The organism is Methanoculleus nereidis (assembly GCF_032944295.1).
GTDB lineage: Archaea > Halobacteriota > Methanomicrobia > Methanomicrobiales > Methanoculleaceae > Methanoculleus > Methanoculleus nereidis.
Genome location: NZ_JABFFQ010000011.1, coordinates 1 through 56396 on the forward strand (window position 1 = coordinate 1; position 56396 = coordinate 56396).

Here is a 56396-nt window from a genome sequence, read left to right on the forward strand (position 1 = left end):
GGGGATCTCGGGCGGCACCCGGTCGTAGATCGGACGATGGCGGATGCCGAGCTTGTTGCCCGCCTGACCGGTGCGGAGCACACCGAGATCCTGATCGAGGAGGCAGCGAGACGGTATGGGATGGTCGATGTCGGGTGCCAAAATTAGCGAAGTACTGGGGACGCAACCAAAGTCCTACCCGTAAGTCTGATGACATCAACACCGCCGCTGCACCGGCACACCAAAATAGCACCACCGCATCAGGGCTAAAAAACCGGGAGCCCCCTAGCAGATCCGCTCGATAAAATTCTCAAGAATCTTCAGCCCCACCGCACCGCTCTTTTCCGGGTGGAACTGGACCCCGTAGGTGAACCCATTGTTGACCGCCGAGGCGAAGGAGCGGATGTAGGTGGTGCTCGCGATGGTATGGTCCGGTGCGGCCGCCGCGTAGTAGGAGTGGACGAAGTAGACGTACTCCTCCTCGTTAAGCCCGTCAAAGAGCGGGGTCTTGGGATCGATATTGATGGTGTTCCAGCCCATGTGGGGAACCTTCTCCCCGCCGGCCGGGACGAACCGCTTCACGTCGCCCGGCACGAGGCCGAGGCCCCGGTGGATCCCGTGCTCTTCGCTCGAGTCCATGAGCATCTGCATCCCGAGGCAGATCCCGAGGAGCGGCGTCTCGTTCGCGGCGGCGAGAACGGTACCCGCAAGATCGCCGAGCATCTCCATCCCGTCCCGGAACGCCCCCACACCGGGGAGGACGATGCCATCGGCCGCCGTGATCGCCTCCGGGTCCGCCGTGATCGTCGCTGCTGCTCCCGCCCGCTCGAGGCCCCGCAGCACGCTCCGCAGGTTGCCGAGACCGTAATCAATTATAACTATCTTCCTCTTCATCCGCATCTCCCCGTTTCCGCCACAGCCCGCGTTCAATCCAGTCGCGAGAGAGGCCCTGCTTCTCCTGCCACCGGGCGAGGTTCTCGTTCCACATCCCCAGGAGTTCGGGGTGGGACTCCCCGATGCTCGCAAACGTCGCAAGGTCGCTCGAGGGGCACATGAAACACCCGATACGGTCGAGCCCCCGCTCGTAGAGGGGGTTGTAGGGCGCCTTCTCACGGAAGATGTAGAGCCAGACGTGCATCGCCGTCCACTGCTGGATGGGGGCCGCCGAGAGTTGCTGCGGGACACGGGGGTTCTTCCAGACCCGCCTGCTCTGCATCCGCCGCACCGACTCGTACTTCCGCTGCCCGATGAATGAGAGGCATTCTCCCCAGTGCTCGTCGATCAGGCGGCCGACGGGGTCGAGTTTGCAGACCCGGCAGCACCAGCGGTTGTCGACGGCCGGCGGTCCGTTCTCCTCGAACGTCTTCCAGAAGGTCTCCTCATCGCAGATACTGAAGACTTCGAGCCCGTAACGCTCTGCCACCGCGTCCACGTTCTCGCGGGTCTCGGGGAACTCAAGCCCCGTGTCCGCAAAGAGGAGCGGCACCGGGCCGAGCGCTTTTTGGACGACGAGCAGGGTCGCGAGGCTGTCCTTGCCGCCGGAGTAGGAGACCGTGGGCTGTCTGGGGTTCTGCTCCGCGACCTCGCGGACGAACCGGATGCTTGCGGCTTCGTACTCCGCGAGAACCGGTTCGTTTGCCCTGACGGCATCGTCCCATGTCGCCGTGCCGGGAACACAGACCGACTGGACGTTCTTTCTCGTCCTGACGACGACCCCCCGTTCCATCGTCGCGGCGGTGGCGGCATCGACCTTCGCCCTCCCGACACCGATGCACTCGCCTGCCCTCGTCAGGATGAAGACCTCGTCGCCTTCGGCGACGGCGGGGTCGATCGAGACGAGACCGGGTGCGAGGACGCTTGCCCCCCCATCACGGATGGACGGGATTGCGCCGTCGTCGATGACGACGTAGCGCTTCGTTGGCTTCAGGTACGCCGCGGCGGCCGGGCGCGGGAGGGGCTCCCAGCGGTGCTCGTCCGGGAAGTAGCGGACCGCACCCACGACCGCCCCGCCGAGGACGATCTCGTCCATGCGGTCTTCGGCGGGAACCTTGTTCAAGAGCGCGATATGGCCCTGTGGTATCAGCGGGGCTCCGAAATGCTCGCTGAATATGCGGTTTATCCGCTCGACGTCGTCGGGGAACGCGGGCCGGGCGTCTCCCGGCGGCGTGACGGCTACCGGACGGGTGGGGGCGCCGCAGGCACAGGCTCTGGAGAGCACGGGAGCGTGACATGAGTCGCACCAGCGAAGCAGGATCTTGCCGAGGTAGATGCGGGGCATTCTTATATTCGTTGGGGAGAAATGGATAAAAATCTTAGTGTATTCTTAATCTTTTTCGCAATTTTCTGCCCGAAACAGGAGTTTTTCCTGGCGAGGGGGCGATTTTTGCCTGTGGCGGACGTTCCCGGGATGTGGGGGACGATACCCGCGACGCATATCCCGCTCCCCTGAGGCGTGGTTTTCCGGGTGCAGCAGGGCGAGGGATGCGTAGTATTAAATATATCCTCTGCCTCATAGTATTGTCATGTTCAATCATGTAGAATTGTACCCGCTGCCGGAGCGATGGCATGCCGGCAATTCTACGGCGGTGGAAGGAGAACTACCACATGTACCGAGTGATTCCATGATCTCCCGTCCCCTGGCCGCAAAGACCGCAGGTGCAGCATCAGGCTTACCTGTAATCGCTATCGGCCGTGGGATCCTGCCTGAAACCGTGACCACCAGCCGCCCTCCGCAGCGTGGGTTTACGGTACGTCCTCCCGGGACGGTCGCTTCCGGCAAGCACCAGGCGGTCGGCCGTCCTCTCCGGACGAGGTGCATGGGGTGAGAGATATGCATGAGAGCAGGAGTGTAAAAATGGCGCCATTGCGCGTTGCGGGAAGATCGCTGCAAAAGACCGAGATCCTGGGGCTGATCATCTTCACCTTCATGGCGGTCGTCATGCTTGCGGTCGGCGCAGCGCTCTTCTGCGACTGGCTCGCCGAACCGGGGTCAGCGCCTGTGGGAACACCGGCCGAACACGGACTGATAACAGAAGGCCTGAGGATTGCCGGCGCGATCCCGGCCGTGGCTCTCGTGATAGGCGTCGAGGTGATCGGGGGGCTCTCGCTGATCATGCTCTATACACTCTCCGGCTTCAGGCGCGGCGTGTAGGGGCCCGCCGGTGCGCCACCGGACACCTCCATGGGCGGCGAGCGGTAAAACCACATATTTTTGCTTCGATTATCGAAAAAAAGACTGAATGTCCATAAAATTTATATCCTGACCGGATAACATCAGATATATCCCTCCTCGGGAAGGAGGTGTGTCAATCATGGCAAAGGACAAGAAGTCTCAGGATAAGAAGGCGGAGAAGGTTCAGGACAAGGCCAGGAAGAACTGAGCCTCCAATTCATCACTCCCTCTTTTTCCTGCTCCATACACCGGTCTCTCTTCAGTTGAGCGGCCTCGCGAAAGACCCGGTCGCAGACCCCGGCGCTCTTCTCCCATGTAAAGCGTTCACGTACCCTCTCCGGTCCTTTCTGGGCCATCCGCCGGTAACGACCCCGGTCACCCCGTTGGCATGGGGTGTTTCGCCGTCGCGACGAAGGCGAGTGTCCCGATCTCGGTGAGCAGCAGCGCCGCCACCGCTCCCGCCGGGCCGAAACCCGCGAGGATGAAGACCACTCCCGGGTATGGATACCCGGTGGCTATCAGACCATTTCGCCTGATTTTCTTTGCAACGTTGCCGCGTGACCGCTCTCACAGCCTCCGTGCCGCCCCGGCCACCAGGGCGATGACGGGCACGATCTCCAGCCTTCCCACCCACATGACGATGATGAAGAGCCATTTCGCTGCAGGACTCATGCCGGGGTTCACGAACCCGGTGCTGATCCCGACGTTGGCCGCGGCGGAGACGACCTCGAAGATGACGTCTGCGGAGTCGAACCCCCCCGGCGGCGCGAGATGGAGCAGGAGAAGGGTGCCGATCGCCACCAGCAGGACGAAGAGCATGGCGACGAGCATGCTCTTTGAGACCTCGTACTCCGGGAGGTGCTCGAGGATCGGCCGCCCGTCGTGCCGGAGCGGGGTGATCGCCCGCCAGCCGGTATGCAGCCTCTTAAACCACCACCTGAGCATCTCGAGGCCGAGGATGATCCGGCCGAGTTTGATACCGCCGGCGGTGCTCCCCGCCGATCCGCCGACGAGCATCAGCGCAGCAAGGACCATCACCGTCGAGCCGTACCAGGTTTTAGGGTCGGCGTTCTGGAACCCGGTGCAGGTGATCCCGCTCACGGTCATGAAGATGCCCTCCCGGAGCGCTTCGGCGGGGGGCAGGAATGAGATGGAGATGAGGTCGAGGGTGACGGCGGCGCACCCGGCAAGGATGAGGGTGAAGAGAAGGATTGCCTGCCGGTCCCGCAGGAGCTCGAACTTCCTTTTGTAATAGAGGAGGAAGTAGATCTTGAACGGCAGGGCCCCGGCGATCATGACCGGGACGGTGAGCATCTCGAGCAGCGGGTTCTCGTAGTAGAGGATGCCGGCCGAATGCACAGCAAACCCGCCGGTCGATATCGCGGTCATGACGATGTTTACGGCGTCCCAGAGGGGTATCCCCGAGAGGAGGACGAGCCCGATCCCGAGGGCCGTGAGCACCAGGTAGATCCGCCACATCTCTATGGCCGTGGCCACGACGCTCGGCATGAACGTCTCTGAACGGCCTTCCGAACGGTAGAGCCGAAACCGGGTCAGGCCGGTTCTCCCCGCGAGAGCGACGGTGAACGCGACGATCCCGAGTCCCCCCATCCACTGGGTCAGCGACCGCCAGAAGAGGATCATCCTCGGCGTGGTATCGACCGACGGGAGAAGGGAGAACCCCGTGCCCGTCCAGCCCGACATCGCTTCAAACACGCTGTCGGTGTAGGAGAGGTTGAGGCCGAACGTGTATGGCAGCGCGCCTATCAGGGCGGCGGCGAGCCAGATCAGGGCGACCGCTGAGAGCGCGGCGGAGAGGCGGGCCTCTCCCTCAACCTTCGGGATGCCGGCAAGCCAGATCCCGATGATGCCGAACCCCGCCGGCGCCGAGGCCATGGGGAGAAGGAGGCCGGCCTCGCCATACCAGAGGCCGACCAGGAACGGGGTGCATGACACCAGTGCGATAAAGAGGAATATGAGCCCCAGTTCCGGAGCGATGATCGCAAACTGGCTGTTTGCCGCCGGCAGCAACTTTTTGCCGGGAAGTGCCGGGAAGAAGGTTTTTCGGTGGTGCATTCTTGCGCCAGGTGCGGGCCATACGCCGCATCGCGGACATGCTGCTTATCCTGTATATATGTTGTGATGCCACTCTGGTCGTGACGGGCGCCGGGCCGGCCGGTATGCTGGAGTGCCAAATCCGGGGCCAACCTGTTTTATCCTATCACATGTATATCTCTACCTGAATACCACCCCGGGACGAATGCTGTCTCGAGGCCGTGTGCCTCCATTCCCGCTGAGGCGGCGGGGAGGTGTTGTTTGTCCGGCGATCGGGATGCCGATGTGCGCCTCCTGGACGGCCGCCTCTGCGGGATGCAGACCCGTTGCCTCGGAAGGCTCCCCTTGCAGGATACAGAGGAGAGAATGAAATGTTGCATGAACTGGAATGATAATGAAGAGCCTGTCTGATGTGTCCCCGGCAGTTCTGTTGCGGGTGCTGCAGGATACCGACCCTGCTCTTGCCTCTCAGGTAAGGGCCTGCATCGAAACGCTGATTGCCAGGAATCGGGATCTCGATGCACGGAACGCCCGGATAGAGCTGGAGCGCGATGCGCTCTTCGCTGCTATCGGCAGGCAGGGGATAGTCTACGACGCCGACGGCAGGGTGGTCGTGGCGGGTCCCACTGGCGAGAACCGGATAGCCCGGTCACTCTCGGGGACGCGGGATGCGCCGCTCCACCATCCCGACGGCAGACCTGTCCAGCCCGAAGACCTCCCCGGGCACCGGGCGCTCCGGGGAGAGGAGCTTGAGTCCTGCCGGTTCGTCATCCCCGATCGTGGAGAGGAGGAGATCTACATAACCGTATCCGCCTCGCCCATCATAACCGGGAAGACGATCTCCGGCGCCGTCGTCACCTGGCAGGACGTCACCGGGGAAGAGAAGGCCCGGCGTCACCTGGAGGAGGCAAACACCCTGCTCGAGGGGCTGTTTGAGAACCTCGGCGACATCGTCGGCGTCCAGCTTCCGGACAGGACGATCCTGCGCTACAACCGTGCCGGCTACGAGATGCTCGGGATGACGCCGGAGGAGGTGAAGGGACGGAGGTGCTACGCCCTCCTCGGGAGGACAGCGCCCTGCACGGTATGCGCGACGGGGTCTGCGGTCGCGAGCAAGAAGCGGGAGGTCGTGGAGAAGTTCGTGCCCGAACTCGGGCGGTACCTGGAGTGCCGCTCAAGCCCGATCCTCGACGAGAAGGGTGAGGTGGCCTTCATCGTCGAGCAGCTCTACGACATCACCGACCGGAAGCGCACCGAGTATGAACTCCGGGAGAGTGAGGCGACGGCCCGCGCCCTCCTCGACGCGCCTGAGGAGATGATCGTTCTCCTGGATGTGGAAGGCCGGGTTATCGACGTCAACGAGATGGCGGCCCGGCTGTTCGGGCGGAGCCGGGAGGACCTCATCGGCGCGAGTATGCCGGGGTTCTTCCCGCCGGATGTGGAGGAGGTCTACGCGGCCCGCTTCCATGAGGTTGCCGAGACGGGTAGGCCTGTACGGTTCCAGGACTGCCGGGAAGGACAGTTTTATGATGTCGTCTTCTACCCAGTCAGGGATGCGTACGGCGCCGTCACCCGGATCGCGGTGACCGCGAGGGATGTCACCGAGATGCAGCGGGCGGAGGACGCCCTGCGGAAGCGGACGCATGAACTGAACGAACGGGTGAAAGAACTCTCGACCCTTTACGCGGTATCCCGCATCGTTGAACAGCCGGGGATCTCGCTTGAAGGGATCTTCCGTGGCGTCGCCCGGGTCCTTCCTTCCGGCTGGGAGTACCCGGAGGATACTGTTGCCAGGATCACGGTATACGGGTGCGAGTACGGGACAGAGGGGTTCAGGGAGACGCCCTGGTGGCAGGCGTCGCCGATCGTCGTCCACGCCGAGACGGTCGGGATGGTGGAGGTCTGCTACCTCCGTGAGAGGCCGGAAGAGGCCGAAGGGCCGTTCCTCGCTGATGAGCAGGCACTTATCGACAGGGTCGCCGGACGTCTCGGGCGGACGATCGAGCTCTTTCAGGCGCGGGAAAACCTCGAAAAGAGCGAATCGCAGTTCCGGGAGATTACGCAGCGGAGTTTCGATATGATCTACACCTGCTATCACGAGGGCGGGATCGCCTACATCTCCCCTGCGGTGATGAGGATCCTCGGCTATGTCCCGGATGAACTTATCGGCAGCAAGTGTCAGGACCTCGTCGTTCCTTCGTCGCTCCCCGCCTGGGAGGAGGGGCGGACGAAGATTGCCCGGGGCGAGCCGGTCGAGGGGCTCGAGATTGAGTTTTACCGCAAAGACGGGTCTACGGCATACCTTGAGTTGAACGAGTCGCCGATCGTCCGTGAGCATTCAGTGATCGGGGTGCACGTGGTCGGCAGGGACATCACCGAGCGCAAGCAGAACGAGCAGCTTCGCCGGCAACTCTTCGAGCAGATTGAGCGGAACATCGAGCAGTTCGCGATCCTCGGGGACCACATCCGCCAGCCGCTCCAGGTTATCCTCGGCATGACCGAACTGCTTGAGGAAGGGACGGCAACGGAGAGGATCCAGGAGCAGGTCGAGCGGATCAACGGCTACATCCGGGAACTTGACCGGGGCTGGATCGAGTCGAGGCAGATCCGGGAGTTTCTGCGGCGGCATGAGCTGGCGTGAGGGAGAGGCGGGACGGCACCGGCGAGGAGCAGCTGCGGGCCGAAGCGGGGATTGAGGAGGAGGGGACTCTTCCCGATCTCCCAAGCCCCCGGCCGCTGCGATATGTTTCAGCCGGACGACGCCCTGCACCCTCCCATCGACGACCCGCACGGGCAGGAAGAGCGGAACCGGGCGGGCCGTGATGCCTTTTCTCTCCAGGCGGCCGGCGAGCCGCGAGGATGGGGGAAGAGGCCAACCACCCCCTCTCCCCGGGGAGCCGCTTCGTCCCTCAAAAGACTGATACGGGGTGAGCGTCATACTAACCAGCATAGATACGGCCGGGCGCAACGGCAGGACGCACATTAACCAGGACGGCACGCGAGACTGTCGTCACAATACTCACGAGAAACGATGCCGAGTGGATCGCGATCTTCGGCCCCTATGCGCGGGGATCCGCCAACCCGGTGAGCGATATCGATATCCTGGTCCGGTTCGCCCGCAAAAAAAGCCTCTTTTCGCTTGTCCGGATCGAGGACGAACTCACCAGGGCTCTTGGTATGAAGGTGGATCTTGTCACCGAGAACGCCGTGAGCCCGTACCTTGCCGACGCAATCTACCGTGATGCCGTGGTGATCTATGACGCCTCGCGTGTCTCCACCACATCCTTGATGCCATCTTCGATGATGAGGACCGGTATGCCAGGGAGGACGCAGTGAAGAGGATCCGGGAACTGGACAGGAGAGATTGATCACTACTGCCGTGACGGCCCCTTGCATCGCCACAGTCACGTTGCCTGAAGCACTTCAACAGAGCCGGCAATAGCTGCATCCACTACGCCACCATAGGATGGAGCGTATACGGCAGGAATCGATGGGAGAAGAGGTGTAATCAAAAGAGGTTAACACGGGATGTCTTCGATTGCCATTTATGAAGGGCTTCTGTATGCTATAGTGAACAATATGATACCAAAAGCAGGATACCGGCAGGAGAGGGCGCCCTTCACCTGCCTCATGGCGGCACTCGTTCTCCTCTCCGGTGCAACCGGGATTGTGACGGCGGAGAGCACCGCCGACAGCACGGCAGCGTCATGGACGCTTACCCTCAACGGTGTCGGGGAAGAGACGGTCTCCGCGGATGCGTTCCGGAAGATCAAGGCCGGAGACGGCATTACCTATACCGCGTCCGATGGCAGTAGCTATACCGGCGTCCCCCTCAAACTGCTCATCGGCATGGTGGACGACGCGGACCCTGCGACCTTCAATGCCACTCGCGCCGCTGAAGGCTACAGTATCATCATCCGGGCGACCGACTGGCACGACCGCATATTTTCCCCGTCGGACCTGACCGACACCGGGTTCTGTGTCGCCGACTCGGTGAACGGCGGGCTCCTGCCGAAACAGGACGGGGATATCAAGATCGCACCCCTCATCCTTGTCGGTGAGGACGTACCCCCCGGCATGGGTATCGGGAACATCATGGACATCACCCTCACCGGTGCTGCGATTACGGGAGAGACGGAAGATGCGGTGAGTCTCGTGGTCATCCGGTACGATGAAGAGGGCGGGAACGTGCTGAACGCCACTACCATTGACTGCAGATGGATGAGAGACCACCTGCCCGTCCAGGGCGACGGCGCGACCACCTACTCGTTCCAGGGCCCGACCTTCGACACCGCCGACCTCTGGAACCCCACAGAAGACAAGAACCTCGAAAAGGTCCGGGAAGTTCCCAGGGGCACCGCCATATCCGATCTCTGTGACCTCGTGGGCGGTATGCAGGAAGGAGACGAACTGCGGATGACCTCGACAGATGGGTATGTCGTCGAACTTATGTACGAAAACATCTACACACCAAGAGAGAACCAGGGTACGGCAATTCTCGCATGGGAGACCAGAAAAGAGGGGTTTGTCCCTGAATACACCGGCGGCCCCGCGCTCTTTTTCCTTTCCCCGGACCAGGTCTTCGGCAACCAGGACATGAAGGAATGCACCGACCCGGGGTACTGGCGGTACTACTGGTGTGCAGGGACCTCATATCCGTCCGCAGCAGGACTCGCCGTCCGGAACGTTGAGAAACTGGAGATCTACCCCCGTAAACAGGCGGACTGGGCGCTGAACCTCTCCGGATACCTCACCGCGTCGATCTCAAAAAAGGAGTTTGAACAGGGCCTTGCCTGCGGCGAACGGGCACACGGCCATGCGATGACCTATACAGGCGACGACGGGCATGTCTGGAAAGGGATGCCCCTCTATATGCTGGTGGGCTGGGTGGACGACGCATGCCAGCATGACGAAAACCTCGTCGACAACAAGGCATACAATGTGACCCTTGCGAAGAATGACGCCTACACGGTCATTCTGGAGAATACAGACGGCGATACGGTATCCTTCACTTCCAGCGAGATCATGAGAAGCAGAGACCATCTCGTGGTAAACCAGGCGGACAACCACACCTTCGGCATCGACAGTGACATCTGGCCCCTCGCCCTGCGCGGAGAGGCAGTCCCCGCAGAGAAGGCGATCGATGGTATCACGACGCTGACCCTTGTCTATGACGCTGCCCCCTCCGGCAGGGCGAAGCCTGATGCCATGGCTGCCCCGTTCCCATGGGCAGCAGCGCTTGCCGGAATAGCGCTCGCAGGGTATGTCCTGCGCAGACGCTCGTAACCGCCCTTTTTTGGGGAGCGCATCCCGGAGATATCCGGCGATCGAAGATCCGCGTGATTCTGAGCGCTCTTACGCACTTTTCTTCAGGGAGTTGAGCAGCATATAACGCGGTTGCCCACAGGGTATCGCCTCGCGGGGAACGATGTCCCTGTGGAATGCGATGGTTCGTGAGTGCGACGGATCGAAGGTCCAGAGCTTGAGCACCGATAGGTGCAGAGTGCGAATGCCGTCCCGGCAGGAGTTTGAGCACCAAAGAACGACGCTCTGCAGGATGCAACGGTTTGTTAGAACCGGAGCTGGAGAAACCCGGAAGGGTTTCGAGAACGGAGTTTGAGCACCGGAGGTGCGAAGGTGCGAGAACCAGAGCAAGAGCACCGCAAGGTGCGAATAGAGTTTGAGAAGAACGAAGGTCTTCGAGGGTCCGGGGAGGTGCGACCGAAGGAAGTTTGAGCACCGTCAGGTGCGAAGGGGTGTCGCCCTCCCGGCTGAGAGGTTGTGGGATGACCTCACAGACTACGAGGATATCGATGTCAATTACCCCGGCTGTTAAACGGCTAATCGGTAATCGAGTCAAGGTGGTCCCTTCCACCAACCCTTCAGAGCCGGGATCCCCCACCCGGCACGGCATGTCCCACCTCCCGCGCGGGATGGTCACTCCACCCAAACCCTTCAGAACAGCATGCCCCACCATCGTCCTGTCAGGGGCCCACTTCATCCACCGTGCTCATACCCCGGGGTGGCAGATGTCATATTTTTTCAAATAACCCTTGATAAGTATGCGGGGGAAGGGATTCGAACCCTTGAACTTCTTCAAGACTGGACCCTAAATCCAGCGCCTTTGACCTGGCTCGGCAACCCCCGCGTGCATATACATCGGCGCCCGGAGCATTATACTTGTTCCCCGGCGCCACAGGGGGCGTCTTCCGCCGGGGACCTGTCCCCCGGGTGCCTGCCCGCCGGACGGCGTGCGCGGTACCGGCCGCGCACGAACCCCGAGCCGAACAACCCTCCCCGGGCCCGGTTTTCGGAAGTTCCGGCGCAAAGAATCCCCGAAAAAGGGCGTGGAAAAATATATTGTATATAAAACCTATTACATACCATACAAAATCAACCAGAGGCTATCATGCCGGACAGGCGCCGGAGGCGTAATTCGGCCAAATCGGGCCTGAAATGTTAACAACAAAACCTTTATTGAATCGCTTGACCGTATTTTCCTTTAGTTGAAATAAAATGCTGGGCGAACTCTTCCACATCCTGGCGGCAGCGATCATCTCCTGGATACTCTTCGTAACCGTCGATATCTTCTTCCGGTTGCCAGAGGCGGGGGGTGTCAGTGGAGCATCGGCCATCGCGCGGGATATCGAGGCCGGCGGCGGGGCTCTTAGTGGCGGCACCATGATGGGGAACATCGTCTGCTCCCCCGACGCCTCGGCCGGAACGCTCCTTGCCGCCTGCGGCGTCTACGTCGCCGGCATCCCCGGCGGGCTCGTCGCGGCCGCGCTCGTCTTCATCGGCAACCGCATCTGCCACGACCCCGGCTACGCCGGGACCACCGGCGCGGTCCTCGCCACGTTCGTCGTCTACGGCTTCACCCAGGTCGGATTCGCCGCAACGGACTTCATCGCGGGCATGGTCATCGCCATCCTCACCATCCAGGGGCTCTCCCACGCCCACGCGAGCCGGCTTCTTGCGCGGCTCTGGAGGGTTAGAGAGTGATCGCGATCTACCTCGTAGCCGCTCTGGCGGTCTTTGCCGCGATCAGGGCCACCGTCGAGAAGAACACGGGGAGAAAACTCCCCTACGTCAACGTCATGAACTTCGCTATCGCCGGGACGATCGTCCTGCTGCTCAACCACCCGCTCGCCCTCGTCGCGGCTGCGGCCTACTTCGTCGGCTCGACGCTCGAGGCGAACGCCATAGCGAGCACCTACGCGGGGGGTGAGCAGCGTGGATGACCTTCTCGTCCTCCTCTTCGCGGCCGTGGCGCTCATCGGGGCGGTGAGCGCCCACCTCCAGCGGGACCGCTTCGGCAAGCTGATCGCCGTCGGGATCGTCTTCGGCGGCATCGCGCCGTTCATCGCCGCCCGCGGCTACCTGGACGTCCTCATCGCCGTTAGCCTGATCGTCCCCGTCACCACGATCATCATACTGCTGATCTGCAGGAGGGATGCCCATGACGCCTGAGTTCATCCTCGGCTGCATCATCCTCATCATCGGGGTGATCGCCGCCGGGTTCCCGCGCCCGATGACCTATCTCGGGAGGCTGATCAGCCTCGAGATCCCCGGGTTCGGGCTCCTCCTGATCATGCTTGCCTACGACGAGATGCTCGCCCTGCTGACGTTCATCGGGGTTACGGCGATCTCGACCTTTGTCCTCGTCCGGGCCATCGAACGCAAGGAGGCAGCAGAATGACGCCAAACCGGTCGATCATCACCCGGATATCGGTGATAATCTCACGGGTCGAGAACCTCACCGCGCTCTACGCGCTCCTCGCGATCGTCGTCGTCGTGCTCGGCCTCGTCAGCCTGCCGTTCATCGCCTACCAGAACGACCAGCTCTACGAAAAGACCCTCGACCCCGAGAGCACCCTCGACCCCTACGACCGGGGCGGCGTGCCCTTCGGGACGACTCCCGTGAAGGCCCAGTACCCGGAGAACTCGCCCTACGCCGGTTACGTGACCGCTTACCTGACACCGTTCAGCCAGTGGCTCGCCGACACCACCCACCATATGGGAACGACGATCGTCGCTCACCCCGGAGGCATCATCGACGAGATCCTCTACAACACCCGGGGGCTGGATACCGTCGTCGAGACGAGCATCCTCTTCGTGGCGTTCGGGATCGCGAGTTACCTCTTCAGGAGGGATAGTTGATGGACGTCGCCTACCCGGTCGGCCTCGTCGTCGTCGCGGCCGCGATCATCATCGGGTTTACCGCCCTCGTCCGGGAGAAGGACGACCTGCACCGGATCCTCCTCACCGACCTCGCGGAGATCCTCGCCCTCGTCCTGATCGCGCTCGTCGCCACCGACCTTGCCGAGGCGCTCATCCTCCCGGGTCTGGTCGTCGGGATATCCGAACTGATGGCCGTCTCGGAGGTCTACATCGCGAAGGAAGGGCTCCGGGCGCCGACGGGACCGCCGTTCCGGATCGAGGTGATGAACAGCGCTCCGGGCATCCTCGCGCTGATCCTGGTCGCTTACGGCATCGTCCTCTCGGGATTCACCGGCGGCGTGATCGCCGCGGTCGGTGCGGTCTTCTACTTCATGTGCCGGGGGCACACCGAGCAGTTCGAGTTGATCGAGACCGTGAGCGGCTACGCGTGGGCGTTCTGGATAGGAGCGTTCTTCATCTTCATGTTCCTCCCCGGATACTGGTTCTTCGGGGTGATGATCGCCGGAGGGGCGATCTTACTGAAGGTGATGGCAAAGATGTCCCTCGTCGGGACGATGCGCGGAGGCGGTCCGGATGTTTAACCTCCCCACGACGAACATCGGCGGGCCGGAACTCTTCGTGCTGGAGTTCGGCGACATCGTCACCTACTTCAGCCCCTACACCGCGGCGCTCTTCGTCTTCGCGCTCATCTTCACGGTTCTCGCCATCGTGAGCCGCCCGGAGCGTCAGGTGGACTTCGCGTTCGGCGGCGACGCCTACTACACGAAGGTGGTCGACCCGGACCTCCTGCGGTTCCAGCGGTTCATGGCGATCGCCTGCGGGCTCGCCACGCTCGGGGCGGTGACGACCGGGGACGTCTTCAACTTCACCCTCTTCGCCTCGATGGTGGGGATCACGAATATCGGCATCGTCGCGGCCTACCGGAACCGGCATGTCTTAAACGCCGCGTTCCAGTACGGCATCGTCGCGATGCTCGCCTCCATCCCGCTCTTTGGAGGAGCGGCGATCGTCCTCGCCAGCACCGGCACGCTGAGCATGTGGGAACTCTTCGGCGGCGCGATGGCGGTTCCCCTCATCGCGAAGGCGTTCCTGGTACTCGGCGTCATGGGAGAGGGGATGGCGCCGTTCTACATTGCAAAAGCGGAGATAACGAGGGCGCAGGGAGCGCCGTTCATCCTGATGGTGCACGTCAGTTCGCTCCTCCTCTTCCTGCGCGTAACGGAGATCGTCATATCGATGTGATTGGCCATGAAGAAACAGACATCACTGGTCATTGGACTTGCGGCGGGCATTATCGCGGTAGCAGCCGGGCTCCTTGCCGCTCTCGGATACCTCCCGGTATGGGCTGCCGAACTCGTCGCGGTCGTCATGTTCCCTGCCTTCGTCATCTTCATCGCACTGTGGTGGAACGCAAAACCCGGAGAAGAAGATATCCCGTTCATAGGATACTGACATGATCGAATACCTGCTCTTTGCCACCTTCATCGGCCTGCTCTTCCACGGCATCCACCGGAAAGTCATCGCGAGAGTCCAGGGACGCCCCGGACCGCCGATCTGGCAGGAGATCCTGCACACCCTGAAGTTCTCCTTCAAGGAGACCTGGATACCAAAGACGGCCAGCCAGACACTCTTTGTGGGGATTGTCTTCGTCGCCATCGCCATCTGGAGCGGAGCCCTCTTCATCCTCCTCTCGGGAGGGAGCATCCTCCTCCTCTTTGCGGTCTACCTTCTCCATAAGATCGTGGAGCACGGGATGGGGCTCTCGACGGGCTCGCCATACACGAAGTTCGGGGCTATCCGGTCGGTCATATCGGCGGCATCGGAGCTGCCACTCCTCGTCACCGTCGTCGCCATCTACTTCTTCACCCACTCGCTCTCGATCGCGGATATCGCGGCCTACCAGGAGGTTCACGGCCCGCTCCTCATCCTCGCGTTCCCGGCGGCCGTGGCGATGTACCTCGTGATCCTCTCCAAGATGCACTACGGCCCCTTCTCGATCATCGAAGCGAAGGAGATCGTGAGCGGCAACATGACCGAACACTTCGGGGTCTGGCGCGCCGCGCTCGAGGTGGCGTACGGCCTCAAGACCTACGTGCTCCTCTACGCGTTCGTCCTCATCTTCATCGGCTCGCTGCCGCTTGCCCTGACGCTGCTCGTGATGCTCCTCGTCCTGGTATCGCTCTCGTTCGTCTGCGCCGTCACGCCCATGCTCTCGCCCTACGACACCGTGACGATACAGACCCTGGTGACGGGAGCGCTCGTCATCTACATCGTCATTCTCGGGGTGGTCATGGGATGAACGCGCTACGGCTTCTGATCACGGCGGGGGCGGCCTTCTACGTCGTGGTATTCCTCGTCCAGGTCGCCCGGAACGCGAGCGTGGCCGGCCAGGCGCTGGCGGGGGTCGTCCTGCTCGCCGTCGTTGCGGGCCTCACCTGGATGCACGACGAACTCGCCCTGAAACGCTACGAGGTAGCTCTGCTCTGGGTGATGGTGCTCGGGTTCCTCGCCTACGCGGCGGCACACGCACTGGGGGTGCTCGCGTGAAGTACCTCTACGAAAAAGACCTTCGCCAGATGAAGTACAACATCCTGACGAGCACGAGACACGACGAGGCCGTCCGGGCGATCGCAGAGCGCCTCGGGATGAGCGATGCGAAACTCCGGATGGTGCTGATCCGGCGGTTCGACATGTCCCTGCTCGAGAACCTCGAATCCCGGTGGCAGATGGGGCAGCGGCACGCGGCCGACGGCGATCCGGTCGCGGAAGAACTCGGCTACGAACTCTTCACCCGGTTCATCCCCCTCATGGATACAGAGACAATGCAGACGATCTACAGCGACACGACAACAATGACCAGAGAGATGCCCTTTGAAGAGGCGATAGCAAGAGGAAAAGAACGGCTCAGGGAGGCGATCCGCTCATGAGCATCCTTCAGAAGATCAAGAACACCGTCCGTTCGAGGTCGATCCACGTCGCTTACGTCGACGTCGGGTCGTGCAACGGCTGCGACATCGAGGTGCTCGCCTGCCTCGCCCCGCGCTACGACATCGAGCAGTACGGGATCTACGTCCACAACAACCCGCGGGAGGCCGACGTCCTCCTGGTGATCGGCTCCGTCACCCCCCAGTGGGTCGACAAACTCCGCGACATCTGGGATAAGATCCCGGAGCCGAAAGTTGCCGTCGCCATCGGCAACTGCCCCATATCGGGATGTGTCTATGCCCGGAGGGGTACCTTGACGAGCCCGCCCGTCGAGAAGTACATACCGATAGCCGCCCAGGTGCCGGGCTGCCCGCCCCGCCCTACGGAGATCTTGAACGCCATACTCTCGGTCGCACCGCTGATATTCAAGGATTACGAGGAGAAACAGCCATGAAGAAGACTGTCGACGTCTCCATCCCGCTCGGCCCGATGCACCCCTGCTGGAAGGAGCCCGTCCGCCTCAAGTGCGAGACGGCGGGCGAGCGGGTGCTCAAGACCGAGGTCGAACTCGGCTACATGAAGAAGGGGATCGAGCGGATCATGCAGGGCCGCCCCTGGCAGGAGGTGATGTTCCTCGCCGAACGGGTCTGCGGCATCTGCTCGGTCATCCACAACATGGTCTTCATCGAGACGATGGAGGAGATCAGCGATATCGCTGTTCCGCCGCGGGCGGCCTATCTCCGGGTCATCGTGAACGAGCTCGACCGGATGGCAAGCCACATCCTGGCGAACTTCTCCTACTGCTACACGATCGAGCACGAGACGCTCGCGATGTACCTCCTGAATACCCGGGAGACGGTGCTCGACAACCTGGAGCGGATCACGGGTTCGAGGATCAACACCGCCTACATGATCCCGGGCGGCGTCCGGTTCGATCTCCTCCCCGAGGACGCCGCGGCGCTGCTCGCCGACCTCGCGAAGGTGGAGGAGGAGATGAGGCGGCACGTCCGGATCTTCGAGACCGGCCCGCTGATTGCGCTCAGGAGCAAGGGGGTCGGGTATATGAGCCGGGAAGACGCGATCCGCGCCTATACCGTCGGCCCCACCGCCCGGGCGAGCGGTGTCGAGGACTCCGACCTCCGCCTCCGCCACCCGACCTACCGAGAACTCGGGTTTACCCAGATAACCCGGACGGAGGGCGACAACTTCGCCCGGATCATGGTCCGGTTCCAGGAGGTCTTCCAGAGCATCGATCTGATCCGGAAGTGTGTGGAGACCCTCCCCGAAGGCCCCATCCGGGGCGGCGGCCTCTGCAAGGCGGGCGAGGCCTCGTATGCCGGCGAGGCCCCGCGGGGTGAACTCACCTACACCATCAAGACCGACGAATACGGCCGGGTGGTCGATATCGCCATCCGGACGCCGTCGATCATGAACATCGAGGCCTGTGCCCACTTCATGATCGTGGATGCCGCGTCGATCGCCGACGTGACGTCGACGTTCATCAGCAGCGACCCCTGCATCGCGTGCAACGAGAGGTGAAGAGATGCGATCGTTCATCTACTACCTGCGGGAGTTCCTCAGGCCGGAATGGATCCGGAAGTTCTTCTCGGTAAAGACCGCGCCGCTCACAACCCCCTCATACTTCAAGGACTACCCGACCCGGACGGAGAAGGAGTGCACGGGGTGCTTCACCTGCATGATGATCTGCCCCGCACCCGGAGCGATCGCGGTTCTCCGCAAGAAGGACGAATGGGAGCCGGAGGTCTACCCCGGCCACTGCATCCGGTGCGGCCTCTGCGTTGAGGCATGCCCGGAAGGGGTTCTCTCGAGCGGCCGGATCCTCGACGTCACCGAACGCGACAGGACGGCGTTCGCCTCGTGGTACCACCTGGAGGTCGACGACAACCTCTGCATGCGGTGCGGGAACTGCTGCGTCTCCTGCCCGGTCAACCGGCAGATCGATCCCCAGCTCGCGGGAACCGGGACGTCCGCGAGCGACGAGGTGATCATGCGGATTGAGGGCGGCCGGGTGCGAATCCTCCACGAGGAGAAATGCACCGGGTGCACGACCTGCGAGACCAACTGTCCGAACCGCGCGATCCGGGTCGCCCGGATGGTGGAAGGGATCCAGGGCGAGGAGGCAGAGGCATGACGTTTCTCATGATCACCGGGCGGACGGTGACACAGGGCGTGACCGTCGAGAACAAGACCTCCGCCGAGTACGCGGCCGAGACCTCGACCTGCTTCATGCACGAGTTCGACATGCTGGAACTCGGGCTTGATGACAGGGATACCGTCAGGGTGACCGGGCCGTGCGGAGAGGTCGTCATGCGGGCGTGCGCATCGCCGGAAGTGGAGATGGGCACCGTCTTCGTCCCCTATGGGCCCTACGCAAACCACATCGTCGCTGCCGGCACCCGCTCCACCGGGATGCCGGATTTCAAGTCGCATGAGGTGGAGATCGAACCAACGGATGAAGAACCAAAGACCGTTCACGAACTGATGGTAGACCTGGGAGGCCTTGCTTATGATCGTTAAGGACGCGGTCTGCCCCTTCTGCGGATGCCTCTGCGACGACATCGAGGTGGAGGTTGAGGAGAACAGGGTAGTCGCCGTCACCAACGCCTGCGAACTCGGCACGACGAAGTTCATGGGCGAGAAGAGGATGAAGAACCCGATCCTGCGCGACGGGGACCGGTGGAAGGATATCACCTACGACGAGGCGATCCGGTACGCCGCCGATATGCTTCTCGAGGCCGAGCGGCCGCTCCTGTATGGGTGGAGCGGCACCCACGGGGAGGCGCAGTGCGTGGGGGTGCACATGGCCGAACTCGTGCGGGGCGTCATCGACAACACCTCTTCGGTCTGCCACGGGCCGTCCATCCTCGCCATCCAGGAGGTCGGGCACCCGGGATGCACGCTCGGGGTGGTGAAGAACCGGGCGGACCTCGTGATCTACTGGGGATCGAACCCGATCGACGCCCATCCTCGCCACCTCTCGCGATACACGCGGTATGCGGAAGGGTTCTTCCTTGAGAACGCCTTCCGTGACCGGAAGGTGATCGTCGTCGATATCCGCAAAACCGAGACCGCGAACATCGCCGACGAGTTCGTCCAGATCAAGCCCGGCGGGGACTACGCGGTCCTCTCGGCGCTCCGGGCGATTGTCCAGGGGAAGACGGATACGATCCCGCGGACGGTCGCGGGCGTCACCCGCGAGCAGCTCGTCCGGGTGGCAACCCTCTGCAAAGCCGCGAAGTTCGGGGCGGTCTACTTCGGGCTCGGGCTCACGATGACGCAGGGAAAGTACAAGAACATCCGGAACGCCATCGAACTCGTCTCGGAGCTGAGCCGGCACACGAAGTTCACGATCTCGGCGATGCGGGGCCACTACAACGTCTACGGCTCGAACGAAGTGAACACCTGGATGACCGGCTACCCCTTCGGGATCGACTACTCCCGGGGGATCGCCTTCTACAACCCCGGGGAGACGACGGCGGTGGATATCCTGGCCCGGAAAGAGTGCGACGCGGCGCTGATCGTCGGGAGCGACCCGGCGGCCCACTTCCCGAGGAAGTGCCTCGAACACCTCGCAGATATACCGGTGGTCCAGCTGGACCCCTACCCGAACGCCACCACCGCGTTCTGCAACGTCCAGATCCCGGTCGCGGTGACCGGGATCGATGCGGAGGGGACGGCCTATCGGATGGACGGGGTGCCCATCCGGACGAGGAAGGTCCTCTCCACCGATTACCCGTCCGACAGAGAGGTCCTCTCGCGGATGTACATCCTGATGCAGGAGGCGCTGGAGCGATGACCGAACTCCTGGTGAAGAACGCCTGCGTGATCGACCCTCTCCGGGGGATCAACGCCGAGACGATGGATATCGCCATCCTTGACGGGAAGATCGTCGAGGAGGTGAGCGATGCGGCGGAAGTGATCGACGCCCATGGCATGCTCACCCTGCCGGGCGGGGTCGATTCGCACACCCATATCTGCGGGACGAAGGTGAACTTCGGGCGCTACATGAGCCCCGAGGATATGCGGGCGGGGAGAACGCCCCGCCGCGGGCCGCTGCACGCCACGTCCGGCTACAGCGTCCCGACCACCTACGGCAACAGTTACCGCTACAGCGTGATGGGCTACACCACCCTGCTCGAGGGCGCGATGGCGCCGCTCGAGGCCCGCCACACCCACGAGGAGTTCATCTACACCCCCCTCCAGGACACGATGGCGAACACCCTCTTCGACGGGAACTGGGGGATCATGGAGGCGATCCGCGACGGCGACACGAAACGAGTCGCGGCCATCATCGCCTGGACGCTCAAGGCGGTGAAGGGGTTCGCCATCAAGCTCACGAACCCCGGCGGCACTGAGGCCTGGCAGTGGGGCAAGAACGTCTCCTGCATCAGGGACCCGGTGCCCTACTTCGAGGTGACGCCCGCGGAGATCATCCGGTCGATCGTCGAGGCGAACGAGCTCCTCGGCCTCCCGCACTCCGTCCACCTCCACTGCAACAACCTCGGAACGCCGGGGAACTACACCTGCACGCTCGGGTCGCTCGGCCTCATCCCCGACCTGAACGAAAAGCGGCAGACACTGTATGCCACCCACGTCCAGTTTCACGCCTACGGCGGGTCGGGGTGGAAGGATTTCTGCTCGAAGAGCGAGCCGATTGCGCGGTTCGTCGACATGCGCCCGCAGATCGTCATGGACATGGGGCAGGTGATGTTCGGCCGGACGACGACGATGACCGCCGACGGGCCGATGGAGTTCAACCTCTACCGCCTTCACCACGAGAAGTGGAGCAACCACGACGTGGAGCTCGAGACCGGTTCGGGTATCATCCCGGTCATCTACCGGCGCAAGAACCTGGTCAACTCGATCATGTGGGCGATCGGGCTTGAACTCGCGCTCCTCACGAAGAGCCCCTGGCAGTGCCTGCTGACGACGGATAACCCGAACGGTGCGCCGTTCGTCAAATACCCGGAGATCATCGGCCTGTTGATGAGCAAGAAGTACCGCGACGCCGAGTTCGCCACGATCCATCCCGATACCGAATCACGGGTGCCCCTCCCGGCGATCGAGCGGGAGATGGACTGGTACGAGATCGCGGTGATGACCCGGGCCGGCCAGGCAAAGGCGCTCGGGATCCAGGACCTCGGGAAAGGCCATCTCGGGCCGGGCGCCGATGCGGACGTCGCCATCTATCCCCTCAAGATCGACGAGGTCGATCCGTCGGTTGACTACCAGAAGGTCATCGATGCGTTCAGCCGGACCGAGTACACGATCAAGCGGGGCAGGGTCGTCGCCCGGCGGGGCGAGTGCCTGGTCGACGGGAGCAACGCCACGTTCTGGGTCCGGCCGAAGGTCTCCGAGAACTACGATATGGGGAAAGACCCGGACTTCATCGAGAAGTTCGACCGCTACTACACCGTCCGGATGAGGAACTACCCGGTGCAGGAGGAGTACCTGAACCGGAACCGGTGCATCGAGACGGAGGCGAGGATATGAAGGTCACCCTCGCCATGAAACCCGGCGCGAGATCGTTCATTCCCATCGAGGCGGAGTCGATCGTCCCGAAGAACTTCCTCGGCGGCACCGATCTTCCGGTCTGGCGGGGGAACCGCGAGCTCCGGCTCGACGAGGTCTTCTCGGTCTCGGTGGAGGGCGACGCCGATCGGACGGAGGACGTCGAGGTCGTCCTCTCGGGGGAGACGTTCCGGTTGAAGAGGGTCGGTGAGTACATGGACGGCGGCAGGATTACTATCCTTGGTGGTATCGGGATGCACTGCGGCAACTTCATGAGCGGCGGGACCATCGAGGTCCACGGCAACGCCGACGGCTGGCTCGGGCGAGAGATGGCGGGAGGGACCATCATCTGCCGGGGCGACGCCGCCGACTACTGTGCGGCGGGGTACCGTGGCGGCCGGGAGGGCATGAAGGGGGGCACCGTGGAGGTCTTCGGCCGTGTCGGGGATTTCCTCGCAGAGAACATCGCCGGCGGCACTGTGACTGTGCACGGCGATGCCGGAGATATGCCCGGGGCGGAGATGCGCGGGGGCACGCTCGTCATCCACGGGGACTGCCGCCGTCCGGCTGCGAACATGAAAGGGGGCTCCTGCTCCGTCTACGGTACTGCGCAGGCGATGCTCCCCACCTTCAGGAAGATCGGGACGGTTCAGCACGAGGGGCGTACGCTTATCCGGTTTGCCGGGGATATCGCGAACCGCGGGAAAGGAAATCTTTTTGTGAAGGGCTACGAATATCTGGACTGATGGTCAGGCACGAGTGTGGGTTCGAGGCCCCGATTTATTGTAAGCGGTGCGGGAGGCCGCTGGAGAACAACGAGCGCACGGGTCTTTACTGCCCGCACTGCGGAAGAAGAGTGAGCATGCTCTGCCCGGGCTGCGGGCGTCTCTGGTGATCAGACCCGGTTTTTCACCCAACTTGCGTACTGGGCCCTTAGCTGCTGGATATCCTGTTCCGTGAGGTCTTTTTTACCGGTCTGGTGCAGGTAGGATTCGAGCTGCTCCACCACCCGTTCTGCGTCCAGGAAGTCGTCGACGTCCAGGTAGACCGGCGCACGTCCGACGTTTATCACCTCCCCGCACATGGGACAGAGCCTCCAGCGCTGGTAACGGTCCACGTAGTTGAAGGTCTTGCAGCCCGGACAGCGGATGACGAGGTACATGGTTAATGGGAGTGTGCGGGCGGGCGGATATATAATTATCCATCTGGTCCTCTTTTTGCGGGATCTTCCTGAGGGAAAGATGCTTCTCAGACGGCAGGCAATACAACTGAAATGAGGAAAAATCCCGGTGCAGTGGACCGTGGTGGCTATCGCCACGCACTGCCCCCGTCCCAGTGGGCGGGGGAGGAGGCCGGAGGCCGGGTGGGGTGGGGTTATAGATGTCCCAATGTACGGTGGAGACAGGGGAGGGGGGAGTATCCCCCCTCCCCGTCAGCCCCTCCCCCAGACGCGATATCCCCTCGAAATCCGCGTTAGTGGTGCTGCAACCGAGTGGAGTTTGAGCACCTGGCGTACGAATGCCGACCGACCCCGAGACAGAAACTCACCCCCCTCGCTGCTTGAGATCCTTCACCGCCGGCCCGTGGATCACCTTCCCGTCGGCATCGTAGCGCGAGCCGTGGCAGGGGCAGTCCCAGGTCTCTTCGGCGCTGTTCCACGCGGCGACGCACCCGAGATGGGTGCAGGTGGGGTTGACCGCGTGGACCTTTCCTTCCCGGTCGCGGAAGACGCCGGCCTTCTTGCCCTCGAGCATCAGGATCCTTCCCTCCCCGGGTGCGACGTCCGCGAGGTCCCCGGCAGGGCGCGATATCGCTCCGCCGATGTACTTCTCGGCCACGTCGATGTTGTGCACGAGGAACCGCCGGGCCGCCGCCGCCGGCTTGAACCGGTCGGGGGCGTAGACCTCCGCCCAGGGGTTCGCGCGGCCCTGGATCATGTCGGTGATGATCGTCGCGGCCGCGGTGCCGTTGGTCATCCCCCATTTCCGGAAACCCGTCGCGATGTAGACGTTCTCGTGGCCGGCGGCGAGCGGGCCGATGTAGGGGACGCCGTCGATGGTGAGGTAGTCCTGCGCCGACCAGCGGTAATCGATGGACCGGAGCGGGTAGACCGACCGGGCGTAGGCCTCGAGGCTCCTGTAGTGCTCCCGCGTGTCCACGTCCTCGCCGGTCCGGTGCTCCATGCCGCCGACGATGACGAGTTCGCCGCCGTCGACGGCGGGCTGCGACCGCCAGGAGTGGGCGGGGCCATCGGCGTTGATGTACATCCCGGCCGGGAACGGTTCGTCAAGCCGGACGCCGAGCGCATAGGACCGCGATGGCTCCATCCTTGCGAAGTAGAACCCGGGCGCATCATAGAAGGGGTAGTGGGTCGCGAGGACCACGGCACGGGACGTGACGGTCCCCAGCGCCGTCCGGACGGTGCAGCGCCCTCCGTTGTCCTGCACCTCGAGCGCCCGGGTCTTTTCGTAGATCCGGCTCCCGTCGCCGGGAACCAGCGACGCCAGGTGCAGGAGGTACTTCAGCGGGTGGAACTGCGCCTGGTCGGCAAACCGCACCGCGCCGTAGGTCCGGGCCGGCAACGGGACGTCCTCAACGAACGCAGCCGGAAGCCCGAGGCTCCGTGCCGCGTCCGCCTCGGCCGCGACAAGGTCGCGAGACTCCTCCGACTCCGCGTAGGTGTAGGCGGGTTTGGGCTCGAAACTGCAGGGGATATCGTACTCCCGGACAAGAGACGCGATCGTCTCGATCGCCGCCTGGTTTGCTTCGGCGTACTGGTGCGCCTGCCTGCTCCCGAACCGGTCGATGAGTTCCGCGTAGATCAGCCGGTGGAGCGATGTAATCTTCGCGGTCGTATGACCGGTCACCCCGTGGCAGATCCTGCCCGCCTCGATCACGGCGACCGCGTAACCGGCCCGTTTGAGGAGGGCGGCGGTGGTGATCCCGGTAATCCCGCCGCCCACGACCGTCACGTCGGTCTCCAGGTTCCCCGGCAGGGGGGGATACGACGTCTCGGGGGTTGTCTCAATCCAGAACGACTCGTGCCTTCCCGGCAGGCTATCTGCGCCCGGCCCATGCTCCATGTCAAACCTCCTTCTGCCCGTCCGGCCCGCAGTTCGGGCAGCGGCGGGCGGTCAGCATTATGCCGGGAGCATATATAGGTATGGAACGCGCCTCCCCTCCGCGTCCGTCCGGCAGTTCTGCAGGGTACGGTGCCGGAGCGGCGGGGCCTCCCTGCCGTTACGCATAAGAACGATCGCGAGAATGAGAGGAGGGATCAGGATGAGCGCAATCCACACAATCGGGGACTATGAGCGGTATATCGGAAAAGAGGCCGTTCACCGCATCAAAGCGAAGGCACGGCCGCTCCGTGACCTGCATGTCATGCACATGAACTCAACCTACTACGGCGGCGGGGTCTCCCAGATCCTGTCGTCCCTGACGCTCCTGATGAACAGCCTCGGCATACAGACGGGATGGCGTGTCGTCCACGGCCCGCCGGACTTCTTCAGTGTGACAAAGAAGTTCCATAACGCCCTCCAGGGGGCGCGGATCAACCTGACCGGCCGCAAAAAGGAGGTCTATGAGAGCGTCATTCAGGAGAACGCCGTACGGAACCACCTCGACCATGACGTGGTCTTCGTTCACGACCCGCAGCCGCTCCCGCTGATCACCCATTACCGGAAGAAGAGCCCCTGGGTATGGCGCTGCCACCTCGACCTCACCGCGCCGAACCCCAAGGTCTGGAACTACCTCGTCCCGTTCATCGAGAAGTACGATGCCGTCGTCCTCTCCTGCGGGGAGTACCGGCGGGACCTCAGAAAACCGCAGGTCTTCTTCACGCCCGGGATCGACCCCTTCTCAATCGTGAACAAAGAACTCTCCGAGAGCGCCATCGACGAGCGCCTGCAGCACTACGATATTCCGACCGACCTCCCTCTGGTGGTGCAGATCTCCCGGTTCGACCACTGGAAAGACCCGGAAGGCGTCATCCGGGCGTTCGAGAAGGCGCGGAAGGAGGAGGAGTGCACCCTGGTCCTTGTCGGGAACGTCGCAACCGACGACCCTGAGGGTGCCGAGGTCTACCGGTCGATCCTCGCCCATAAAAACGAGCGGGTTATCGTGCTCAGCGTCCAGGACGGTGCGCTCGTGAACGCGCTCCAGCGGCGGGCCGCGGTCGTCCTGCAGAAGTCCATCCGGGAGGGATTCGGGCTGACGGTATCCGAGGCGATGTGGAAGGGCGCAGCGGTGATCGGCGGGAACGTCGGCGGCATCCGCTACCAGATCCAGGACGGGGAGACCGGGTTCCTGGTATCCTCCGTCGACGAGGCGGCGGAGAGGATCGTCCGGCTGCTCCGCGACCCGGACCTCGCAGAGCGGCTCGGGCGCGCGGCACGCGAAAGGGTGCGGGAGAATTTCCTCTTCACCCGCACCGTCGAGCAGTACCTCGATATGATCGGCTCGTTCGAGCCGGAGTTCCGGCTGAGGGAGGATGTGGGGTTGCCCTGCAGGTGAGCGAGGGGTGCGGTGGGGGAGTGGATTGTCGGCGATCCCGGGTGCGGGTTCCCCAGCCTCGCGCCTAACGGTGCTCAAGTTCCGTTCCTCGCACCTGACGGTGCTTACGTTCGCTATCGCTCACGCCTCGAAACCCCCAGTCGTTCTCCGGAACGTCGCACCTTCGGCCAACCGTGCTCTGCGCCGTCACCACTCGCACCAGCGGCGTTCATACGTGGCATTTGGATTGCTTCCCTGGCACGGATTCCGTGGGGACAGGGGAGGGGGGAATACTCCCCCCTTCCCACCTGACGGTGGTCGAGCTCCGGGCGTTCCGCCCATCGCACTCCCCGTCAGCCCCTCCCCCAGTGGCGATAGCCACCACGGTCCACCGCATGGGGAGATCCCGGGAAGAAGCGTGCACGGTTTCCCACCGGCTATCGCCACGCACTGCCCCCGCCCCAAGGGGCGGGGGAGGAGGCCGAAGGCCGGGTGGGGTGGGGTTTACAGATATTCCCTATGAGGTAGAGACAGGGGCGGGGGCACGCCCCCCTCGCACCTATCGGTGCTCAAGCTCGCTACGCTCGCACTCCCCGTCAGCCCCTCCCCCAATGGCGATATCCCCACGGTCCACTGTACCGGGCTTTTTCCTCGCTTCGGCTGTTTAGTCTGTCGCACAGCGAAGACCTCCGGTCTTCTCATGCTCCGGTTTTTCGCACCTTCGGTGCTCATGCTCCGGTCCTTACGAACCATCCCGCTCCGAACCGTCGCACAGCGAAGGCCCTCGGCCTTCTCGAACCCCTGCCATCCCATCCTTCACAACCCACACCTGCCGGCGCTCATCCTCCGGCCTCTCCGCCCGCCGCGCCCGGCAGGAACCAGGAATAATCCCCACAATCCAGCGGAGCCTCTGGCGAAAGAAACCCGAGCATTTTTCTGGAAGCGGAGACGACCACTGATCCGTGAGTTTCATGGATATCCAGGTAATCGGTGTTCGAGGCCTCCCCCTGATCCAGCGGGGAGACGACCTGCCCGCCCTGATCTGCGACCGCATCGCGTTCGAGGACGGGGACATCCTTGCCGTCGCTTCGTCGGTCTACTCAAAGGCAAAGGGCTTCACCCGCGACCTTGCCGCCATCACCCCCGGCGCTGAAGCCGTCCGGATCGCGGCGAAGACGAAGGAAGACCCCCGTTTCGTGCAGGCCGTGCTGGACTCGTCCACCGATGTCCTGCTCGAGCACCCGTTCATCCTCTCGGAACTGCCGTCCGGTCACATCGGCGTGCGGGCAGGCGTCGACCACAGCAACGTCGAAGACGGCCGGCTGATCATCCTTCCCCCCGACCCCATGGAGGCCGCCGCCGATCTTCGGGATGCAATCCGCCGCATCACCGGAAAAGACGTCCGGGTGATCGTCACCGACACCTGCGGGCGGGCGTTCCGGCGCGGCCAGACCGGCATCGCCATCGGCTGGGCGGGGATGACGGCGATCGACGATTACCGGGGCGACACCGACCTCTTCGGCCACGTCCTCGAGATCACCGAAGAAGCGGTCGTCGACGAGATCGCGGCCTTCGCGAACTTCGTCATGGGCGAGAGCCACCAGGGCGTCCCCGCGGTGGTGTTCCGGAACTGCCGGACGTGGAACGGGCACGATTCCGTCTACTTCACGCCCAAAGAAGACATCATCAGGGCATCGCTGAAGAAGAACAAAAAGGATTAGAAGAGAGCATTGAGAACAAAGACTGCCACTCCGGTCGCGATGGTCACGACGATAACGGCTATCGGGCTGATATGGATGGCCCGGCGATCGTCGCTGTCGTAATAATTGACCAGGCCGGCAGAGGATACCAGTCTTCCGCCAGATTTCTTCGCCATACTGAAATATTCTCCCTTGCAATATATAAAACAGAGGTCTGAAGATGCAGACAGCCGCACACTACGTCGTCACCGGCCGGGCGCTCCTCGGTGAAGACCTCAGGGAAGAAGACGTCACCATCACCGTCTCAGAGGGCATCATCTCCTCAATAGAGCCCTCTTCCCGGCCGGCCGAGAGGTGGATCGTGCCTGCCTTCTTCAACGCCCACACGCATCTCGGCGACACCGTCGCGATGGACCTCCCTGCCCGGGGCAGCCTCGCGGACCTCGTCAAACCCCCGAACGGTTTGAAGCACAGGATCCTTGCGGCAACCCCGCGGACTGAACTCGTCAGGGGGATGCGTGCGAGCATCATTGCGATGCTCGCGACCGGGACGACCGGGTTTGCCGACTTCAGGGAAGGTGGCGCCGACGGGGTCGCGGCGCTCCGCGAGGCAGCGGCCGGGCTTGACTGCCGGCCGATCATCCTCGGCCGTGAAGGCGGCGAAGAGGTGAGCGACGGGGCGGGCATCAGCAGCGTCCACGACGTGGCGAACGCCGAAGAGACCGTCACGAATGCACGGGCCGCGGGGAAACTCGTCGCGTTCCATGCCGGGGAGAAGAATCCGGACGACGTTGACGACGCGCTCGCGTTCGAGCCCGACCTGCTCGTCCACTGCACCCACGCAACAGACGCACAGCTCCGGCGGATCGTCGACATGGATATCCCCATCGCCGTCTGCCCGAGATCGAACTGGCTGCTCGGGGTTACGGCATCGGCGGCCCACCCGCCGATAGCGCGCATACTCGAACTCGGGGGGAGGTTCTATTTTGGGACGGACAACGTCATGTTTGTCCAGCCGGACCTGCCCCGTGAAATGGCTTTTTCCGCGACCATATTCCGCGCGCCCCCCGAAGAGATCCTCCGTGCCGCGATATCCGGGGCACGGATGGCAGGGCGGTCGGGATATCTGGAGGTGGGACAGAAAGCTCATTTCCTTGTCATAAATCCGGCAAAAAGCAATCTCTCCTTCAGTAAAGATATCCGGTCAACCATAGTAAAACGGCTGGATTCTTCATCTATTTGCCAAACTGTTTTAACTATGCAATAGATACCTGATAAGAAGTATCTGTTCTATGTGGTGTGTATGTTCCGTAAGATACTTGTTGCTATAGATGGCTCCGAACCGGCCAACCGGGCTTTCGAAGAAGCTCTCGGTGAGGCCGGCGTCTGGAACGCCGAAGTTCACGTCGTTTATGTGGTTGAATCCGGGCTCTTTTCATCCCTTCCCATGGACAACACACTTGAAATAATCTACAGTGTTCTACAACAGGAAGGCGAGGATATCCTTGAAGCGGCTCGTAAGAAAGCAGATGCGGCGGGCATTCAGCTTACCACGCATCTCCGACAGGGGCACGCGGGCTCCCAGATCGTCTCCCTCGCCGAAGAATTGGGCGCCGATCTCATTATCCTCGGGTCCTACGGTAAGAGCGGCGTCGACCGTCTCCTGCTCGGGAGTGTGACCGATTACGTGGTGCAGAACAGCCCCATCACGACAACGGTGGTGAGATCATAACCTCTCCCCAGCAGATGCTCGTCCGGAACTTCATGGTGACCGACGTCGTCTGTGTCGAGATCCCGGGGAACAGAGACGATGTCCTGCGCATCCTGAAACGTACGGGTATCAGCGGCGTCCCTGTCCTCAAAGACGGCGAACTCGTCGGCATCATCACCCGGAAGGACCTCCTCCGCAAAGCGGATGAGACCCAGCTCGGGCTCCTGATGACGCCTGATCCCGTCGTCATCAGGCCGGACGCTCCCATCTCGGAAGCAGCCCAGTTGATGGTGCGCCATAACATCAGAAGGCTCCCCGTCATGGAAGGCGGGTCGATGATCGGGATCATCAGCGTGGCCGACCTCATTGGCGCCATCGCCCAGATGCGTCTTACCCTCCCGATCAAGGGCAACTGCGTCAGCAAGACCTACGCTCTCTGGGAGGATACGCCCCTCTCGCTTGTCGGGCGTATCCTCGAGATCTCAGGCTACGATGCCATCCCCATCCTGATGGAGGACGGCACGCTCACCGGCATCATATCGGAGCGGGACCTCATCAGGCATTCCCGCATCGAGGACGGCGTTGAGGTCAGCGACTTCTCGAACGGCACGGACGACGATGAGTGGACCTGGGAGAGCATCCGCGACATGCACACCATCAGTTACGGTATCTCCAAGATCCAGCTCCTCCCCATCCCCGTGAAGAACGCGATGGTGAAAAACGTCCTCGCCGTTCCCCTGAACGCCGAGGTCGGCGAATGCGCACTGAAGATGCGGCGGGCCCGGGTCGACCAGCTCCCGGTGGTCAACGGGAACAAGCGGCTTGTCGCCATGCTCTTCGACCGGGAACTGATCAAGGTCCTGCTGCTGGACCAGCAGGCCTTGCGAAAGAATTAAGGAGCAACATTCATATAGTATACAGGTGCCTATCGTGTCGTGCCATAACCGGGTACGACGATAAATTTATGTTTTAGAATATCGCTATACGCTTAACCGCTTTTGAGCGAGATAAAGCGTTTTAATGGTTTTAGGGGTGCTTCAATGCTTGATACTTCCCAAGAGATTATGAAAGGTACAACAACCGTAGGGTTGATTTTCGATGGCGGCGTGGTCCTTGCAACAGAGATGCGAGCGACAATGGGGAACATGATCGCGAGCAAGCGTGCGAAGAAGATCTACCAGATTACGCCGAGGATCGGCTTGACCACCGCCGGCGGCGTCGGCGACGCACAGCAACTGGTCCGGATCCTGCAGGTCGAGTGCAACCTCTTTGAGATGCGGCGCGGCAAGACCATGTCTGTCGGTGCGGCATCGACCCTGCTCTCGAACTACTTAAACCAGAACCGCTACTATCCCTACTATGTCCAGCTGCTGATGGGCGGGTTCGACGAAGAGGGGCCGAGCGTCTACTCCGTCGACGCCATGGGCGGGGCAACAAAGGAAGAGGAGATCGTCGCCACCGGCTCGGGTTCTCCCTTCGCCTACGGTGTGCTCGAAGACCAGTATCGTCCGGACATGAAGGAGGCCGAGGCCAAAGACCTCGCCGTCCGTGCCGTCAGATCGGCGATGCGCCGTGACTCCGCATCCGGCGAGGATATCATGGTGGTCGTGATTACGAGAGACAAATACGAGGAATACATAGAACACGGGTTGCAAAGGCCATCTGAGGCCCGATCGACAACCTGACACTTTTTAGGACGATTTTAATGGTGATTGAAGAGAAACTCCAGGAGCTTAAGGAGCAGATCAATAAGATTGTTCCCAGCGGGATAACGATCTCAGACGTCGAGTTTGAAGGGCCTGAGCTCGTCATCTACACCGATGATCCGAAACAATTTGCCGACCAGGCAGACCTGATAAAAATACTTGCACGCGACTTACGCAAACGCATCGTCGTGCGCCCGAATATCCTCGAAGATCCGGAACGGGCGGCCCAGGAGATCCGTGCCGTCGTGCCGGAGAACGCGGGGATCACCGACCTCTTCTTCGACCCGGAGACCGGAGAGGTCCTGATCGAGGCGGAGAAGCCCGGCGTCGTCATCGGGAAGAACGGTATCACCCTCCGGGAGATCACGAAGCAGATCGGCTGGACGCCGAAGGTTGTCCGGACGCCGCCCATCGAGAGCACGACGGTGAAGCAGATCCGTACCTATCTCCGGTCGGTGAAGGACGAGCGGAAGGCGTTCCTGCGGGCGATTGGTCGCCGTATCCACCGCGAGGTCACGAGCAAGGACCAGTGGCTGCGGGTCACCACGCTCGGGTGCTGCCGCGAGGTCGGCCGCGCTGCGTTCCTGATCTCGACGCCGGAGAGCAAGATCCTGTTGGACTGCGGCGAGAAGCCGGGCAGCGCCACGAACGGGACGCCGTACCTCTACGTGCCCGAGATTTACCCGCTCAACACGCTCGATGCGGTGGTGCTCACCCACGCCCACCTCGACCACTGCGCGCTCGTCCCCCTCCTCTACAAGTACGGCTATGAGGGCCCGGTCTACTCGACGCCGCCGACGAGGGACCTCTCGACGATGCTCCAGCTCGACTACCTGGACGTCGTCCGGAAGGAGACGGACAAGATCCCCTACACCTCAAACGAGGTGCGGACCTACATGAAGCACTCGATCACCCTCAACTACGGCAGCGTGACCGATATCGCCCCCGACGTCAAGCTCACCTTCCATAACGCGGGGCATATCCTCGGGTCGGCCATCGCGCACTTCCACATCGGCGAGGGGCTCTACAACATCGCGTTCACCGGCGACTTCAACTACCAGAAGTCACGGCTGTTCGCCCCGGCGGTCTCGTCCTTCCCGCGGCTTGAAGCGCTCTTCATGGAGAGCACCTACGGCGGGTCGAACGATTTCCAGCCCCAGAGGAAGGATGCGGAGGAGAAACTCTACGAGACGGTCTCGACGACGATCAAGCGCGGCGGCAAGGTGATCATTCCCGCGTTCGCCGTCGGGCGGTCGCAGGAGGTCATGCTCGCCCTCGAGGAGGGTATCCGGCGGCAGAAGATTCCGCCGGTCAAGATCTACCTCGACGGCATGATCAAGGAGGCGACGGCGATCCACACGACCTACCCGGAGTACCTCAACAGCGATCTCAGGAACCAGATCTTCCGCGAAGGGCTGAACCCCTTCCTCTCCGAGGCGTTCGTCCAGGTGGACTCGCCGGCTATCCGGGAGAAGGTGATAACAGGCGATCCCTGTGTCATCGTCACCACGAGCGGTATGTTAAACGGCGGGCCGGTGATGGAGTACCTCAAGGCTCTCGGCCCCGACGAGCGCAACTCGCTCATCTTCGTTGGCTACCAGGCGGACGGGACGCTCGGGCGGCGCATCCAGAAGGGGTGGCGCGAGATCCCGCTCGGCTGGCGCGAGACGATCGTGATCAACCTCGAGATCGCGACGAGCGACGGGTTCTCCGGTCACTCCGACCGCAAACAGCTGATGAACTACGTCGCTCACCTTCAGCCGCGCCCGGAGAAGATCTTCACCATCCACGGCGACGAGAACAAGACCATCGACCTTGCAAGTTCTATCTACAAGCGGCACCGTATCGAGACGCACTCTCCCCTGAACCTTGAGACATACCGTATGATCTAGGGATGCTGCAAAAACTCCCCATCCTCCTCGGGGTATTCGTGGTGATGGCGCTCTCGAACGCCGTCGTCCCGGTGCTTCCCGATTTTGCCGAGGGGGCGGCACTGCAGGGTGTGGTTTACGCCGCATACTTTTTAGGCGCGTTTGTTGCGGTGCTGCCTGCGGGGCTTGCAAGCGACCGGATAGGCAGCGTTCCGCTCATCCGTGCTGGCCTTCTCCTGACCCTTGCAAGCGGCATTCTCATTCTGCTCTTTCCTTCAGGCCTACTGCTCCTCGCCTTCCGGGTGGTCGAGGGGATCGGGGCCGGGCTCTTTCTCTCAGCGGCGCTCGCGTGGGCAAACTCACAGCTTCCGGCCGGGCAGCTCAGCGGCTACGTCATGGCGTCCTTGAACCTCGGCCTGGTCGTGGGGCTCCTCGCGACGGGCTGGCTCGATGCGGCCTTCGACAGCCATCTTGCGGGGATTGCCTTCTTTACGGTGCTTGCGGTTCCCGCGGCCGGAATGAGCGTCTTCGTCCGGGAGAGCGAGCGCGTGGGGTTTGCGAGGGCGGATTTTGCCGGGATCGTGCGGAACTACTTCTGGCTCTTTGCCGCGGCGGTCGTTCTTGTGGGGATGACCGGGGCGGTGGCGGCTGTCTACCCCGAGTACACCGGGAACGACTCGTCGGTGCTCGCCCTGCAGCTCGCGACAATCAACATCGCGACCGTCGTTGCCCTGCTCGTCACCCCCCGTCTCGCCCTCCGTCCTGCCCCGACCATCCGGGCCGCCTCGCTCCTGATGGCGGCGGCGGTTCTGGCGGGCTACGTCACGCCCTATGCCTTTCCCGTCATCGGGGCCCTGTCAGGTGTGTTCATCGTCGCGGTTCTCGCGTTCCTTGCGGAGACGAAGATCGAGCAGGGCGTGATGACCGGGCTTTTCAACACCGCGTCCTACGCCGGGTTCACGTTCCTCTCCGCCCTTGCGGGGCTGGTTGCCGGAGGGGTCGGGTTCCTGGCCGCATTCGTCCTGCTGGCGGGGATGGCGGCGGCGGTGGCTATTCCTATCGGCAGGTGCCGGTGCGAGTACCGTGGGTGACGGAGCGCATATTACCCCTCCCATCCATAGGATCACCTATGAAGATGTTGATCGACGGCGAGTGGCGCGATTCGGTCTCCGGCAGGGTATTTCCGGTGCACAACCCCGCGACGGGTGACGTGGTCGGGGAAGCGCCGCTCGGCGGCGAGGATGATGTTGTATCCGCGATCGAGGCAGCAGGGGAGGCGTTTCCCGACTGGGCCGCGAAAAATCCGAGAGATCGCGCGAAGATCCTCTTCTTCGCCGCGGAGGAGGTCCGGCGCAGGAACACCGACCTTGCTGCGCTCCTGACCGCCGAACAGGGCAAGCCCATCCGCGAGGCGGTCGACGAGATCAACGGGTTTGCAAACATCCTCGAGTATTACCACGCCCTCTCGGCGGGGCTCTCGGGCGAGTTCATGGACCTCAGGGGCTATGGCCGGGTTACGGTCATGAGACACCCGCTCGGCATCTGCGGCGCGATCATCCCCTGGAACATGCCGGCGATCATCATGGGCTGGAAGGTCGGGGCGGCTCTCGCGGCGGGGAACACGATGGTCTTAAAGCCCGCCCGAACCGCGCCGCTGACCTGCATGAGGCTTGCGGAGATCCTCGGGGAGGCGGGCCTCCCGCCGGGCGTCTTAAACGTGGTCACCGGACCGGGGGAGACGGTCGGCCGGGAGATCGCGAGGAACCCGGGCGTTCGGAAGGTCTCGTTCACCGGCGAGGTCGGGACCGGGAGGCAGGTCGCCCTGGACGCCGCCCCGGCGATGAAGCGGCTGACGCTGGAGCTCGGGGGGAGCGACCCGATGATCGTCGCGGCTGATGCCGATATCGGAGCGGCCGTCGAGGGGGTCATCAGGGGGCGGTTCTACAACTGCGGCCAGGTCTGCACGGCGGTGAAGAGGCTCTACGTTTTCGACTCGATCGCGGACGAGTTCGTCCGGCGGCTGACGGCGAGGGTCGAGAAGATCGTGGTCGGGAACGGTATGGATCGCGGTGTCAGCATGGGGCCGCTGAACAACCGGGCGGGCTTAAAAAGGGTCGTTGATGTCGTCGATGCTGCCCGGGAACGGGACGAGGGGGAGATCGTCGCGGGAGGGCGGACGCCGGAGGGTGAGGAGTACAAACGCGGCCTCTTCTTCCTGCCGACGCTTATTGCCAATGTTCCGCACGACTCCGTCCTCTTCTCCGAGGAGGTATTCGGCCCGGTGCTGCCGATCGCCGCGGTCTCCAATCTCGACGAGGCGCTCGAACTGGCGAACAACTCCCGTTACGGGCTCGGGGCGTCGGTATGGACCCACAGCGCGGACACGGTCGCCCGGGCGACGGAGGAACTCGAGGCAGGGATCGTCTGGGTCAACCAGCACCTGAGGATCCCGCCGGAGGTGCCGTTCGGGGGGACGAAGGCGAGCGGCATCGGGAGGGAAAACGGCAGTCGGGCGCTCGAGGAGTATATGGAGGAGAAAGCTGTGCTGGTGCGGCTTTAGAGATCTGAATTGCCGGCAAGCCTCGTTGATCTTCCGGCAGCACGCGAGACGGAGAGCCTTCCCGGGCGCGATGAGAGATTTGGGGGTCGTGCCTGGGTGGTCAAGGTCAAGGTTCCCGGTGTGTCAGAAAATATGTTTGAGATGCCTGTTGGACAATCGCGATATTTATTATAATTATGGCAAGATTTATATAATTCAGCACCTATCCTTCCCCTCTCCCAAGGGGGGATGGTAATATGAAACGATGGATAACTCTATGCGCATGCATTCTTGCTCTTCTTGCGATGCCGTTTGCCGTAACAGCGGCGGTAATCGGAGACGAGAATGCAACGGCGACGCCCATGGGCGAGACCGGGCAGATGGATAACCAGACGGCGAACATGACGATTGCCGCCTACATCAGCGAGGACGAGAACTTAACAAGGCTGGCCGAAGCAATCACTGCGGCGGGACTCTACGACACCCTGAACTCGGGTGGACCCTACACGCTCTTTGCCCCGAGCAACGAGGCGTTCGACGCTCTCGGGAACGATACCGTGAACCAGCTCATGAACGAGACCGACAACCTGACGATGGTTCTGCAGTACCACGTTGTCGAGGGAGAGTACACCGCGGAGAACATCACCAGCATGGCCGGGAACCAGACCGACCAGGAGGATCAGGCCGGAAATGAGTCCGAAGGTGGAGTTCTTGATATCTTCAGCGGGCTTCTTGGAGGCGAGAACGAGACCGCGGGCGAGAACATGAGCACGCTCACCACGCTCGCCGGTGAGGACCTGAACGTCTCCGCCACCGACGGCGAGGTCATGGTCGAGAACGCCACCGTTACCATGGCGGACATCAACACGACGAACGGTGTGATCCACATCATCGATCAGGTGCTGGTGCCGCCAGGCGTGAACCTGACGGCGGCTGAGAACCAGACCATGATGGAGGAGACCCCGACGCCGGCCGAGAACGATACCGGGTTGGTGGGCGTCGTACAGTGATGTGAAACAGCGGGACGGCGGGCGGCTGGCACCGCCGCCGGCCCCTGCGTCCGGAAGGCTATCGAACGCCGTTCCGGGCATGATACACCCTTATTTTTGAAGCATTGTAGTTTCTGCGGGCGTTGTCCTATCATTCCTTCCTGCCGGGAAGAGATCCGGCCGGCTCTGGAGAGCGTGGAATAGAATCGGGCACCTCCGGAGATCCTCCGGTCCGGCCCCTGTGGCAGGAGAGTGTATTTTCATGGGGGATGAGATGAGGTAAATGCCGGAATTCAAGTCTGGATTTAGCGCTATACGCGTTCGAAGATTATTATCATAATATATTTATATTACCTCGATTATTCTCTTGCCTGCAAGGGGGGATATGTATGAGACGATCTGTACTGTTCGGTTTGTGCATCGTCCTTCTCCTGTCGATCTCCGCCGCAAGCATAGCGGTCTCGATTGGAGAAGGCCCTGTCGAACTGGACCCTGATGAGACTGTAAACATTACACCGGTAAACAGCACCGAAACGTACGAGGTGCCGGAGGCGACGGTGCTTGGAGCACTTAACGCCTCCTCGGTCCTCGGGATGTTTGAGTTTCAGGTTGCTGAAGACCTGCCTCCAGAAGAGGGAAATCTCAGCATTCTATCGATTGCAGGTATTGAGAATGAACTTGTAAATGAGACGCCGAACAACTGGACATACTGGGTGAACGGCGAGCAGGGCACGACCGGGCCTGCGGTGACGAATGTGACCGACGGGGACAACGTGACCTTCTCCTATGGACCTCCGACGCACACCCTGGAGGATGCCGCGTATACGCTGGTCTTGAACGTGAGCGTGATTGGGGCAGTCGTCACGCCGACTCCGACAGTCAACGTCACCCCGACGCCGGGAGAAAACGTGACCCCGACACCGACGGTGAACGTGACGCCGACGCCAACAGTGAACGTCACCCCGACGCCGGGAGAAAACGTGACCCCGACACCGACCGTGAACGTGACGCCGACGCCGGGAGAAAACGTGACCCCGACACCGGGAGAGAACGTTACGCCGTCCGTTAATGTCTCCGATCAGCCGATTGTAAACGCAACGGTGATTGTTGACAACGCCACGATCAACCAGACGGGCTGGGCTGACATCCATGCCGACCTGAACGGAACACCCGGGCCGATCATCGGCTACAGCCCGATCAGCGAGGGCGTGAACGAGAATGTGACAGTGGCGATCGAGGTCGAGGACGCCACGCCGGTGCTCTATGCCATGCTCCACGTCGACGAAGGGGAGCCGGGCGTCCATGAGTTCCCGGGACCCGACGTGCCAATCCTGGTGAACGGGAGCCCCGTCCAGCAGGCCTTCAACGTGACCGGCGGACTGCCGCCGGTGAACGTGACGCCCACGCCGACGGTGAACGTGACACCGACACCGACCGTGAACGTGACACCGACACCGACGGTGAACGTGACGCCCACGCCGACGGTGAACGTGACGCCGACACCGACCGTGAACGTGACGCCGACACCGACGGTGAACGTGACACCGACACCGACGGTGAACGTGACACCGACACCGACCGTGAACGTGACACCGACACCGACCGTGAACGTGACACCGACACCGACCGTGAACGTGACGCCGACACCGACCGTGAACGTGACGCCGACACCGACCGTGAACGTGACACCGACACCGACGGTGAACGTGACGCCGACACCGACCGTGAACGTGACACCGACACCGACCGTGAACGTGACGCCGGAAGTCAACATCACCGAAGAGATCGTTGCAGGGCTCTCAGGGCAGGAGAACCTGACGACGTTCGTCGGATTGGTAAACAATTCCACTCTCGGCGAGAGGCTCGAGGCGAACAGGAGTTACGTGATATGCGCTCCGACCAACGAAGCGTTCGACGGGCTGGGCAACGAGACGCTTTCGACGATCATGAACAACACGACGCTCTTAAACAACATTCTTGATTACCACGTCATTCAGGGCGACTACACGATTGAAGAGCTCGTGATGCTGTGCGAGAATTCGACCAACGGCCAGATCTCCCTGCCGACAGTTGCGGGCACGGATGTCAACGTCTCGCTTACCGACGGCCAGCTGCTCATCAACAACATCGTTGTTGTGACCCAGATCCAGATCACGAACAACATCGTGGTCTACGTGCTCGACGATGTCCTGATTCCACCGGACACCCCGATCCCGACACCGACCCCAACGATGACACCAACTCCGACACCGACGGTGAACGTGACACCCACGCCAACGGTGAACGTGACACCGACACCGACCGTGAACGTGACGCCGACACCGACGGTGAACGTGACACCGACACCGACCGTGAACGTGACGCCGACACCGACCGTGAACGTGACACCCACACCGACCGTGAACGTGACACCCACACCGACCGTGAACGTGACGCCGACACCGACCGTGAACGTGACGCCGACACCGACGGTGAACGTGACGCCGACACCGACGGTGAACGTGACACCGACACCGACGGTGAACGTGACGCCGACACCGACGGTGAACGTGACGCCGACACCGACGGTGAACGTGACGCCGACACCGACGGTGAACGTGACGCCGACGCCGACGGTGAACGTGACGCCGACACCGACGGTGAACGTGACGCCGACACCGACGGTGAACGTGACACCGACACCGACGGTGAACGTGACACCGACACCGACGGTGAACGTGACACCGACTCCGGTACCACCGGGGGAGACCGTGGATCTCCAGCTCTATGAAGGCTGGAACTTCATCTCTATCCCGAGGCAGCTCTCTGTCGGCAACGACACAGCAGCAGCGGTCTTTGCGGATGTCGACACCGACGGGCGGCCGATCTACACCTACACCCCGGCGGGCGGCTTTGAGCCTCTGGGCGAGAACGAGACCCTGATGGTCCTTGAGGGATACTGGGTCTACTCGACTGAGGAGACAACTGTGGAGCTGATGCTCAGCACCAACCCGGTGCGGTCTCCCGCAGTCAAGACGCTCAGTCCGGGCTGGAACGCCATCGGCTACTCCGACCTGACGGAGCGCAGTGCGGATAACGCACTCACGTCGGTGGAAGACATCTGGGTCTATGTCGTTGGCTATGACGCAGAGGACCAGAGTTACCAGCCGGCGCTCATCAACAATGTGACCGGGGCGCAGGGCGAGAACCAGAGACTCTCCCCGACCGAGGGGTACTGGCTCTTCGTGCGCGAAGATGGCAGACTGGCTGCCATCAGCGCCTAACCTTTTTTTGCCGGCTGGATGTCCGGGTATTCCCACTGGCACTACCGGCAGGTGGAAGCCGGATGGTCAAAAAACGGTCTTCAGAAAAGACCCGTGGTGAGAAAAAAGAGCGTTCTCTGAAGGAGACAGAGCACCGGAAACCGCTCCGGCGCCGGCCGCTCACTCCGGGGTTCCCCTGTACTCCCGCATCAGGGCGTCGCCGTAAGCCTCTCGCTTCTTTGTCGGGATAAAATTGAATTCTCCGGCCCAACTGAGGAGTTCGGCGCGAACCGCGGCGTCGTCCTCGAGGTGCAGGTCCCGCACGCCGGCGAGAATGAAGTCGAGCTGGTTGATGCCGGTCTCCTTCCCGTCCACGAGGACCGTCCTGATCTTGATTCCATCCGGCCGGATCCCACCGCAGACAGTGCAGTAGTTGCCTTCCTTCTCGTTCGTCATGCGCTCACTCCCGGATCATCGTAAGCGACATCTTGAACCGGGTTATGGCCGAGAGGGCGTGGGGGACGTTTGCCGGGAAGATGATCGTCTCGCCCTCACGCATATGGTGCGTCTCGCCCGCGACCCAGACCTCGCACTCGCCGTCAAGGATCGTCACCACCGCGTCGTAGGGCGCGGTGTGCTCCGAGAGCCCCTCGTCCTCGTCGAACGAAAACAGGGTGATGCTCCCTACCGGTTTGTTGACGATCATCCTGCTTGCCACGGTTCCGTCCTGGTAGGCGACGAGGTCCGCCAGCCGGAGGACCTTCCCCCGCAACTCTGAACGCTTCTCTTCAGCCACTATTGCACCAGCCTTTTTCTTTACTCTGCTCTCTGTCTATTTACATTTCTCTTCCCGCCCGCGTGTAGATGAGCGCCCCGTCCACCGGGCAGGCTTCCGTGCACCGGCCGCAGAGGTAGCACTCACCGGGTCCGGCGGACGGATCTGCCGCCCCGGTTGGGCATGCCCGCTCGCACTTCCCACAGCCGATGCAGGCGTCCGTCCGCTGGAGCCGGAAGACGGCCTTTGCTGCCGCCGGGGCGAGCAGTGCGCCGTAGGGACAGGCGTAGCGGCAGAACGGCCGGTAAACGACGGCGGAGAGGAGGACGATCGCAAGGAAGACGAAGAACGAGACGCTCGCGACCGTGAGATTGAAGAAGGCCGGGAGGCCCAGGAGCCCAAGGAGGTTCACCGAGAGGCCGAACCCTGCGGCGAGGAAGACAACGAAGACGCCCGCTCTGACCGCCGTTGGGACCCGGCTTTCGGCGCGGCCATGCTTTGCGACCGGCACGAGGTGCATGAGTTCCTGGACGGCGCCCGCCGGGCAGACCTGCCCGCAGACGATCCGGCCGAATACGAGGGTGAGGACGATGAAGGCGAGCAGTCCCACGATTGCCATAGGAAGCGGCGAGCCGAGCGCCGCCGCGTCCCGGAGGACGAGGAGCTGGAACTGGTAGGGGAAGACCGGCGCAAAGACCAGGAACCCGAAGAGCGCCGAGGCTGCGAGGAACGGCAGCGCACGGCGCCGGGTGAACCGGCCGGAATACCAGAGCCATGCGAGGGCGGCAAACGCGAGAATGCCGTAGACGAACCCTGCGGCCTTCGGGATCGACTCAACGACCATCTATCCTCACAGCAGCCGCGTCCCGGTCGTCGGCCGCGGGACCTTCACCACCAGCACCCGGAAGGTGCCGTCGCTCTCGTTCATCCAGCGGTGCGGGATCTTTGCCGGGCTCTCGACAAGGCGGTCGGCCCCGACCTCGGCACGCTCATCGCCGATCTCGACGATCCCCGTGCCTTCGAGGACATAGAAGAAGACGTCCACCGGGGTTATGTGCTTTTTGAGCGACTCTCCCGGCGCAAGCGTGATCACCACCGCCGTCGCGTGCTCGGTGTCGTAGACCTTGCGGGCATCGACGTGGTGTGGCGTCTCGCTGATCGGTTCCTGTGATACATCAACAATCTTCATATCGTTCATCTCCAGATAGTCTCATCTCACTCATCCCTTATAATTCGTCCAGTAGTTCGCGAGGCACTCCCGCCGCCTCCGCTCATGCCGGCGGGCCCGCATCTCCGGGTAGGTCGGTTCCGTACTCTGGACCGCCGGGCAGTAGGGGCAGAGGGCAAAAGCCACGTCGTCGGCCATATCCCTGACCGGGCAGAGGTAGGTCCCCTCCCATTCGTCGACGATCTGCCCGCCGGGGAACGGGGTGCCGACGGGATGAGCGGGTTCTTCCACAACAAACATGGTGAACGCGGAGAGGAGGTACTTCAGGTAGAGGTGCTTCGGGTCTTTCTCCCGCGCCTTTGCGGCACAGGCCTCCGCCACCATTGAGCAGTAGCCGCCGAGCGCCGGGTTCGGGGGGTCGTCCAGTTCGCGGCCGCCGTTCCGGGAGAGGAGGAGCAGGCGGTGGTGCGCCCCGAAGATCTCCTCCCTGACGCTTTCAAGAAGCCGGTCGCGGTAGTCCTCGGGGAGGTGGCTCACTTTGCGCTCGAACCGGGCGTTCATCGCCTCAAGATCGCGGAGGTCGTATGCCGCCACTTCGTCCGCGATGATGCGGAGGAGGTCGCCCTTTGTCTTCGCGTTCTGCATCCGGCGGCATGCCGCCCGGATGGCCGCCGCCGATACCGGCCCTCCGCGTCCCGCCTCCTCCCCGCCGTCTTCACTGAAGGTGTCGATGAGGAGGGAGCTGACCTCGTCGGGGCCGGTTCCGGAACGGGTGCTGCCTTCCCGGCCGATGAACCGCCGGATACGCTCAAGAATTGCTCGTAGCTGCATGGTCAACAATCTTACCAGGTATGCTACTCCCGAAGGTTTAACTCTCGTGTAACTCTTATAGTAACAACTATGGATGACCTGATCCGGAGCCTCACGGCGCTCGGGCTGACGGCGTACGAAGCCCGGGTTTACGCCGCCCTCGTTGGGATCGGGGAGGGGAGCGCCCGTCAGATCCACGAGGCGAGCGGCGTCCCGCGCCCGAGGGTCTACGACATCGCCGAAGGGCTTGCCGGCCGGGGTTTCATCACTGTCCGGCGGGGAAGCCCGCACGTCTACATCCCGGCCGAGCCCGCCGTCGTCATCCACCACTTAAAGAGTGCCGTGGATGCCGCGGCGACGGCGGCGGTGCAGGGTCTCGACGCCCTCTCGCTCGATGCCCGGGCGAAGAACTCGCCGATCTGGTACGTGCAGGGGGAGTGGAGCATCCGGCGCCACGCGGAGTCGCTTGCCGGGGGCGTCGCCCGCGACCTTGCCGTCGTCTGCCTGGACTACCGGGAGATCGGGGAGTTCGCCCGGCTGATCGCCGATGCATCACGGGACCACCCGGTGAGCGTCCTCCTCCCGAACGGGAAGCGCGGGATCAAAAAGCCGCTCGGGGACGCGTCCCTCTACGTCCCGAAGCCCTTCTGCACTTTCTTCCAGGAGAACATCTTCGAGAAGATCTACTGCGGCCCGATCCCGGTGGACGGGTCGGCGTTCCTGCTCGAGTATATCTTCATCGCCGACGACCGCGTCTGCATGATCGTCTACCGCCAGGACGGGGTCCGGAACGCCGTCGTGATCACCCTCCCGTTCATCACCTGCGTCCAGAGGCAGTTCGTCAACAGGATGATCGCGAACGCCGATTGCATCGGCGGCCCGGCGGGAGACGAGATGGGGGTGCGGCCCCCTTCCGCGTAACCCCGGTCAGACGGAGTCCAGCGGTATGTAGGGGGCGAAGGTCAGGACGTCTTTTTTGACGGCGTCGAACCCGACCCGCTCGACGAACCGTGCGGTCCGCTCTCCCGGTTTGGCGTTCTCCCGGTAGTACTCGAGCAGCCGACGGGTAAGGTCGAGAGCCTGCTCTTTCGTGAGGTCTTTTGCGGCGACGTCGCCGATTCGGGGCCGGCCGCCGGAGTTGCCGCCGAAGATGACCGTCCAGCCTTTCGCGTTCCCGACGATGCCGATATCCCGGAGGTAACTCTCGCCGCAGCACCGGGGGCATCCCGAGACGCCCATCTTGAGTTTTGCCGGCAGGTTCATGTCCTGGTAGAGTTCCTCGGCCTCGAGCCCGAGGCCCAGGGAGTCCTGCTTGCCGTATTTGCAGGTCACCGTCCCCGGGCATGCCTGGACGTAGTGGACGCAGGGCGCGGTCGCCTGCCCGACGGTCATCCCGAGTTCGTTCCAGATGCTCTCGACGTCCTCTTCTTTGATCCCGACGAGTACCATCCGCTGTCCCGACGTCATCTTGATGACGGGGATCTCATAGCGCCTGACGACCTTGACGATGCTCTCCAGGTGCTCAGGGCTGACAATTCCGGCGGGCGTTCTCGGCACGATCGCGTATGATGTGCCGTCTCTCTGGAGGATTGCTCCTCTGGGTCCGTTTTCCATGCTCGTTTCACCTCTCCGGCAGCGTGGGATGCGCCGGATATAAACCAGCCATCGCTGTCCGGAGAGAAAAGCGTGCTGTCACTCTGCGGGGTACACCCGTTCAGTGATCCCCGTACGGCCCTTCGCCCCGCGAGCGCAGGTGCCAGAGCAGCACGGCTGCCGCGAGGAGCACGACGTTCACGGCGAGCAGGGGCAGGTTTTCGGCATAGGCGAGGAGGCCGGCCGGCAGGAGCGTTACGGAGATGACGGCGGTCAGGATGGAGGCGGCAAGGAAGACCGGGAAGGTCTGTTCATACCCCGGCGCCCTGAACCCCTCGAAGAGGGGCTGCTGCAGGAGGTACGATGCATAGGCGACGGCAAGCACCAGGACGATGTAGGCCACCGTCGCCGGGAGGAACCGCCGGCCGAGGCCCTCGCTCTTTATGAGGAGGTAGAGGATGGCGAGAGGGGAGGCGCCGACGAACGCGGCCATCCAGGTGGTGGTGCTCACTGTCAGGCCGAACGGCGGATCGAACCCGGCAAGGGCGAGTGCGCCGGGCTGGGTGAGAACGAGAAGGAGGAGGTTGATCAGGAGAAAGTCCGCTCCCGTGCGGTGTAAGGAGCTCATTCAGGTTTCTGTCGGCCGCCATGCCTTAAACGCTTTCCTGTTCCGCGCCGGCCCCCTCATTCCTCCTCGATATACCGTTTCAGCGCCAAGGCGTTGTTGTGGGTCTCGTCCCGGGCGGCGTAGAGGAGCGTGATGGTCCCCTCGTCTGCCTCCCGCCGGAGCCGGGCGAGCGCCTCCGCCTTCCCCTCAAGTTCGGCCCGGTAGCGCCGCAGGAACTCCTCCCACTTCGCCGGGTCGTGCCCGAACCACCGGCGCAGTTCGCCCGACGGCGCGAGGTCCTTCTCCCACCGGTCGAGTAACGCCTTCTCCTTCGAGATCCCTCGCGGCCAGATCCGGTCGACAAGGACCCGGACGCCGTCGTCCACCGAGGGTTCTTCGTAGATCCGTTTTGTGCGTATCATAGGCGGGGATATGCGAGTTCCCTACTTAATCCTGTCCCTGCCGAAAACCCGGCCTTACCGGAGAAGATCGCCGGAATTGTCGGATTTCCGGGACTCCTGATCTTCACCCTGGGGATAGGGTGTGCAGTCCTCTCTCCGGGGCGGTCGCCCAGGAGTACGGGGGCGACCTGGCCGCGACCCCGCTCGGCACCTACCACTTCCAGTGCGATGGCCATCCCTTTATGACCGGCGACTTCATCGTGGAGTGACCCGGAGCGCACCGGCATGCGATGAGCGGGATTGCCCTGCTCCTCCTGTCCTTTTCTCCTATGCGGACCTTCCCGTGCGGATACATATAAATAGCATGTACAGGATCGTTTCGCTCATGAAGCCCAATGCAACCCTTCTCGTGGCGCTCCTCATCGTGAGCGCCGGCATGCTGGTCGCGGGGTGCACCGCGCCGGGTGGAGACGGCACTCAGCCGACCCCCACGGAGACGGTAACGACCCCGACCGAGACCCAGACCCCGGCAGCCACGGAGACAGCGAGCGTCACAACGGTAGCGACGACCGCAGCGGGCGGAGGGATCGCGACAGTCGAGCTCGCCGCCGATAACATGGCGTTCGACGCGAGCACGATAACGGTGCCGGCAGGGGTGGAGGTGACGATAATCTTCGACAACCAGGACGACGGCATCCTCCATAACGTTGCGGTCTACACGGACTCCTCTGCGGCCGAAGAGATCTACGTGGGCGAGACCATCACCGGCCCGTCAGTCATCACCTACACCTTCACCGCCCCTGAGGAGCCGGGAACCTACTTCTTCCGGTGCGACGTCCACCCCCAGCAGATGACCGGCGACTTCATCGTGGAGTGACCGGCACCCCTCATCACTGGGGGGATCTCTCTTCTCCTCCTCTCCTGAAGGGATTGTGCTGATGAAGATCCCACCTCAACCGTGTACCCGGGGTAAGGCCGGTCGCTCCGGCGCAACACTTATCAAGCCGGATGTCGTGCCCTGCTCCGCATGACAAAAGTTGCTGTTGTCATAGTATCCCTCCTCGTCCTCGCACTCGTCGCGGGTGCGGGTGCAGCGCAGGTGGGATCGAGCAATGTCAGCGATATCAACGAGAGTTCAAACCAGACGATTGAAAGTATGCAGAATGTGAGCGGCAACGCAACGGACCTCACGAACGCCGGATCCCCGCTTGCCGCGCAACTCCAGGACAACGCGACCAGGACGAACCTGACCGTATCGAACGTCACGACCGAGATCGGCCTTGAACTCGTCGCGGAGAACTTCACCTCGCCCCTCGCGCTCACGGCGCCCGACGACGGGACCGGACGGCTCTTCGTCGTGGACCAGATCGGCGTGGTATGGGCCGTCGATGCGAACGGGACCACGCTCCCCGAACCGTTCCTGGACGTCCAGGACAACCTGGCCGACCTCCGGCCGATCTACGACGAGCGGGGCCTGCTCGGTTTCGCGTTCCACCCACAGTTCGCGGAGAACGGCAAAGTCTACGCGTTCTACAGCGCACCCTTAAGGCCGGAGGCTCCCGAGGGCTGGAACTGCACGAACTACATCTCCGAGTTCCAGGTCGACCCCGAAGACTCGAACCGGGTGAACGCAGCCTCCGAGAGGGTGCTGATGTACATCGACAAGCCCTACCATAACCACAACGGCGGCCCGATCGCCTTCAGCCCCGCCGACGGCTACCTCTACGTCGCGCTCGGGGATGCCGGAAGGGCGAACGACGTCGGGAACGCCCACACCCCGGGTATCGGGAACGGCCAGGACCTCACGAAGATTTACGGCAAGATCCTCCGGATCGACGTGGACAACGTCACCCCCGAGAACGTGACCGGGCTGATGAACCAGACAGACAACATGACCGTCAACCGGACGGAGAACCCGCCCGACCCGACGTGGACGACGTTCGCCGGCAGCCTCTACGGTATACCGCCCGACAACCCGTTCGCGGAGAACCGGACCGAGATCCTCGACATCTACGCCTATGATGCCGTCCCGCCCGAGATCTACGCTTATGGGTTGCGCAACCCTGCCTACATGTCGTTTGACTCCGGCGGTAATAACGCGCTCTTTGTCGCCGACGCTGGCCAGAACCTCTTTGAGGAGGTGGACGTCGTCTACACCGGCGGCAACTACGGCTGGAACATCCGTGAGGGCACGCACTGTTTCGACCCGAACGCCACCACGAGCCCGCCGGAGTCCTGCAACGCCACCGGCTACCAGGGAGAACCGCTGATCGGCCCCATCTTCGAGGGCGGCCGTGACCTCGGCATCGTCGTCGTCGGCGGCAATGTGTACCGCGGGACCGCTGTTCCGGAACTCGAGGGCAGCTACGTCTTCGGCTACTGGAGCGACAGCCGGACAGTGGGCAACGGCACCCTCATCGTTGCGACGCCCCCGGAGGGATGGGCTGAAGAAGCGCTGCCGGATGCGGCGAATCTGACTCCTGAGGCGAACGCCATGTGGGAGGTCCAGATGGTGAACATCACCGGCCAGACCAACGAGACCCTGGGCATGTTCCTGCGCGGGTTCGGCGAGGATGCCGAGCGTGAACTCTATGTGCTGACGAACGATGTGGGAGGACCTGACAACTCCACCAGCACCGGCAGGGTCTGGAGGATCGTGGCGCCCACCGCCGCCGGCCCCACCCCGACGATGAACGTGACCCCGCCCGCGACCGCGAACGAGACCCCTGTGGTTGTTCCCCCGGTCGGAAACCAGACCATGAACGTGACCCCCCCCGCGACGGCATCCGGGGCCGGGACGATGGTGAACATCGTTGCACAGGACTTCGCCTTCGACGCGGAGACGATCACGGTGCCGGCGGGGGCGGAGGTGACGATGGTTCTTGACAACCAGGACCAGGGCATCCCCCACAACGTCGCGGTCTACGACAGCCCCCTCAGGGCGGAGCAGATCTTCGTGGGCGAGATCATCACCGGGCCCGCCGAGACCACCTACACCTTCACGGCGCCGTCCGAGCCCGGGACCTACTACTTCCAGTGCGACGTCCACCCCGACATGAACGGCGACTTCATTGTGGAGTGATGCGGAGGGGGGATCACCTCCTTCCCTCCCGTTTCGATCTCTTCCTCCTCTGTGCCGCTGGTGAAGGGAAACAGCGGGCCTCTCCCCCGGGAGGCTTCCGACAGTCCCCCAACGGCCGCGACCCGCACGGGTAAGCAAATTATAAATACCATGTGTGTGATGGCACCTCCCATGAGGCAAATCTCAGTCCTTCTGGCGGTGCTTCTCATCCTGGGCGTGGGCATACTGGCGGCAGGATGCACCATGCCGGAGGGAGACGGCATCCAGCCGACCCCCACGGAGCCGATGACAACCCCGATGGAGACCGGGACTCCGATGGAGATCGAAACCCCGATGGAGACCGGGACTCCAATGGAGATCGAAACCCCGATGGAGACCGGGACTCCGATGGAGATCGAAACCCCGATGGAGACCGGGACTCCGATGGAGATTGAAACCCCAATAGGCGCAGCGACGACCGTAGCGGGTGGCTAGAGCGGGTACTAACACGGAAAGACTGTCGAACAGGTTGCATGGGGGGGTGCCCCCTTCCCTCTCTTCTCTTACAAAACTCCACGAAAAGAGCGCGGTCGGCATCCGCGTATCGACTTCGCTCCGGTTCTGGCTGGACGGGTGCTGCCGCGACCCTTGAAGGTGGCATATGGTGTTTGGTCCTGCCGGCACCGCAAGCGGGCCCACGGAGAGCACATCCGCGATAGAGCAGCAAAAAAAAAGGTAGGGTCAGTTAGTTCTTCCTTCTTCCCCAGAGGAGGAAGGCCAGCGGGGCGAGGAGGGGCGCGTAGACGAGCGGTGCCGCGGGTGTCGTCGTCGGCGCGGCGGCGGTCGGCTCCGTCGTCACGTTCCCGGTCACCTCAGGCGTCCCGGTAACGTCAGGCGTCTCGGTAGTCTCAATTGTGGCATTTACCTCTTCCGCCGACGCCTTCACATCCACCGGCGACGCGGCGATGGCAAACGTGGAGAACCCGGATGTGGTTGCCTGGAAGCGGTAATTCCCGTTCTCCTCACCGATGACCTCAGTCTCCAGGGGCTGCCAGGCGCCGTCGACGTAGCGCATGAGCCTGACGTCCTCTGCGGTTATGTTGTGGCCTTCAAGCCAGTCGGTGGGGACGGTAAAGAACACTTCCGCACTGCTGATGGCGTTCGGGCCCACCCAGTTGGGGGTGATCGCGACATACTCGTAGACGTCACCGGCAGGAGGCTCCGCCGCCGAGGGTGCAGTCGTCTTCTTCACGGTCAGCATCATCCGCGGGATTGCGCTGGCTGCCGTGACGTTGACGCTGCCGACCGACGAGGTGGTCAGATCCGAGAACATGAACGTATCGCCGCTTCTCAAATTCTCGCATGTCCTCGCACAGAACGTGGGCTCGCTGCTGCCGCCTCCGCCACCGCCGCCGCTGCTTCCGGGGGTGACCGGAGTGGGTTCAGGTACGGCGGTTGCCGAGACGGTGACGGTGGCCTCCGCGGAGGCGTCGCCTGCCGATGCCATTACGTTCGTCGTTCCCTCCGCGAACGCAGCGAAGAGCCCGGCACGGTCGATCGAACCTGCGTCCAGGTCAGAGGATGACCACGTGACGCTGATCCAGTCCATCTGGTTGTCGCGCTGGTCATAGACGGTCGCCGTGAACTGCCGGGTTTCTCCGGGCAGAATCGTGGCCGTGGTCGGCTCGATCTCGATGCGGGTCGGGGCCGGCGGGAGTTCGACGGTCACCATCGCGGTTCCGGTCTCGTTCTCGGCCGTTGCGGTGATGGTCGCTGTGCCTTCCTCAAGCGCGCTGAAGAGTCCGTCTGCATCGATCGTGCCGACCATCTCGTCGCTGATCGTCCATGTCACGACCGCGTCGGATGTCTCGTTGCCCTCCGGGTCATAGACGGTCGCGGTGAACTGCCGGGAGTCCCCGGCGTTCAGGGTGATCGTCGACGGAGAGACAACAACTCCCGATGAGGCAGTGGTGACTGTTACCTCAGCCGTCCCGGTTACGTTCTCTACTGTTGCGGTGACGGTCGCCGTCCCGTCGTCGAGGGCTGAGAAGAGTCCGTCTGCATCGATCGTGCCGACGGTCTCGTCGCTGCTCGTCCAGGCGATCTCAACGCCGGCTATTTCGGCACCGAACTGGTCGAAAGCGGTCGCGGTGAACTGCTGTGTCTCATTGGAGCCGAAGGTGATCTCCGAGGGTGTAACAACGATACTGGCGAGAGCCGGATCCTCGTTGTTGACCGTGACGTTCGCCGTTGCGGTTACGTTCTCTGCTGTTGCGGTGACGGTCGCCGTCCCGTCGTCGAGGGCTGAGAAGAATCCGTCTGCATCGATCGTGCCGACCGTCTCATTGCTGCTCGTCCAGTTGATTGCAACATCGCTCATGACGTTGCCGTCCTGGTCGCGAGCGGTCACGATGAACCGCTGGGTATCGCCGATCCCGAGGGTGGCCCCGGTCGGTGTGACCTGAATACTGTCCAGGATCGGCTCTTCGACAATGACGGTAGCCGATCCGGTTACATTGTCTGCCGTTGCCGTGACGTTTGTCGTGCCCGCGGCGAGGGCGGTGAAGACACCCTCCGCATCGATTGTGCCGACGGCCTCATTGCCGCTCGTCCAGTTGATCGCAACGTCGGTCATGGCGTTGCCGAACTGGTCGAGGGCGGTCGCGTTGAACTGCTCCGTCTCGTTGATCGCGAGGGTGGCCGTGAGCGGTGTGACCTGAATGCTGTCCAGGATCAGCTCTTCGGCGCTGACGGTGACAGTCGCTTCTCCGGTTACGTCACCTGCCGTTGCCGTGACGTTTGCCGTCCCCTCAGCATGGGCCGTGAAGACACCCTCCGCATCGATCATGCCGACGGTCTCGTTGCTGCTCGTCCAGTTGATTGCAACGTCGGTCATGGCGTTGCCGAACTGGTCGAGGGCAGTCGCGGTGAACTGTTCCGTCTCGTTGATCGCGAGGGTGGCTGTGAGCGGTGTGACCTGAATGCTGTCCAGGCTCAGCTCCTCGGCACTGACGGTGACAGTCGCTTCTCCGGTTACATTGCCTGCCGTTGCCGTGACGTTTGCCGTGCCCGCGGCGAGGGCGGTGAAGACTCCGTCTGCATCGATCGTGCCGACGGTCTCATTGCCGCTCGTCCAGTTGATTGCAACGTCGGTCATGGCGTTGCTGTCCTGGTCAAGAACAGTCGCGTTGAACTGCTCCGTCTCGTTGATCGCGAGGGTGGCCGTGAGCGGTGTGACCTCGATGGCCGTCGGTACCGGTTCGGTCAATCCTGCAGGGTCATAGACGAACATATAGAGGTTCGAATCAGGGCTCTTGCCCCTCTGCCAGACGATGGTGTTGTCGCTGACGGCAGGGTAGAGTTGCTCATCGTTGGCCGCGTCTTCGGGCACAAATACGGACATCTCTTTCTCGGCGGAGAGATCGTACAGGTAGATGCTCCGCGATTCATCCCGCGTGTCTTCCCAGGCGATGATGCTCCCGCTGATTGCCGGTGAGACCTGATTCCTGGGGGCTGTGGTGATTCGCTCTTCCCCACCGGAGGGGTCGTCGAGATCGGTCATGTAGATCTCAGAGTCTCCCGATCCGTGCCGGTAATCTTCCCAGGCGATGGTGCTCCCGTAGAGTGAGGGCCAGGATTGGATCGCCTGAATCGTGGAGATCGGTCCTACAACCTCTTCGTTCTGGATGTCGTAATACCAGATCCTCTCTCCGTCAGCATCGTCCACCCAGGCGAGATACTTCTCCGAGAGGGCGGGTTTGAACTCGGTAGTCACTGCCGTGAAGGGGATCGTTGTCCTCGCGTCACGCTCGATGACGTCCTTCACGCTGCCGGCGGCGATGTCGTAGAGGACGATGTTGGTATCGCCGCTGCTGTCGTCGTACCAGGCGATGTAATCCCCGTGGATGGCAGGCAGCCACTGCTTGCCCGTGTCATTAGTGAGTTGGGTTGTCTCGTCTGTCGAGCGCTTATAGAGGTAGATATCCCAGTTTCCGTTCCGGTCATCCTGCCAGACGACGTAGTCTCCGGATATGGACGGCCTTTCCTGTGAGGAAAGATTGTCCGTTAATCTCTCTCCGGTATAACCGGTCGGTCTGGATCGAAATTCGTCGATCGTCCCGAGATAGATGTCCATGTCCCCGTTTCGGTCGTCTTCCCAGACGATTGTGCTGCCATCGATATCAGGGTAGTTCTGGGCCTTGTCAAAGCCCCTGTAAATGTGCTCCCCTGGAGCAGGCATTGCCATAACCGGCGATGCCAGCAGCCCGATGACGACGACTGCACACAATAGTGCCAGATGTTTGTGTTCTGTCATTTATTTCCCCCTTGCATGAATTGCTCTCCACCTGCGAGATCGCGGTGCATACCTTCCGGTAGACACAAACAGACCACTAAAGCAGGTGCTCACCAGAGCACCCGGCAAGTGTACTGCGGATTTTGATTTAAGACCCGGTCATAGGGTAGCCGGTGAATGGGGGAATAGCGGTATAAATATATATCCTTTACGGTGATTTATTCTCAAATTTTTATAATAAATACAGGAATCTCTCATGTGTCTATAGGGCCGCAGGGAGACCCTGAGAGGCTCTCCACGGACCGTCTTCTGCCGGGAGAAGGGGAGGCCTCTGGCCGCGTATATTCTCCCGGGGAACGGTATGGTCACGGGTTTTTGAGTGAAGCCGCTGCTCATCGCCCGGGTGCCCTGCCGGTCAGCGCATCGCGGCAGGGTCCCGCCGGCTCCTCCGCCGGGCGACCCGTTCCACGATTCTTTCCACGGCGTCGTAGAGTGGATTGGCCGGGGCGTTCGTGTAGTAGCGGGCGGACGGATCAAGCCAGCCCCGCTCCTTCTAGCTGGTCCTGGTCGGCCCGGGCGGAGTCTGCCGTTCGTCAAAGCGCTGTCCACCGGCAGGGATCACCCGGGCCACTCTCGAAGATGCCGTTGCAGAAGTCAACGACCGTAACCGGGAGCCCGGCTGAACCCGGACTTCGTCGTCCCGGGAACCGCACCGTGGGCGCGCCAAAAAAAAGGTGGGGTTAGTTCTTTCTTCTTCCCCAGAGGAGGAAGGCCAGCGGGGCGAGGAGGGGCGCGTAGATGAGCGGTGCCGCGGGTGTCGTCGTCGGCGCGGCGGTCGTCTGCTCCGCCGTCACCTCTTCGGTCGGGGTCACCGTGGCCGTGGCGTTCGTCTCCTCGAGCGTGGCGGTCGTGGTTACGGTCGCGTTCTCCGGCATCGCGGCGACTGCGAAGGTGGAGAATCCGGGGGTGGTTGCCTGGAAGCGGTATTTCCCGTTCTCCTCACCGATGACCTCGGTCTCCAGGATCTGCCAGTCGCCGTCGACGTAGCGCATGAGCCTGACGTCCTCCGGGAGCATGCCATGCTCCTCGAGCCACTTCGCCGGGACGGTGAACGTCACCGTCGCACCGCTGATGTCGTTCTGGTTCGCCCACGAGAGGGCGATCTCGACGTACTCGTAGGCGCTGCCGGGAGGCTCAGCCTGGTTGGGGCACCCCGTCTCCTTCACGGTAAGCAGCAGTTTCGGGATGTTGCCGGCCGCCGTGATGGAAACACTACCGATCGATGAGACGCTGATGTCCGAGAACGTGAACGTCTCGCCGCTCTTCAGGTTCTCGCAGGTCCCCGCGGAGAAGGAGGGGCCGGAGCTGCCGCCGCCATCGCTCTGGGTGTGTTTGGTCGATCCGCCGTTGTTCCCGGGATCCGGCGTGGGATCGGTCGTGGGCGCCGCCGTGATGGTGACCGACGCCGTTCCCTCCACGCCGCCGGCACACGCCGTCACGTCTGCTGATCCCTCTGCGAACGCCGCGAAGATTCCGGCCTGGTCTATCGTGCCGAGGTCCGCATCGGAGCACGACCAGGCTACCCGGACCCAGTCCATCACGTTCTCGCACTGGTCAAAGACCGTGGCTGTGAACTCCCGGGTTCCTCCGGGCGCGAGCGTGGCTTCAAGCGGTTCGACCTCGATGCAGGCCGGGACCGGGAGCGAGGGCAGAACGGTCACGCAGGCGGCGCCGGAGATCCCGTCAGCCGATGCGATGAGCCGCACCTCACCGTCGCAGAGAGCGTTGAAGACGCCGCACTCGTCGATGGTGCCGACGCACAGGTCACTGCTCTCCCAGGTCACATCGATGTCCATGGGGAAGCCATACTGGTCGAGTCCTCTGGCGATGAGCGTCAGGCTGTTCCCGGCGGGGATGCAGAAGTCGGACGGGCTGACCTCGATCCGCGCAAGTTCCGGCGACGTCGACCGGACGGTCACCGTCGCGGTCCCGGTCGCGGTCGCGGTCTCTCCGGCAACCGTTGCGGTGACGGACGTGCTGCCTTCGCCGTGTGAGGTGAAGAGACCATCTGCGTCGATATCGCCGATCTCCGGGTCTTCGCAGGACCAGGTTATCGCGGGATCGGAGGCGTTCTCCTGCAGGTCATACACGGTCGCGGTGAACTGCCATGTCTCGCCGACGTCGAGGATGATCGCCGACGGGGAGACCACGACACCCGTGGACTCATCGGTGACTTCTATCTCCGTCGTCCCGGTTACGCCGTTTGCCGTTGCGGTGACGGTCGCCGTGCCGGCGGTGAAAGCCGCGAAGAACCCGGTACCGTCGACTTCGCCGACAGTTTCATCGCTGCACTCCCACTCGATCTCGGCGTCGGGCATCTCGCAGCCGTCCTGGTCGAACGCTGTCGCGGTGAACGTCGCGGTGTCGCCTTTGGCGAGCGTGATCGCCGACGGCGTGATGGCGATGCGGGAGAGGACGGGGTCGTTGCAGTTCACGGTGACGCTTGCGGTTCCTTCAGCGCCGTCTCCGCATGCGGTGATGGTCGCCGTGCCCGCGTCAAGAGCGGTGAAGACACCGCAGCAGTCGATCTCGCCGACACACGGGCCGCTGCACTCCCAGGTTACTCCTGCGTCCTCAACGATGTTGCCGAACCGGTCGAACGCGACGGCTTCGAACTGCAGGTCTTCGCCGACCTCGAGCGTTGCCGCGGACGGCATGACCGCGATCTTCGCGAACGCGGGCCGTTCGTCGACAGTGACGGTCGCGGTTCCGGTGAGGCCGTCGGCCGTTCCGGTGACGGTCGTTGTGCCTGCAGCGAGAGCGGTGAAGAATCCGTCCGCATCGATGGTGCCGACGTTCTCGTCGCTGCTCGACCAGGCGGTCTCCCCGGCGGGCATGGCGTTGCCGTTCTGGTCATAGACGGTCACGATGAACTTCTGGATGTCCTCGACGTCCAGGGCGGCCGTGGCGGGTGTGATCGCGATCTCTGTCGCGACCGGGTCTACCGGTGAGCCGGAGCCGACGGCGACGGTCGCGGTTCCGGTGAGGCCGCCGGCCGTTCCGATGACGGTCGTTGTGCCTGCAGCGAGAGCGGTGAAGATTCCGCTGGACTCATCGATGGTTCCGACGGTCGTGTTGCCGCTCGCCCACGTGACCGCGACGCTGGTCATCTCGCCGCCGAACTGGTCGCGGACGGTTGCCGTGAACTGCTGCGTGTCGTCGACATCGAGGGTGGCTGCGGTCGGTGTGACCTCGATCTCGGTTGCGACCGGCTCTTCGTCCGTGACGGTGACGGTCGCGGTCGCGAAGATGCCGTCTGCCGACGCGGTGACGGTCGCCGTGCCCGCGGCCTTCGCGGTGAAGAGACCGGTACTGTCGATCTCACCGATGGTTTCGTCACTGCACGACCAGTTGAACTCAACGCCGGCCATCTCTTCTTCGAACTGGTCGAAGGCGGTTGCGGTGAACTGTTTCGTCGCGCTGAGATCGAGCGTGAACGTGGACGGGTCGATCGCGATGCGCGTCACGACCGGTTCTACCGGTTCGTCGGGGTTGACGGTGACGGTCGCGGTTCCAGTGATGCCGCCCGCC

The 56396-nt window shown here is 62.7% G+C and carries 55 protein-coding genes and 1 tRNA gene (1 of these 56 running past the window's edge); 39 read left to right on the forward strand and 17 right to left on the reverse strand.

Annotated elements, in window-relative coordinates; genetic code table 11:
* Positions 1 to 264 precede the first annotated feature (264 nt).
* Both hisH and HL657_RS11515 read right to left on the reverse strand, forming a co-directional pair.
* A complete protein-coding gene (hisH, locus tag HL657_RS11510) occupies positions 265 to 873 on the reverse strand; it encodes an imidazole glycerol phosphate synthase subunit HisH (RefSeq protein WP_317296961.1) in 609 nt (202 codons plus the stop codon).
* Complete coding sequence (locus HL657_RS11515; protein WP_317296962.1) at positions 848 to 2257, reverse strand: phosphoadenosine phosphosulfate reductase domain-containing protein; 1410 nt, start codon at positions 2255 to 2257, stop codon at positions 848 to 850. Before HL657_RS11515 ends, hisH begins: the two co-directional genes overlap by 26 nt.
* 576 nt (positions 2258 to 2833) lie before the next feature.
* On the opposite strand from HL657_RS11515, the gene HL657_RS11520 reads away from it, so the two are divergent.
* A complete protein-coding gene (locus tag HL657_RS11520; protein WP_317296963.1) occupies positions 2834 to 3130 on the forward strand; it encodes a hypothetical protein in 297 nt (98 codons plus the stop codon).
* 588 nt (positions 3131 to 3718) lie between these two features.
* Here HL657_RS11520 and HL657_RS11525 read toward each other — a convergent pair.
* Positions 3719 to 5227 carry a TrkH family potassium uptake protein gene (locus tag HL657_RS11525; RefSeq protein ID WP_317296964.1) on the reverse strand — a complete coding sequence of 503 codons (1509 nt, stop codon included), beginning with the start codon at positions 5225 to 5227 and terminating at the stop codon, positions 3719 to 3721.
* Between the two features lie 373 nt (positions 5228 to 5600).
* Here HL657_RS11525 and HL657_RS11530 point away from each other — a divergent pair, with 373 nt between their 5' ends.
* From HL657_RS11530 to HL657_RS11540, 3 genes are all read left to right on the forward strand, one after another.
* On the forward strand, positions 5601 to 7847 hold the full coding sequence (locus tag HL657_RS11530) for a PAS domain S-box protein (RefSeq protein WP_317296965.1): 2247 nt from the start codon (positions 5601 to 5603) through the stop codon (positions 7845 to 7847).
* Positions 7848 to 8254: 407 nt separating this feature from the next.
* The gene (locus HL657_RS11535; protein WP_317297041.1) at positions 8255 to 8542 is read left to right on the forward strand and encodes a nucleotidyltransferase family protein; all 288 of its coding nucleotides are present in this window, start codon (positions 8255 to 8257) and stop codon (positions 8540 to 8542) included.
* Positions 8543 to 8785: 243 nt separating this feature from the next.
* Positions 8786 to 10492: a hypothetical protein gene (locus tag HL657_RS11540; RefSeq protein WP_317296966.1), complete on the forward strand. Its 1707-nt coding sequence runs from the start codon at positions 8786 to 8788 to the stop codon at positions 10490 to 10492.
* A 777-nt stretch (positions 10493 to 11269) separates the two neighbouring features.
* On the opposite strand, the gene HL657_RS11545 is transcribed toward HL657_RS11540, so the two are convergent.
* Positions 11270 to 11354: transfer RNA gene (locus tag HL657_RS11545), tRNA-Leu, on the reverse strand.
* 368 nt (positions 11355 to 11722) lie between these two features.
* Between HL657_RS11545 and HL657_RS11550 the strand changes: the two genes are divergently transcribed.
* From HL657_RS11550 to HL657_RS11640, 19 genes are read left to right on the forward strand one after another with little or no spacing between them, the layout of a single operon-like run.
* The gene (locus HL657_RS11550; protein WP_317296967.1) at positions 11723 to 12208 is read left to right on the forward strand and encodes a hypothetical protein; all 486 of its coding nucleotides are present in this window, start codon (positions 11723 to 11725) and stop codon (positions 12206 to 12208) included.
* Positions 12205 to 12447, forward strand: coding sequence for a DUF2109 family protein (locus HL657_RS11555; protein ID WP_317296968.1), 243 nt, complete (start codon positions 12205 to 12207; stop codon positions 12445 to 12447). Before HL657_RS11550 ends, HL657_RS11555 begins: the two co-directional genes overlap by 4 nt.
* Complete coding sequence (locus HL657_RS11560; protein WP_317296969.1) at positions 12440 to 12676, forward strand: DUF2108 domain-containing protein; 237 nt, start codon at positions 12440 to 12442, stop codon at positions 12674 to 12676. The genes HL657_RS11555 and HL657_RS11560 overlap by 8 nt, the downstream gene beginning before the upstream one ends.
* On the forward strand, positions 12666 to 12905 hold the full coding sequence (locus HL657_RS11565) for a DUF2107 family protein (protein WP_317296970.1): 240 nt from the start codon (positions 12666 to 12668) through the stop codon (positions 12903 to 12905). Before HL657_RS11560 ends, HL657_RS11565 begins: the two co-directional genes overlap by 11 nt.
* Positions 12902 to 13366, forward strand: a complete 465-nt coding sequence (locus tag HL657_RS11570) for a DUF2106 family protein (protein ID WP_317296971.1) — start codon at positions 12902 to 12904, stop codon at positions 13364 to 13366. The genes HL657_RS11565 and HL657_RS11570 overlap by 4 nt, the downstream gene beginning before the upstream one ends.
* Positions 13366 to 13968 carry an EhaG family protein gene (locus HL657_RS11575; RefSeq protein WP_317296972.1) on the forward strand — a complete coding sequence of 201 codons (603 nt, stop codon included), beginning with the start codon at positions 13366 to 13368 and terminating at the stop codon, positions 13966 to 13968. The genes HL657_RS11570 and HL657_RS11575 overlap by 1 nt, the downstream gene beginning before the upstream one ends.
* The gene (locus HL657_RS11580; RefSeq protein WP_317296973.1) at positions 13961 to 14629 is read left to right on the forward strand and encodes a hypothetical protein; all 669 of its coding nucleotides are present in this window, start codon (positions 13961 to 13963) and stop codon (positions 14627 to 14629) included. The genes HL657_RS11575 and HL657_RS11580 overlap by 8 nt, the downstream gene beginning before the upstream one ends.
* Before the next feature lie 6 nt (positions 14630 to 14635).
* Positions 14636 to 14839 (forward strand): hypothetical protein, encoded by a 204-nt coding sequence (locus tag HL657_RS11585; protein WP_317296974.1) that lies wholly within the window; start codon positions 14636 to 14638, stop codon positions 14837 to 14839.
* A 1-nt stretch (position 14840) separates the two neighbouring features.
* On the forward strand, positions 14841 to 15686 hold the full coding sequence (locus HL657_RS11590) for a respiratory chain complex I subunit 1 family protein (protein ID WP_317296975.1): 846 nt from the start codon (positions 14841 to 14843) through the stop codon (positions 15684 to 15686).
* Positions 15683 to 15934 carry a hypothetical protein gene (locus HL657_RS11595; protein WP_317296976.1) on the forward strand — a complete coding sequence of 84 codons (252 nt, stop codon included), beginning with the start codon at positions 15683 to 15685 and terminating at the stop codon, positions 15932 to 15934. Before HL657_RS11590 ends, HL657_RS11595 begins: the two co-directional genes overlap by 4 nt.
* Positions 15931 to 16314 (forward strand): DUF1959 family protein, encoded by a 384-nt coding sequence (locus tag HL657_RS11600; protein ID WP_067073283.1) that lies wholly within the window; start codon positions 15931 to 15933, stop codon positions 16312 to 16314. The genes HL657_RS11595 and HL657_RS11600 overlap by 4 nt, the downstream gene beginning before the upstream one ends.
* Complete coding sequence (locus HL657_RS11605) at positions 16311 to 16766, forward strand: NADH-quinone oxidoreductase subunit B family protein (protein ID WP_067073284.1); 456 nt, start codon at positions 16311 to 16313, stop codon at positions 16764 to 16766. The genes HL657_RS11600 and HL657_RS11605 overlap by 4 nt, the downstream gene beginning before the upstream one ends.
* A complete protein-coding gene (locus tag HL657_RS11610; RefSeq protein ID WP_067073287.1) occupies positions 16763 to 17851 on the forward strand; it encodes a hydrogenase large subunit in 1089 nt (362 codons plus the stop codon). The genes HL657_RS11605 and HL657_RS11610 overlap by 4 nt, the downstream gene beginning before the upstream one ends.
* A 4-nt stretch (positions 17852 to 17855) precedes the next feature.
* Complete coding sequence (locus HL657_RS11615; protein WP_317296977.1) at positions 17856 to 18464, forward strand: 4Fe-4S dicluster domain-containing protein; 609 nt, start codon at positions 17856 to 17858, stop codon at positions 18462 to 18464.
* Complete coding sequence (locus HL657_RS11620; protein ID WP_317296978.1) at positions 18461 to 18850, forward strand: molybdopterin dinucleotide binding domain-containing protein; 390 nt, start codon at positions 18461 to 18463, stop codon at positions 18848 to 18850. The genes HL657_RS11615 and HL657_RS11620 overlap by 4 nt, the downstream gene beginning before the upstream one ends.
* Positions 18840 to 20129 (forward strand): formylmethanofuran dehydrogenase subunit B, encoded by a 1290-nt coding sequence (locus HL657_RS11625; protein WP_317296979.1) that lies wholly within the window; start codon positions 18840 to 18842, stop codon positions 20127 to 20129. Before HL657_RS11620 ends, HL657_RS11625 begins: the two co-directional genes overlap by 11 nt.
* A complete protein-coding gene (locus HL657_RS11630; protein ID WP_317296980.1) occupies positions 20126 to 21826 on the forward strand; it encodes a formylmethanofuran dehydrogenase subunit A in 1701 nt (566 codons plus the stop codon). Before HL657_RS11625 ends, HL657_RS11630 begins: the two co-directional genes overlap by 4 nt.
* Positions 21823 to 22590: a formylmethanofuran dehydrogenase subunit C gene (locus tag HL657_RS11635; RefSeq protein ID WP_317296981.1), complete on the forward strand. Its 768-nt coding sequence runs from the start codon at positions 21823 to 21825 to the stop codon at positions 22588 to 22590. The genes HL657_RS11630 and HL657_RS11635 overlap by 4 nt, the downstream gene beginning before the upstream one ends.
* Positions 22590 to 22739, forward strand: a complete 150-nt coding sequence (locus tag HL657_RS11640; protein WP_317296982.1) for a DNA helicase PriA — start codon at positions 22590 to 22592, stop codon at positions 22737 to 22739. The genes HL657_RS11635 and HL657_RS11640 overlap by 1 nt, the downstream gene beginning before the upstream one ends.
* Here HL657_RS11640 and HL657_RS11645 read toward each other — a convergent pair whose 3' ends face one another.
* Positions 22740 to 23006, reverse strand: a complete 267-nt coding sequence (locus HL657_RS11645) for a DUF1922 domain-containing protein (protein ID WP_317296983.1) — start codon at positions 23004 to 23006, stop codon at positions 22740 to 22742.
* A gap of 382 nt (positions 23007 to 23388) precedes the next feature.
* Positions 23389 to 24927, reverse strand: coding sequence for an FAD-dependent oxidoreductase (locus tag HL657_RS11650; RefSeq protein WP_317296984.1), 1539 nt, complete (start codon positions 24925 to 24927; stop codon positions 23389 to 23391).
* A gap of 199 nt (positions 24928 to 25126) precedes the next feature.
* Between HL657_RS11650 and HL657_RS11655 the strand changes: the two genes are divergently transcribed.
* Positions 25127 to 26359 (forward strand): glycosyltransferase, encoded by a 1233-nt coding sequence (locus HL657_RS11655; RefSeq protein WP_317296985.1) that lies wholly within the window; start codon positions 25127 to 25129, stop codon positions 26357 to 26359.
* A 950-nt stretch (positions 26360 to 27309) separates the two neighbouring features.
* Positions 27310 to 28059 carry a coenzyme F420-0:L-glutamate ligase gene (locus HL657_RS11660; RefSeq protein ID WP_317296986.1) on the forward strand — a complete coding sequence of 250 codons (750 nt, stop codon included), beginning with the start codon at positions 27310 to 27312 and terminating at the stop codon, positions 28057 to 28059.
* Here the strand turns inward: HL657_RS11660 and HL657_RS11665 are convergent.
* Complete coding sequence (locus HL657_RS11665; RefSeq protein ID WP_317296987.1) at positions 28056 to 28214, reverse strand: preprotein translocase subunit Sec61beta; 159 nt, start codon at positions 28212 to 28214, stop codon at positions 28056 to 28058. The two genes, HL657_RS11660 and HL657_RS11665, sit on opposite strands and share 4 nt — an antisense overlap.
* 44 nt (positions 28215 to 28258) lie before the next feature.
* Between HL657_RS11665 and HL657_RS11670 the strand changes: the two genes are divergently transcribed.
* From HL657_RS11670 to HL657_RS11710, 9 genes are all read left to right on the forward strand, one after another.
* Positions 28259 to 29305 carry an amidohydrolase family protein gene (locus HL657_RS11670; protein ID WP_317296988.1) on the forward strand — a complete coding sequence of 349 codons (1047 nt, stop codon included), beginning with the start codon at positions 28259 to 28261 and terminating at the stop codon, positions 29303 to 29305.
* Between the two features lie 36 nt (positions 29306 to 29341).
* A complete protein-coding gene (locus HL657_RS11675) occupies positions 29342 to 29770 on the forward strand; it encodes a universal stress protein (protein ID WP_317296989.1) in 429 nt (142 codons plus the stop codon).
* A gap of 14 nt (positions 29771 to 29784) precedes the next feature.
* A complete protein-coding gene (locus HL657_RS11680) occupies positions 29785 to 30645 on the forward strand; it encodes a CBS domain-containing protein (RefSeq protein ID WP_317296990.1) in 861 nt (286 codons plus the stop codon).
* A 144-nt stretch (positions 30646 to 30789) separates the two neighbouring features.
* Positions 30790 to 31434 carry an archaeal proteasome endopeptidase complex subunit beta gene (gene psmB / locus HL657_RS11685; RefSeq protein ID WP_317296991.1) on the forward strand — a complete coding sequence of 215 codons (645 nt, stop codon included), beginning with the start codon at positions 30790 to 30792 and terminating at the stop codon, positions 31432 to 31434.
* Between the two features lie 20 nt (positions 31435 to 31454).
* Positions 31455 to 33347 carry a beta-CASP ribonuclease aCPSF1 gene (locus HL657_RS11690; protein ID WP_317296992.1) on the forward strand — a complete coding sequence of 631 codons (1893 nt, stop codon included), beginning with the start codon at positions 31455 to 31457 and terminating at the stop codon, positions 33345 to 33347.
* 2 nt (positions 33348 to 33349) lie between these two features.
* Complete coding sequence (locus tag HL657_RS11695) at positions 33350 to 34417, forward strand: MFS transporter (protein ID WP_317296993.1); 1068 nt, start codon at positions 33350 to 33352, stop codon at positions 34415 to 34417.
* A 38-nt stretch (positions 34418 to 34455) separates the two neighbouring features.
* A complete protein-coding gene (locus HL657_RS11700; RefSeq protein ID WP_317296994.1) occupies positions 34456 to 35886 on the forward strand; it encodes an aldehyde dehydrogenase family protein in 1431 nt (476 codons plus the stop codon).
* 236 nt (positions 35887 to 36122) lie between these two features.
* The gene (locus HL657_RS11705; protein ID WP_317296995.1) at positions 36123 to 36875 is read left to right on the forward strand and encodes a fasciclin domain-containing protein; all 753 of its coding nucleotides are present in this window, start codon (positions 36123 to 36125) and stop codon (positions 36873 to 36875) included.
* A gap of 368 nt (positions 36876 to 37243) precedes the next feature.
* Positions 37244 to 40117: a fasciclin domain-containing protein gene (locus HL657_RS11710; RefSeq protein ID WP_317296996.1), complete on the forward strand. Its 2874-nt coding sequence runs from the start codon at positions 37244 to 37246 to the stop codon at positions 40115 to 40117.
* A 159-nt stretch (positions 40118 to 40276) separates the two neighbouring features.
* Here the strand turns inward: HL657_RS11710 and HL657_RS11715 are convergent, their stop codons facing one another.
* The 5 genes from HL657_RS11715 to HL657_RS11735 are packed head-to-tail and all read right to left on the reverse strand — an operon-like array spanning position 40277 to position 42870.
* On the reverse strand, positions 40277 to 40552 hold the full coding sequence (locus HL657_RS11715) for an NAC family transcription factor (RefSeq protein WP_317296997.1): 276 nt from the start codon (positions 40550 to 40552) through the stop codon (positions 40277 to 40279).
* Positions 40553 to 40556: 4 nt separating this feature from the next.
* A complete protein-coding gene (locus HL657_RS11720; RefSeq protein WP_317296998.1) occupies positions 40557 to 40892 on the reverse strand; it encodes a cupin domain-containing protein in 336 nt (111 codons plus the stop codon).
* 40 nt (positions 40893 to 40932) lie between these two features.
* Positions 40933 to 41715, reverse strand: coding sequence for a 4Fe-4S binding protein (locus tag HL657_RS11725; RefSeq protein ID WP_317296999.1), 783 nt, complete (start codon positions 41713 to 41715; stop codon positions 40933 to 40935).
* Positions 41716 to 41721: 6 nt separating this feature from the next.
* On the reverse strand, positions 41722 to 42060 hold the full coding sequence (locus tag HL657_RS11730; protein WP_317297000.1) for a cupin domain-containing protein: 339 nt from the start codon (positions 42058 to 42060) through the stop codon (positions 41722 to 41724).
* 30 nt (positions 42061 to 42090) lie between these two features.
* Positions 42091 to 42870 carry a DUF2115 domain-containing protein gene (locus HL657_RS11735; RefSeq protein WP_317297001.1) on the reverse strand — a complete coding sequence of 260 codons (780 nt, stop codon included), beginning with the start codon at positions 42868 to 42870 and terminating at the stop codon, positions 42091 to 42093.
* A 69-nt stretch (positions 42871 to 42939) separates the two neighbouring features.
* Between HL657_RS11735 and HL657_RS11740 the strand changes: the two genes are divergently transcribed.
* Positions 42940 to 43770: a TrmB family transcriptional regulator gene (locus tag HL657_RS11740; protein WP_317297002.1), complete on the forward strand. Its 831-nt coding sequence runs from the start codon at positions 42940 to 42942 to the stop codon at positions 43768 to 43770.
* A 6-nt stretch (positions 43771 to 43776) separates the two neighbouring features.
* Here HL657_RS11740 and HL657_RS11745 read toward each other — a convergent pair whose 3' ends face one another.
* From HL657_RS11745 to HL657_RS11755, 3 genes are all read right to left on the reverse strand, one after another.
* Positions 43777 to 44463, reverse strand: coding sequence for a nitrite/sulfite reductase domain-containing protein (locus tag HL657_RS11745; RefSeq protein ID WP_317297003.1), 687 nt, complete (start codon positions 44461 to 44463; stop codon positions 43777 to 43779).
* 100 nt (positions 44464 to 44563) lie between these two features.
* Positions 44564 to 45070, reverse strand: coding sequence for a hypothetical protein (locus HL657_RS11750; protein ID WP_317297004.1), 507 nt, complete (start codon positions 45068 to 45070; stop codon positions 44564 to 44566).
* Between the two features lie 56 nt (positions 45071 to 45126).
* On the reverse strand, positions 45127 to 45471 hold the full coding sequence (locus HL657_RS11755) for a DUF488 domain-containing protein (protein WP_317297005.1): 345 nt from the start codon (positions 45469 to 45471) through the stop codon (positions 45127 to 45129).
* A gap of 119 nt (positions 45472 to 45590) precedes the next feature.
* Between HL657_RS11755 and HL657_RS11760 the strand changes: the two genes are divergently transcribed.
* The 4 genes from HL657_RS11760 to HL657_RS11775 all read left to right on the forward strand — a co-directional run bounded on the left by HL657_RS11760 (position 45591) and on the right by HL657_RS11775 (position 49006).
* Positions 45591 to 45719 carry a cupredoxin domain-containing protein gene (locus HL657_RS11760; protein ID WP_317297006.1) on the forward strand — a complete coding sequence of 43 codons (129 nt, stop codon included), beginning with the start codon at positions 45591 to 45593 and terminating at the stop codon, positions 45717 to 45719.
* Positions 45720 to 45814: 95 nt separating this feature from the next.
* The gene (locus HL657_RS11765; RefSeq protein WP_317297007.1) at positions 45815 to 46327 is read left to right on the forward strand and encodes a cupredoxin domain-containing protein; all 513 of its coding nucleotides are present in this window, start codon (positions 45815 to 45817) and stop codon (positions 46325 to 46327) included.
* 150 nt (positions 46328 to 46477) lie between these two features.
* On the forward strand, positions 46478 to 48532 hold the full coding sequence (locus HL657_RS11770; protein ID WP_317297008.1) for a PQQ-dependent sugar dehydrogenase: 2055 nt from the start codon (positions 46478 to 46480) through the stop codon (positions 48530 to 48532).
* A 171-nt stretch (positions 48533 to 48703) separates the two neighbouring features.
* Complete coding sequence (locus HL657_RS11775; protein ID WP_317297009.1) at positions 48704 to 49006, forward strand: hypothetical protein; 303 nt, start codon at positions 48704 to 48706, stop codon at positions 49004 to 49006.
* Between the two features lie 250 nt (positions 49007 to 49256).
* On the opposite strand, the gene HL657_RS11780 is transcribed toward HL657_RS11775, so the two are convergent.
* Positions 49257 to 52826, reverse strand: a complete 3570-nt coding sequence (locus HL657_RS11780) for an Ig-like domain-containing protein (RefSeq protein WP_317297010.1) — start codon at positions 52824 to 52826, stop codon at positions 49257 to 49259.
* Positions 52827 to 53545: 719 nt separating this feature from the next.
* On the reverse strand, positions 53546 to 56396 hold the 3' portion of the coding sequence (locus HL657_RS11785) for an Ig-like domain-containing protein (RefSeq protein ID WP_317297011.1). The gene runs 1232 nt beyond the window's last position; only the last 2851 of its 4083 coding nucleotides appear in the window; its start codon lies off the right edge, out of view — the gene reads right to left on this strand; the stop codon is at positions 53546 to 53548.

What these genes read in the sequence shown, in the direction of transcription:
- hisH (WP_317296961.1), bottom strand. Translation starts at nt 873, where the DNA reads ATGAAGAGGAAGATAGTTATAATTGATTACGGTCTCGGCAACCTGCGG.
- HL657_RS11515 (WP_317296962.1), bottom strand. Translation starts at nt 2,257, where the DNA reads ATGCCCCGCATCTACCTCGGCAAGATCCTGCTTCGCTGGTGCGACTCA.
- HL657_RS11520 (WP_317296963.1), top strand. Translation starts at nt 2,834, where the DNA reads ATGGCGCCATTGCGCGTTGCGGGAAGATCGCTGCAAAAGACCGAGATC.
- HL657_RS11525 (WP_317296964.1), bottom strand. Translation starts at nt 5,227, where the DNA reads ATGCACCACCGAAAAACCTTCTTCCCGGCACTTCCCGGCAAAAAGTTG.
- HL657_RS11530 (WP_317296965.1), top strand. Translation starts at nt 5,601, where the DNA reads ATGAAGAGCCTGTCTGATGTGTCCCCGGCAGTTCTGTTGCGGGTGCTG.
- HL657_RS11540 (WP_317296966.1), top strand. Translation starts at nt 8,786, where the DNA reads ATGATACCAAAAGCAGGATACCGGCAGGAGAGGGCGCCCTTCACCTGC.
- HL657_RS11550 (WP_317296967.1), top strand. Translation starts at nt 11,723, where the DNA reads ATGCTGGGCGAACTCTTCCACATCCTGGCGGCAGCGATCATCTCCTGG.
- HL657_RS11565 (WP_317296970.1), top strand. Translation starts at nt 12,666, where the DNA reads ATGACGCCTGAGTTCATCCTCGGCTGCATCATCCTCATCATCGGGGTG.
- HL657_RS11570 (WP_317296971.1), top strand. Translation starts at nt 12,902, where the DNA reads ATGACGCCAAACCGGTCGATCATCACCCGGATATCGGTGATAATCTCA.
- HL657_RS11575 (WP_317296972.1), top strand. Translation starts at nt 13,366, where the DNA reads ATGGACGTCGCCTACCCGGTCGGCCTCGTCGTCGTCGCGGCCGCGATC.
- HL657_RS11580 (WP_317296973.1), top strand. Translation starts at nt 13,961, where the DNA reads ATGTTTAACCTCCCCACGACGAACATCGGCGGGCCGGAACTCTTCGTG.
- HL657_RS11585 (WP_317296974.1), top strand. Translation starts at nt 14,636, where the DNA reads ATGAAGAAACAGACATCACTGGTCATTGGACTTGCGGCGGGCATTATC.
- HL657_RS11590 (WP_317296975.1), top strand. Translation starts at nt 14,841, where the DNA reads ATGATCGAATACCTGCTCTTTGCCACCTTCATCGGCCTGCTCTTCCAC.
- HL657_RS11595 (WP_317296976.1), top strand. Translation starts at nt 15,683, where the DNA reads ATGAACGCGCTACGGCTTCTGATCACGGCGGGGGCGGCCTTCTACGTC.
- HL657_RS11605 (WP_067073284.1), top strand. Translation starts at nt 16,311, where the DNA reads ATGAGCATCCTTCAGAAGATCAAGAACACCGTCCGTTCGAGGTCGATC.
- HL657_RS11610 (WP_067073287.1), top strand. Translation starts at nt 16,763, where the DNA reads ATGAAGAAGACTGTCGACGTCTCCATCCCGCTCGGCCCGATGCACCCC.
- HL657_RS11615 (WP_317296977.1), top strand. Translation starts at nt 17,856, where the DNA reads ATGCGATCGTTCATCTACTACCTGCGGGAGTTCCTCAGGCCGGAATGG.
- HL657_RS11620 (WP_317296978.1), top strand. Translation starts at nt 18,461, where the DNA reads ATGACGTTTCTCATGATCACCGGGCGGACGGTGACACAGGGCGTGACC.
- HL657_RS11625 (WP_317296979.1), top strand. Translation starts at nt 18,840, where the DNA reads ATGATCGTTAAGGACGCGGTCTGCCCCTTCTGCGGATGCCTCTGCGAC.
- HL657_RS11630 (WP_317296980.1), top strand. Translation starts at nt 20,126, where the DNA reads ATGACCGAACTCCTGGTGAAGAACGCCTGCGTGATCGACCCTCTCCGG.
- HL657_RS11635 (WP_317296981.1), top strand. Translation starts at nt 21,823, where the DNA reads ATGAAGGTCACCCTCGCCATGAAACCCGGCGCGAGATCGTTCATTCCC.
- HL657_RS11640 (WP_317296982.1), top strand. Translation starts at nt 22,590, where the DNA reads ATGGTCAGGCACGAGTGTGGGTTCGAGGCCCCGATTTATTGTAAGCGG.
- HL657_RS11645 (WP_317296983.1), bottom strand. Translation starts at nt 23,006, where the DNA reads ATGTACCTCGTCATCCGCTGTCCGGGCTGCAAGACCTTCAACTACGTG.
- HL657_RS11650 (WP_317296984.1), bottom strand. Translation starts at nt 24,927, where the DNA reads ATGGAGCATGGGCCGGGCGCAGATAGCCTGCCGGGAAGGCACGAGTCG.
- HL657_RS11655 (WP_317296985.1), top strand. Translation starts at nt 25,127, where the DNA reads ATGAGCGCAATCCACACAATCGGGGACTATGAGCGGTATATCGGAAAA.
- HL657_RS11660 (WP_317296986.1), top strand. Translation starts at nt 27,310, where the DNA reads ATGGATATCCAGGTAATCGGTGTTCGAGGCCTCCCCCTGATCCAGCGG.
- HL657_RS11665 (WP_317296987.1), bottom strand. Translation starts at nt 28,214, where the DNA reads ATGGCGAAGAAATCTGGCGGAAGACTGGTATCCTCTGCCGGCCTGGTC.
- HL657_RS11670 (WP_317296988.1), top strand. Translation starts at nt 28,259, where the DNA reads ATGCAGACAGCCGCACACTACGTCGTCACCGGCCGGGCGCTCCTCGGT.
- HL657_RS11675 (WP_317296989.1), top strand. Translation starts at nt 29,342, where the DNA reads ATGTTCCGTAAGATACTTGTTGCTATAGATGGCTCCGAACCGGCCAAC.
- HL657_RS11680 (WP_317296990.1), top strand. Translation starts at nt 29,785, where the DNA reads ATGCTCGTCCGGAACTTCATGGTGACCGACGTCGTCTGTGTCGAGATC.
- psmB (WP_317296991.1), top strand. Translation starts at nt 30,790, where the DNA reads ATGCTTGATACTTCCCAAGAGATTATGAAAGGTACAACAACCGTAGGG.
- HL657_RS11690 (WP_317296992.1), top strand. Translation starts at nt 31,455, where the DNA reads ATGGTGATTGAAGAGAAACTCCAGGAGCTTAAGGAGCAGATCAATAAG.
- HL657_RS11695 (WP_317296993.1), top strand. Translation starts at nt 33,350, where the DNA reads ATGCTGCAAAAACTCCCCATCCTCCTCGGGGTATTCGTGGTGATGGCG.
- HL657_RS11700 (WP_317296994.1), top strand. Translation starts at nt 34,456, where the DNA reads ATGAAGATGTTGATCGACGGCGAGTGGCGCGATTCGGTCTCCGGCAGG.
- HL657_RS11705 (WP_317296995.1), top strand. Translation starts at nt 36,123, where the DNA reads ATGAAACGATGGATAACTCTATGCGCATGCATTCTTGCTCTTCTTGCG.
- HL657_RS11710 (WP_317296996.1), top strand. Translation starts at nt 37,244, where the DNA reads ATGAGACGATCTGTACTGTTCGGTTTGTGCATCGTCCTTCTCCTGTCG.
- HL657_RS11715 (WP_317296997.1), bottom strand. Translation starts at nt 40,552, where the DNA reads ATGACGAACGAGAAGGAAGGCAACTACTGCACTGTCTGCGGTGGGATC.
- HL657_RS11725 (WP_317296999.1), bottom strand. Translation starts at nt 41,715, where the DNA reads ATGGTCGTTGAGTCGATCCCGAAGGCCGCAGGGTTCGTCTACGGCATT.
- HL657_RS11730 (WP_317297000.1), bottom strand. Translation starts at nt 42,060, where the DNA reads ATGAAGATTGTTGATGTATCACAGGAACCGATCAGCGAGACGCCACAC.
- HL657_RS11735 (WP_317297001.1), bottom strand. Translation starts at nt 42,870, where the DNA reads ATGCAGCTACGAGCAATTCTTGAGCGTATCCGGCGGTTCATCGGCCGG.
- HL657_RS11740 (WP_317297002.1), top strand. Translation starts at nt 42,940, where the DNA reads ATGGATGACCTGATCCGGAGCCTCACGGCGCTCGGGCTGACGGCGTAC.
- HL657_RS11745 (WP_317297003.1), bottom strand. Translation starts at nt 44,463, where the DNA reads ATGGAAAACGGACCCAGAGGAGCAATCCTCCAGAGAGACGGCACATCA.
- HL657_RS11750 (WP_317297004.1), bottom strand. Translation starts at nt 45,070, where the DNA reads ATGAGCTCCTTACACCGCACGGGAGCGGACTTTCTCCTGATCAACCTC.
- HL657_RS11755 (WP_317297005.1), bottom strand. Translation starts at nt 45,471, where the DNA reads ATGATACGCACAAAACGGATCTACGAAGAACCCTCGGTGGACGACGGC.
- HL657_RS11765 (WP_317297007.1), top strand. Translation starts at nt 45,815, where the DNA reads ATGTACAGGATCGTTTCGCTCATGAAGCCCAATGCAACCCTTCTCGTG.
- HL657_RS11770 (WP_317297008.1), top strand. Translation starts at nt 46,478, where the DNA reads ATGACAAAAGTTGCTGTTGTCATAGTATCCCTCCTCGTCCTCGCACTC.
- HL657_RS11775 (WP_317297009.1), top strand. Translation starts at nt 48,704, where the DNA reads ATGAGGCAAATCTCAGTCCTTCTGGCGGTGCTTCTCATCCTGGGCGTG.
- HL657_RS11780 (WP_317297010.1), bottom strand. Translation starts at nt 52,826, where the DNA reads ATGACAGAACACAAACATCTGGCACTATTGTGTGCAGTCGTCGTCATC.